Raw genomic sequence first — 57,671 nt, forward strand, 5'->3', positions numbered from 1 at the left:
ACTCCCGCCCCCGCGTCCGCTCACTCCCGCCCACGCCCGACCCTGCGTCCGCTCACTCCCGCCCCACGCCCACCGACCCCACTCCGCTCACGAGTCTCGTTTCCCGGCGCCGAAGCGGTGGGGTGTGGGTCGGTGGATCCGGCGCCGTGTTACGGCGGCTGACCGGTAAGGGGCCTCGTCACCTGCGGCGTTTCAGTTGTTTAGTGAGTGGCTCTTGATCCCGCTGATAAAAGACTTCCAACTGGAAGCCGGCGAAAGGAGGATCGGAGCGTCCGGGCTCATGTCCTTACTGTCGCGAATCGCCACCACACTCGGTAGGTTGACCGCGACTTCCACGCACTGTCCGCCATTGGACCCTGAATAGGAGGACTTTCGCCAGGAGGCGATGCTCAGGTCCATTCCTGCCTCGCTTCTTTGATCATTTGAGTGGATACCTGTTCAGGATAGGCCCACAGCCGTATGGCCTCATAGCGGTCCCACATGGACACCGCAAGGTCCGGTCTGTCAGAGACCTGTCCCTCGGCCGAGGAGTCCGCGTGAATGGTGTCCGGTTCACCGTCAGGCATCTCGGCGATCATGAATCCTCCCGAGAGCCCGGCCAGGCAGCGCGGATCGACCAGTTGGAGGAAGACCGTGGGATGTTGCCCGAACTGAAGGAGGTAGTCGAGCTGCTCCATCATCACCTCCCTGCCACCGACCTCGCGACGAAGGACGCACGCGTCGAGGAGAAAGAGCAGCAAAGGAGGATCGTTCCTGTCGATGATCCCGCGTCGCCTTATGCGAGACCGTACTCGTTCCTCTATCTGTTGACTGGTGGTCCGAGGTTCCTTGCTCAGGACTTCTCGGGCATACGACTCCGTCTGGAGAAGTCCCGGGACGAGCAAGGGATCCCACGATCGGAGTACGAGGGCGCGGGGTTCGATCTCCTCTGCCCAGCTCACGAACCACCCCGGCCCGCCTGATTGGGAGACGATTCGCTGTCGTAGGCCGACAAAATGCTGTTTTTCGGTAGATCCAAAAATTCGGTCCAGCCGTTCGGCATCGGATTTCGAGGGCGTTCGCTTGGCGAGTTCCAAACGGCTGATATGAGCCTGAGTGCACCCCAGGCGGGCCGCTATGGCGTACTGCGAGAGCTCTGAGGCCTCACGCAGCCGACGCAACTCCATGCCGAAACGCACGCGCGGAGATCCTGTCGCGAGTGACCTCTCATTGTCCATCGGTTTCTCCAGAGATAGGAAATCGCTCCTTCGATGAAACCGCAATGCCGGGTGAACGTCCCGGGAATCCGTGGCTCGTCATTATCTGGTCTTAAGCGGACTCCGAATCGCGACGCGGGCCGTCTCGGTCAGAAGGCAGTCTGAGCGGACGATCCTCGCTGTCGGTGAGGGTGAAAACGCTGAGGGTGAACACTCTCGAAGACCGTAAAGGGCGAGGAACCATGACGACGAGGTCCGCGTACTTCGAACGCGCCGACGGCGACGCGGTCGGGCGCGTATGCGAGCGCGCGGTGAGGCGTGTGTGCGAGATGGTCCCGTGAAGACGGAGGTCCTGCTTGGCAGGGCGGAATTGCCGGGAAAGGCCACTTCCGCGTCGGTCGCACGGGCGTTCGTCCGGGAGACCCTGCTCGTGGCCGGCTGCTCGGAGCTGGACGAAGCGGTCCTCATGGTGAGCGAGCTCGTCGCGAACGCCGTACGGCATTCGGATTCCGGGCGTCGCGCCGATGGCCTGCTGACCGTGGCCGTCGTCGATCGCGGAAAGACGATCCAGGTGGGCGTGACCGACGCGGGGTCGGCCGACAGCCCGCGAATCCAGCCGGAACCCGGTCAGGGTGACGAGAGTGGGCGCGGGTTGTGGCTGGTCAGCGAGTTGGCCGCCTCGTGGGGCTGGCGCAAGGACGTCGACGGCCACGTGGTGTGGTTCGAGATCCCGGCGGACGGCCCCGGGCATCCCGGACGGCCGTGACTCCGGGATGTCCCGGACGACCGTGATGTCCCGGACGACCGTGATGGTCCGGACGGCCGTGGTCCTCCTAACGGCCGTGGCGGTTCGGCCGGTTGACTCTCCAGTTGGTGGAGGGTGCAGGGTGGGGCGCATGGAATCGGTGGTGCCCGAGGTGAGCCGGGAGATTTATGGGATGCCGGCCTTTGTCACGCTGGTCGTGGGTGATCTCGATCGGGCGGTCGACTGGTATGTGAACGGGCTGGACTTCGTCGTGCTGTTCACCATGCCCGGGCCTGGTGGCGGTGCGGGGCTGGTGCATCTGCGTCGCTGGCGGTATCAGGACATCCTGGTGCGGCCGGGAGAGGCGACCGCCGGTGCGGGATGGACGATCAGCATGATGGCCGAACGGGATCAGCTCGACGGGCTCGCCGAACGGGCTCGCGCTCATGGTGGGGGAGTGGTCGAGGGTCCCGTCGACACGCCCTGGAACACCCGGGACCTCCGGGTCACCGACCCGGACGGGTACACCCTCGTCTACACGGCACGGCGCGCGGAGGGTGATCGCGACGCGCGGTTCAGCGCGATGATGGAACGCGAGTCCCGCCGGCAGCTCAGTGAGCCTGGGACGTGATCGCGGTCTGGGGTATGGACCGCGAGTCCCGTCGGCAGATCAGTGAGCCTGGGACCTGATCGCGGTCTGGAGTGCGGTGTGGAGGGTGGCGGCTCTCGGGTCGGGGGCGCCCGTCCGCACGTTGTTCATGACGTAGCCGAAGGCGAGGCCGGTCGCCGGGTCGGCGAAGCCGAGGGAGCCGCCGTAGCCGGGGAAGCCGAAGGCGGTCTCGCTGTACCAGAAGGCGTCGGGCGTCGGCAGGCCGAAACCGCTGCCGATGCGGACGGGCACGCGCAGGACGCGGTCGATGCCGCTCACCTGCGGCGCTGTCGCCGAGGCCAGGGTGCCGGGGGAGAGGATGCGATGCCCGTCCACCTCGCCGATGAGCGCGGCGTAGAAGCGGGCCAGCGCGCGGGCGGTGCAGATGCCGTTGGTCGAGGGCATCTCGGCGGACTGCTCACCGGGGTCGTTGTGGTCCAGCGGAGGCGTGACGACGCCCGTCATCGCCCGGACGGTCAGTGACGCCGGGTCGGCGTAGGCCGCCATCACGTCGCGCACGGCTTCGGGAAGGGCGTCCAGGTCGATCCGGGCCAGGGCCTCGACGTCGGGCGGGGTGGTGATGATCCGGCTGACCCGGTGCCGCTCGGTTTCTGGCAGCCCGATCCACAGGTCCAGGTCGAGCGGTGCGGCGATCTCCTCCGCGAGGACCGTGCCGATGCTGCGGCCGGTCGCCCGGCGGACGACCTCGCCGACCAGCCAGCCGTAGGTGAGCGCGTGGTAGCCGTGCGCGGTGCCCGGCTCCCATGCCGGACGCTGGGCGGCCAGGGCGGTCACCATCGGCTCCCAGGCGATGGCCTCCGCCGGGGTGACGGGGTGGTCGAGCACGGGCAGCCCGGCCTGGTGGGTGAGCAGCCAGCGGACGGGGATCCGATCCTTCCCGTGCGCCGCGAACTCCGGCCAGTACCGGGCCACGGGTGCGTCGAGGTCCAGTTCGCCGCGTTGGTGCAGCAGGTGCGCGCAGGCGGCGGTGACGCCCTTGGTGGTGGAGAACACGACCTGCAGGGTGTCGCGCTCCCAGGGGCGCCCGGTCTCGGGGTCGGCGATCCCGCCCCACAGGTCGACGACCTTGCGGCCGTGTAGGTAGACGGCGACCGCGGCGCCCACTTCCTGGCCATCGGCCAGATTCGCCGCGAACGCCTCCCGCACTCCTTCGAACCCCGGCACGGTCTCCCCGCGTACGGGTCCCGGTGCCGCCTCCGTGCCGACGAAACCCGGTGTGGCCCCGGTGCCGGCGAGCCCTGATGCGGTCTCCTCGTCGACCGGTCCCGGTGTCGTCTCGGCGGAGCCTGGTGGGGTTTTCGTGGTGGTTTTGGGCATGCGGCATCGCCTTTCGTCTTGTCAGTGTGGGCGGGAGGGGTTATTTACGCCACTTCTCGATGAGCCAGGCGCAGAGTTCCGGTTCGGTCATCTCGGGGAACTCTTCGGTGAACGTGATGAGCGCGCGGAGGGCCTCGTCGCGGTCCAGGCCACGGGCCGCCGCCGCCCTGAGGTACTCCTGGCGTGCGGCGGAGGGACGGCCGCCGCCCGCGCCCCGGCCCGGCAGGCCGTCGCGCCACCGGACGATCTCCGCGAGCCGGTCGGCCTGCCAGCCGGGCGCCCCGTCGACCTCGACGTCAGGCTCGGGAAAGGGATGGTTCGACCCGTCCGGATAGCGGGAGCGCCATTTGTGCACCGCGTGCCGGCTCACCCCCAGCGCGTCTCCGATGCCGATGACGCCGAGGTAGTGCTCGGTCATGGTGCACCAACCTGTCGGTCCGCCTCCTTCGTGGATCTCATGACTACCACGCCTGGGGCGAAGTCCCGCCTTCCCACCGGGCGCACCGAACATTGTCTCCAATAGAGACGACCATAGTGAGCGGCGGGAAACGTCGTCAACAACGAGGACAAGGTTTCTTAGGAGTGAGTGGTGGTTCGGTGGGCGCACCGTCCCGCTGGGGCCTTGTGCGGTTACTTGGTGCGCATAAATGGGCTGTCGACACGATGAGTGCTGGTTCGTCGCTTTTTTACGTACGTATACGGATGTCACTACGGATGTTCAACCCCGGACGGTGGACCTAGCGTCGCGCACAGGCCGGTTCGTCCTGCCGCCTTCGCCAAGGAAGGAGCGCCGCGTAGTGACCTCCCCCACCTTCCCGCCGTAGCAGCTTCCACTCCCGGACGCCCCCTCCGCCGTCGGCCGGACGCCGCCACAGGCCCCGGAACGGCGAGAACCACCATTCATTTCTCTCATCACCCCCACTCCCCATGTGTCCGCCGCCAGGTGCTCCCCTGCGGCGCGACCGCCGCCGCACGCCCACCCCGGCGAGAGGCGGCAGGGGAGGCAGAGAAAGGAAGACGCCCATGAGGCGCAAAGTAGTACTCGCGGCAGCCGCCGCGATGGCCCTGGCCGGCGTGGTCGTACCCGCCACCGCCGCGTCCGCGAAGCCCCCGCCCGGCAGTGACGGCAAGGTCCAGTCCGCCGCCGACCCCTCGGCCCGCGCCGTGGCCGCGGCCGACCAGGCCGTGGCGAGCGGTCTGGACAAACTGCGCGTGAGCGGCAACGAGACCTACCGGCGTACCAACGTGACGCCGGGCAGCGGTGGCCTGTACTACGTGGCCTACGAGCGCGCCTACAAGGGCCTGCCGATGGTGGGCGGCGACGCGGTCGTGGTCGCCGACGCGAGCGGGCGGGTGCGTGACTCCAAGGCGGCCGGTGCGGCCGTGACGCAGGACGTGGCGACCTCCCCGACGGTGAGCGCCGAGAGCGCCACCGAGACGGCGAAGACGCGCCTGTCCCGCGCCGACGACAGCGCGGCGCCACGCCTGGTGGTCCTGAACTGGGGTCAGAAGCCGCGCCTGGCCTGGGAGGCGCTCGTCTCCGGCATCCTGGACGGCAAGCCCAGCAAGCAGCACGTGTTCGTGGACGCGGGCACCGGTGAGGTCGCCGACTCCTACGACGAGGTGAAGGCCGGTACCGGCAACGGCTACTACTACGGCACCGTCACCATCAACACGAGCGGCTCCGGCTCCTCGTTCTCGATGACCGACAGCACGCGCAGCGGCCTGCGCTGCGGCGGCCAGGGCGGCACGGCCTACACCGGCACCGACGACTCCTGGGGCACCGGCAGCGGCACGAACCTGGAGACCGCCTGCGTCGACGCCCTCTACAGCGTCCAGCGCGAATGGGACATGCTGAGCGCCTGGCTCGGCCGCAACGGCATCAACGGCAGCGGCGGCGGCTTCCCCACGCGCGTGGGCCTGGCCGACGTGAACGCCTACTGGAACGGCAGCTACACCAACTTCGGCCACTCGCAGGACAACCAGCGCCAGGCCACGCCCATGGACGTGGTGGCCCACGAGTTCGGTCACGCGATCTTCCAGACCACCCCGGGCGGCGCCGGCTCCGGTAACGAGAACGGCGGCATCAACGAGTCGACGGGCGACATCTTCGGCTCGCTGACCGAGGCCTACGCCAACAACCCGAACGACCCGCCGGACTACCAGGTCGGCGAAGAGGTCAACCTGGTCGGCGACGGCCCGATCCGCTACATGTACAACCCGTCCCTCGCCGGGGACCCCAACTGCTGGTCGTCCTCGATCCCGAGCACCGAGGTGCACTCGGCGGCCGGCCCGCTGAACCACTGGTTCTACCTGCTCGCCGAGGGCTCCGCGCCCGGCGGCGGCAAGCCGTCCAGCCCGATCTGCTCCGGCGGACCCTCGTCGGTGACCGGCATCACCATCCAGAAGGCCGGCAAGATCTACATGGGCGCCCTCCAGCGCAAGACCTCGACCTGGCGTTACGCCGGCATCAGGTCGGCGTCGCTGGCGGCGGCGGTCGAACTGTACGGCGCCGGCAGCGCCGAGTGCGCGGCGACCAAGGCCGCCTGGAACGCGATCAGCGTCCCGGTGCAGTCGGGCGAGCCGACCTGCAGCTCGTCGAGCAACGACTTCTCCCTGTCGCTGAGCCCCACCTCGGGTTCGGTGGCGCCGGGATCGGCCGCGACCACCACCGTCGGCACGAGCACCACCTCGGGTAGCGCGCAGACGGTCGCCCTCTCGGCGTCCGGCCTGCCGTCCGGTGCCTCCGCGAGCTTCAGCCCGTCCTCGGTGACCTCGGGCTCCTCCTCCACCCTGACCATCAGCACCACCTCGTCGACGTCCCCCGGCACGTACACCGTGACCGTCACGGGCACCGGCAGCGGCGCCACGCACACTGCGGCGTACTCGCTGACCGTGACGGGCACCTCAGGTGGGCGCACGTTCACCAACGGGACCAACTTCACGATCAACGACTTCGGGACGGTCACCAGCCCGATCACCTCGACGGCGACCGGCAACGCGGTGTCGCCGGTCCAGGTCAGCGTGACCATCTCGCACACCTGCGCGGAGGACCTCCGGATCCGCCTCCAGGGCCCGAACGGCACGTTCTACACGATCGACACGTCCGGCGGCTCCAGCTGCACCTCGTATGGGACCCGGAACTACTCGGTGCCGGTGACGCAGGTGGCGGCGGGCACGTGGCGACTCGAAGTGCGTGACGACTTCTCCCTCGACACCGGTTTCCTCGACTCCTGGACCATCACGGTCTGATCGAGTACGCCGGGACCGTCAGGATCTGAACGCAGGATCCTGGAGCGTCAGGATCTGAACGAAAGCTCCTGGGCCATCACGGTCTGATCGAGAACGGCAGGGCGAACCCCTGGGACCACCTTCCCTGGTCCCGGGGGTTCGTCGCGTCCAGGGTCGCGCGAGCGAACAAAGCGAGGCTCAGGGTACGGGCGGCGCCGCGGGAGAGGCCGGGGAGGCCACCTGCGTGCGGGACCGGACGCCGAGTTTGCGCAGCACGGTGGCGACGTGGCTCTCCACCGTCCGCGTGGACAGGAACAGCACGTCGGCGATCTCCCGGTTGGTCCGGCCGAGCGCGACGAGCCTGGCCACCTCCCGCTCCCGCTGGGACAGCGCGCTGGCGTTGCGCCGCCGCCCGCGCGGGAGCTGGAACTCCACGCCGATGTCCCGGAGCACGCGCCTGCACCTGGCGGCGTCATGGGTGGCGCCGAGCTGGCCGAACCGCTCCGCCAGTTCGGTGAACCCGGCGACCGCGCCCCCGTCCCCGAGCGCGAGCCTGGCCCGCGCCTCGCCCTCGCCCGCCCGCGCCGCCGAGTACGGCTGGGGCAGCACGGCGTACGCGTCGCGGGCGCGGGCGAAGAAGCCGATCGCGTCGGCGTGCCGGCACTCGGCGGAGGCGAGCGCGCCCCGGGCGGCGTCGAGGGCGGCGTGCGCGGCGGGCGCGATCCGGTCGGCGATCCCGGCGCCGAAGTCGGCCACCAGCTCGGCCGCCGTCTTCACCCGCCCGGCCCAGGCGAACGCGGTGACCGCCGAGGGCACCAGGTTGGCGCCCCACACCCACACACCCTTCTGGCGTAATCGGGCGACGGCCCGCTCGGCCTCGGCGACCGCTTCGTCCAGCATGCCGCGGGTCAGGTACAGGTCGATGAGCCCACCGGCCGCGGCGGCGACGATCGGGACGTACCGGGCGTCCGGCGCGTCCAGTCCCGCGCCGTAGAAGTGCTTGACAGCCTCCTCCCACTCGCCCGTCGCCAGGGCGAGCAGGCCCAGCACCAGCCAGACGTCCACCGCGATCAGCGGGGTCTCGGTGGCCAGCTCGCCCAGCGACACCGCACGGTCGCGAAGCCCCTCCCACCGCCCGGTGAGCCACTCCCTGCGGATCGTCGACACGTCCAGCAGGTAGGCGGGGTACTGGGCGCCGGTCTCCACCGCGAGCCGCCGCCCCTTCTGCGCGAACTTCTCGGCCGCGCCGTACAGCCCGAGGCTGGTCGCCGAGTCGTGCAGGTTGCAGTACGCCCGGGCGACCTCGCGCCGTACCGCCGTGCGCGGGTCGGCGGCCGGCAGGGTGGCGGCGATGGCGAAGGCGTCGGGGGAGCCGGTCGTCATCTCGAAGGAGGCCCGGTTGGCGAGGACGGCCGCGGCGAGCTCCGGGTTGTCGGCGGTGGCGACGAGCGACTCGGCGCAGGCCATCCATTCCTCGTGCTGCGCCAGCGACTCGGTGCCCCATTCGGGCATCGCCAGGCTGGCCCAGCCCCGGGCGGCGAGCGTCGGCCGGTGGCTCAGCTCCGCGAGGGCGGCCATGATCTCGGGCCGCCCGGCGGCCGTGTCGCCCGCCTGGTTGGACAGCACGACCCCGAGGTTGAGCCGCGCCTCGCCGCGCGCGTCGCTGGACAGGAAGTCGTCCCGCAGCACGTGGCGCAGCAGCCGGACCACCCGCTGGTGGGACAGGCCGGTCGCGGCGAAGCGGCTCAGCATCAGCGCGAGCGGCCCCCGGTCGGGCGCCGGCAGGCCGGGGTCGTCGAGCATGCCCTCGACCACCTCGATGGCCAGCGCGGTGTCCCCGAGCGCGGCGGCCTGGTGGGCGGCGGCGGTGCCGTGACGCAGCCAGGCCTCGGTGTCCCCTGCCTGCCTGGCGTGGAACGCGAGCTGGACCAGCGGAGGGGAGTCCATCGCGCCGAGCGCCTTCATCGCGCGGTCGTGCGCCGACCGGCGGTCCGGCCCGGGGACGGCGTCGTACACGGCCTGCTGGGCCAGCGCGTGCCGGAAGCCGTACCGGCCGCCGGGGTGCTCGTGCAGCACACCCGCGCGCAGCGCCTCGCCCAGCCCCGCGGAGTGCCCGCCGACCGAGGTGATCAACTGTTCGGCGGCGGGCAGGCGCAGCACGGCCGCCGCCTGCACCGCGCCCACCGCCGCGTACGACAGCCCGGCCATCCGCTCGGCCATCGCCTCGCGCAGCAGCAGCGGCACCCCGGCGCGGTCGAGCGCGTCGGGTTCCTCGGCATCGGGCAGTGACCTGACCATCTCCTCGACGACGAACGGGATGCCCGCCGTGCGCTCGTGCAGCCGGGCGACGAACTCGGGCGGCAGGTCGCCCCGCTCCAGCAGGGCGCCGGCCAGCCTGCCGACGTCGGCGACGTTCAGCGGCGCCAGCGGCACCACCACGCTGGTGGTGTCCGGCTGGTGCAGGTAGGCGCGGCCCAGGGGGGAGCGGGCCGTGCCGTGGCTCTCCCGCCGGTACGTCGCCACCACCGCCAGCCCTTCCGGCGGCTGGCCGGTGAGGAAACGCAGCAGGTCACGGGTGCCGTCGTCGGCCCAGTGCAGGTCTTCGATGACGAGCACGGCCGGTCCGACGGCCGCCAGCAGGGCGCGGATCGCGCGGAACACGCGGTGCCGTTCGGCCCGGGGGTCGTCCAGCGGCTGCGGGGACGGCGGCAGGGCGGAGGACAGTTCAGGAAGATAGCCGCGCAGCGCACCGGTCACCGGGTTGAGCGCCTGCGCGGCGGGGAGCCGCCCCGCGATGTCCCGCAGCGCCTCGAACACCGGCCCGTACGGGAACGGCTCGCGGATCTGGTGGCAGTAGCCGAGGAGAACGGCCCGGTCGCCGGAGGGGAGACGGCCGAGCGCGGCGCGCACGAGCCGGGTCTTCCCCATGCCCGCCTCGCCCTCCACCAGCACGACCGCCGGTGGCCGTGTCATGGCGCCGATCACAGCCCGCAGCTCAGAGGCGCGTCCGATCAGTGCGGGCGAGGGCACGCTGCTCATCCACAGCTCCAAAGTACGGGTTGCGGGACCCCCCCGGCACAGTTATCCCCGTACGGTCGCCCAAGGTCAACCCTTGGGCGTAACAGGCTTGTTGCGGATGGGGTCAAGTCTCGCACTCGGGCGTACCCCGCCCACGGCGCCCGGGCGTACGCGCCCGGGCCGGACGATCACCTTCCCGAGCCGCCCTCAGGAGGGCTTGGCCTGCTCCTCGCGGTGCCGCCCCCGGCCGCCGGTGAGCCCCTCGGTCCGGGCGAACGCCGGCGGGCGGCCGGTGACGATCTCCCGGGGAATGATGCCCGACCGGTCTCGAATGACGGCCTCCCGCCATTCGGCCGAAAAGAAAAGCCCCTCCCGGCACGCCGGAACCCCCAGCACTTGGTCACCGGACTCGAGGGGACGCCCCGCGCGGACGGGCGCCTGATCCGAGCGACCCGGATGTCAGAGGTTCTCGATCTCGGTGAGGTCGATCTCGATCTCGAACGGAACGGTCAGGTGCAGCTTGTCGTGGTGGATCCCCATAAGGGAGTAGACGGAGGTGGCCGGGTCCAGTTCGTACACGTACACCGTCACCCGCCCGCTGTTCTGCTCGACCCGCCAGAAGTGACCGATGCCGGCAGAGGCATAAAGCTGCGGCTTGCGGCCCCGATCACGGGTCTGCGAGGCGGGGTCGACGACCTCGACCGCGAGCAGGATGTCGGCGGCCTCGTAAGCCGTGACGTCGGGGCCGGGATCGGCGGTCGCCTGGAGGACGACGAGGTCGGGCTCAGGACGCTGCCGGGGGCCGAGGACGACGCTCATCTCCCGTCGCACTCGAAGGTCGGCGGGAGCGTTCCCGCGCAGTCCTTTTTCGAGGACGTAGAGCGTGATCGTGTGGAAGGAGGCTTGAGGGCTCACGAAGACCAAGCTTCCATCAAGCAACTCTGTGTGCGCGGGCAATTCCACAAGGTGATCGAGGTCGTTGGCAGTGAAACCCTTCGATGGTGGGATCAGCCAGTCGGGAAGCTCTGGGTCGGTAATGATCTGGCTCCGGACCTCGACTGTCATGGTCACACGGTAGCAACCACGCCCCGTCCACCCAGGGTAGTTCGCCCAGTACTCCCCGCACGGGACCGGACTGCCTGGAGCCCCCGCTTGGGGGCTCCGGCAGGGCTACGAGGCGCGGCGGTTGGCGGTCTGGGGTGGGTTCTCGCCGGGGCCCGAGGTGCGTTGGGGCGGGACGACCGGGGTGGGGCGGACCAGGCCGAGGGCGACGACCTCGTTGGCCAGCCTCGTGCGCCGGTTGATGCCCTCCGGGATGCGGAACTTCTGGTACAGCCGCAGCAGGTGCTGCTTGACGGCCGCCTCGGTCACCACCAGGTCGTCGGCGATCTCCCGCGCGGTCGCGGGCGCGACGAACGCCTCGTCCGACAGCGCCGGCCGGCACAGGGAGGTCAGCACGTCGACCTCCCGCCTGGTGAGCTCGGGCGCCGCCGCACGGCGCAGTTCCACCTCCGGCGCGAAGTCCTCCCTCGGCAGTCCGCCCACCCGACAGCGCGCCGCTCCGAAGGAGACGACGTCGCCGTCGTCCAGCACCCTCCGGGCGATCGGCCTGCCGTTCACCCGTGTGCCGTTGCGGGACAAGCCCAGGTCAACGACGTACAGGTAAGGTCCACGGCGGACGAACTCGGCGTGCAAACGTGACACGCTCGGGTCGGCCAGCCTCACGTCGACGCCTCGGCCTCGGCCGATCGTCGTGATCTCGGGGCGCAACGGGACGACCTCGCCGGTGTCCTCGACGCGTATGAACGGCCCCTCCACGGCAGTTCCTCCCCAGGTAGCCCGCCGTTACTTCCGCTACAGCTCCGGCTTACCCAAACGAGGGGTTGGGGAATCGCCTTTGCCATAACGAGAATCACTGCAGAAATTGACCGGGACCTCCTCGGACGGTTTTACCTGCTCACAGGTAGACTTCGGACGAAGATAAGCGGAGGAAACAACACATGGCGGACAACCCCACCAAAGGCCTCGCCGATGTCGTCGCCGCGTCAACAGCGCTGAGCGACATCGATGGCAAAGCCGGTCGCCTCTTCTACCGCGGCTACGACATCCATGATCTGGCCGGCCGTACGAGTTTCGAAGAGACAGCGCACCTGCTTCAGCACGGCACGCTCCCCACGCGACGGCAGCTCGCCGACTACGGAGCCGAACTCGTCCAGGGCCGTACCCTCGGTGCCCTCGTCGAGGCGAACATCGCGGAGATCACGGAGAAGCAGGGCCCGATGGAGGCGCTCCGGAGCATGGTCTCCCTGGCCGGCGCCGAGGACGCGGACAAGGACTCCAACGAGGCCGACGCCAACCGCCGCAAGGCGGCGCGGCTGACGGCCCAGCAGCCGACCCTCGTCGCGCGTTACCACGCGGCACGCACCGGCGCCACCGCGCGCGAGCCCGACCCGTCCCTCAGCGTCGCGGCCAACTTCCTGCTGCAGATCACGGGTCGCGCGCCGGAGCAGACGGAGATCGACTTCTTCGACGAATGCCTCGTGCTGCACGCCGACCACACCATGAACGCCTCGACGTTCGCGGCCCGCGTGTGCGCGGCGACGCTGTCGGACATGCACTCGGCGATCGTGGCCGCGATCGGCACGCTGAAGGGCCCGCTGCACGGCGGCGCGAACGAGCAGGTCATGCGGACCCTCGAAAGCATCCCCTCCGGCGGCGTCGCGCAGGCCGTGCGGGCCAAGCTCGCGGGCGGCGAGAAGATCATGGGCTTCGGCCACCGGGTCTACAAGACCGAGGACCCCCGCGCGACCCACCTGCGGAAGATGTCGCGGGAGTTGGCCGAGGCGAGCGGAGACGACACCTACTATCGGATGTCGAAGGAGATGGAAGAGGTCGTCCTCGCGGAGAAGGGCCTGTTCCCGAACGTCGACTTCTACGCCGCGACGGTCTACCACTATCTGGGAATCCCGACGGACCTGTTCACCGCGGTCTTCTCGGTCAGCAGGATGGCCGGCTGGACGGCCCACGTGATCGAGCAGCACGCTGACAACCGGCTCATCCGCCCGGACAGCGAGTACATCGGAGAGCGTGACCAGAAGTGGACACCGATTGACGAACGGTAGGGGCTGGGGGTCGTACCTGCTGGTTCTTGCGGGTGCGGCCGCCGGCCTCGGGGCGATCGCCATGGGCCTGCCCGCGTGGGCGGGCTCATTGATCGTGGCCTTCTCGGTGCTGTTCGGCGCCGTGCTGCGCCTGCTCGCCCCCGGCGACCGGGAGACCATGCTCGCCACGCGGGACAGGCGCACCGACGCCATCGTCTCCGGAGTGCTCGGCGGCGTCATGACCGTGGTCGCCCTCAGCGTCGCCGTGCAGTGGGTCATGGGTAGGCAGTAGCCGGTTCCGCCCGGTCCGGTAGCCTCACCCCGCCGATGCGTCCACAAAACGACCGTTTGGTCAGCCTAGCCGTTAGCAGTTGCAAGAAGGGGAACCCCAAGCATGCCCAAGATCAAGGTAGCGGGTCCCGTCGTCGAACTCGACGGCGACGAGATGACCCGGATCATCTGGAAGTTCATCAAGGACCAGCTGATCCTGCCCTACCTCGACGTCGACCTCAAGTACTACGACCTGGGGATCGAGCATCGTGACGCGACCGACGACCAGGTCACGATCGACGCCGCCAACGCCATCAAGGAGCACGGCGTCGGGGTGAAGTGCGCGACCATCACCCCCGACGAGGCCCGCGTGGAGGAGTTCGGCCTCAAGAAGATGTGGCGGTCCCCGAACGGGACGATCCGCAACATCCTCGGCGGCGTCATCTTCCGCGAGCCGATCATCATGTCCAACGTGCCGAGGCTGGTCCCCGGCTGGACCAAGCCCATCGTGATCGGCCGCCACGCCTTCGGCGACCAGTACCGCGCCACCGACCTCAAGGTGCCGGGCGAGGGGACGCTGACCCTGACCTTCACCCCGAAGGACGGCTCGGAGCCCATCGAGCTCGACGTCTACGACTTCCCGGGCCCCGGCGTCGCGCTGGCGATGTACAACCTGGACGAGTCGATCCGCGACTTCGCGCGCGCCTCCATGAGGTACGGCCTGGACCGTAACTACCCGGTCTACCTGTCGACCAAGAACACGATCCTCAAGACCTACGACGGCCGGTTCAAGGACATCTTCGCCGAGGTCTTTGAGAGCGAGTTCAAGGCCGACTTCGAGGCCGCCGGCATCATCTACGAGCACCGGCTCATCGACGACATGGTGGCCGCCTCGATGAAGTGGGAGGGCGGCTACGTCTGGGCGTGCAAGAACTACGACGGTGACGTGCAGTCCGACACGGTCGCGCAGGGCTTCGGCTCGCTCGGCCTGATGACCTCGGTGCTGATGTCCCCCGACGGCCGCACGGTCGAGGCGGAGGCCGCCCACGGCACAGTCACCCGCCACTACCGCGAGCACCAGAAGGGCAACCCGACCTCCACCAACCCGATCGCCTCGATCTTCGCGTGGACGCGCGGGCTGGCCCACCGCGGCAAGCTCGACTCCCAGCCCGAGGTGACCGCCTTCGCGGAGACGCTGGAGCGGGTCTGCGTCGAGACCGTCGAGGGCGGTCAGATGACCAAGGACCTCGCCCTGATCGTCGGCGGCGACGCCAAGTGGCTGACCACCCAGGACTTCCTGGCGGCCCTGGACGAGAACCTGAAGAAGAAGATGGCCGGCTGAGGCCGGACCGTGGCCGAGGGGCCGTCCGCCGGGGTTCCGGTGGGCGGCCCCTCGCTTTGGCGGCGGGCCCGCGCTTCCGGGGCGGTGTGACAGATCACGGCGTGGTCTCGGTAACCGTGGAAACCTCCAAGGGGCCGTAAAGTTCTCATGGTCGACACTTGAGCAATCACGGGGACGGGAATGCCGCAAATCGGGCCGCTCGGACGGGGAGATCCCCAGCAGCTTGGCCCCTTCAGGCTCGCGGGGCGTGTAGGTGAGGGCGGCCAGGGGGTCGTCTACCTCGGCCAGGACGAGGCCGGTGAGCGGGCCGCGGTCAAGTTGCTGCACGTCAAGTTCACCGGCGACCTGACCGCGAGGTCGCGCTTCGCGCGGGAGCTGAAGGCCGCGGAGCGGGTCGCCTCGTTCTGCACGGCCCGCGTGATCGCCGCCGACCTCGACGGGGACACCCCCTACATCGCCAGCGAGTACATCGAGGGCCGCTCGCTGCGCGAGACCATCGAGACGGGCGGCCCGCTGTCGGGCAACGCGCTCCAGCGCCTGGCGGTCGGCACGGCCACCGCCCTGACGGCCATCCACCACGCCGGCATCGTGCACCGCGACTTCAAGCCCGACAACGTGCTCATGGCGGCCGACGGGCCGAGGGTCGTCGACTTCGGCATCGCGCGCATCCTCGACTCGACCGGCACGATCACCAGCAGGGCGGTCGGCACCCCCGCCTACATGGCGCCCGAGCAGATCTCCGGCGGCGAGGTCGGCCCGCCCGCCGACGTGTTCGCCTGGGCCTCCACGGTCTCCTTCGCCGCGACCGGCGCGGTGCCGTTCGGCGGCAACTCCATCGCGGTGGTCCTGAACCGCGTGCTCAACCACGAGGTCGACGTGAGCGGCCTGCCCGAGCCGCTGCGCGGGGTGGTGGGCTCCTGCCTGAACAAGTCGCCGTACGCCCGGCCCTCCGCCGACCAGGTGCTGCTGCGCCTGCTCGGTCACGCCGAGACGGCGGGCGCGTCCACCGCCGTGCTGAGCCAGGGCGCCGAGCTGGCCGGCCGGGAGACGATCGGATCGGCGTGGGCGGGCCGGGGCGGCACGCGCGCCCTTCACGCGCCGGCGCCGCCCGGCCCAACCGGCGAAGCCGGCCCTTCGTCCGGCGGCCCCCGGAAGCCGCGCAGGGGGCGGTGGGCCGCGGCGGCCATCGCCGTCCTGCTGGTCGCGGGCGGCGGCACCCTGGCGGTCCGGCAGTGGGGGCCGGGCTGGATGGCCGGCGCCCACGCCTCCAGCCCGCCGGTCAAGGCCGGCGTGCCGTCGAACACGCCCCATGTCACCCCCACCACGCCCGCCACGTTCTCCTCGCTCGTCGACAAGGCGGCCGGTACGCACAAGCTGACCATCGGCATGCGCGACCTGGTCCCGGGCATCGCGCTCAGCGGCGGGGACACCTGGCACGGGTTCGAGGTGGAGGTCGGCACCTACATCGCCCGGCAGCTCGGCGTGCCCGTGAGCGGGATCACCTTCAAGGCCACCGGCATGGCCGAGCGGGTCTCGCAGGTGAACTCCGGCAAGGTCGACCTGGTGATCGCGACCTACTCGATCAACGGCGACCATGTGACCTTCGCGGGGCCGTACTACACCGCCCACGTGGACGTCCTCGTGCGCTCGGGGGAGCCCTATGACACGGTGGGCGACCTGAAGGGGCACAAGATGTGCTCGCCGGGGGCGAGCAAGTCGACCGGCATCGTGCAGGACGCGGTGGACGTACGCCTGGTCTCCGCGGACACCTACGCGGACTGCATGAACCTGCTGCGCCAGGGCCTGGTCGACGCCGTCCCCGGGGACGACCTGCTGCTGGCCGGGTTCGCGAACCGCGAGAGCATCCGCTACAAGGTGCTGGGCGCGCGGCTGACCGACGAGCGGTACGCCGTGGCGGTCAAGAGGGGCGACGTCCGGGCGTGCACGGCGGTGCGGGCCGCCATCACCCAGATGTACGCCGACGGGACCGCCAAGCGGCTGCTCGTGAAGTACTTCTCCAAGGTCGGCTTCACCCCCGAGACGGTCATGCCCGCCCAGGCGAGCTGCGGCTGACCCCTGGCCGGGCCACGGTCCTCGTACGGCCCGGCCCTGATCTCGGCCAGGCGCCGGGTCAGGCGGAGCCGGGGTCGATCTCGGCGGCGGTGTGCCTGGCCCAGTCGATCGTGGTGAGGGCGTGCCTGATGCCGAGGTCCAGGGCGTAGTAGCCGATCTTCCACTGGTCGGACTCGTGCAGCGCCAGCTTGGTGGCCCGCAGTGCACGCAGGTCGGCCAGCCGGGTCTCCGCCGCGGCGGTCAGCCTGGACAGGACGTCCAGCGCCTCGGGGGCGGACAGGAGCGGCAGCAGGAAGGCCTGGAGCGCGCCCTCGCTGCGGACCGGGTCGGTCGGGACGCGCTCGACGAGCCAGCGGTGCAGTTCGTCGGTGCCCTCGCGGGTGATGGTGTAGATCTTGCGGCCCCTCGGGCCCTCCGGCTCGACCGTGATGAGGCCGTCGGCCGCCATCTTCGCCAGTTCGGGATAGATCTGGCTGTGCCCCGCCTGCCATACGTAGTTGATCGACGTCTCGAACTTCTTGGTCAGGTCGTATCCGCTGGCCGGTCCGGAGACCGAGAGCAGGCCCAGGAGGGCGATCCGCAGGGACATGGCGTCATCGTATCTAAGGATTGACATGTAAGTCCAGACATGTCACCTTTTACATGTCTGGCCAGACATAAGGATTCACCGGCCGGACCTTGGCATTGACCACATGCGGGGAAGGACCAGCGATGGCGGCGACGACCGCGGTTCCGGTGCGCACCGGGCCGGCGACAAAAGGGAACGGCCTGCTGTTGCTGGGCGTGCTCGGCGGGATGTTCCTCGCCATGCTCGACCAGACGATCGTGGGCACCGCGCTGCCCCGCATCACCGCCGACTTCGGCGGCGCGGGGCTCTACACCTGGGTGGTGACCGCGTACCTGCTGACCTCGACGGTCACGGTCCCCCTGTACGGCAGGCTCTCCGACGCCTACGGGCGCAAGCCGCTGCTGCTCATCGGCATCGTCGTCTTCCTGCTCGGATCGGTGCTGTGCGGTCTGGCGCAGAACATGGGCCAGCTCATCGCCTTCCGCGGCGTGCAGGGGCTGGGCGCGGGCGCGCTGCTGCCGCTGTCGCTCGCCCTGGTCGCCGACCTGTTCCCGCCGGACAGGAGCGGACGGGTGCAGGGCGCGATCGGGGCCGTCATGGCCGGGAGCTACATCGCCGGGCCGTTCCTCGGCGGCTTCTTCACCGACCACGCGAGCTGGCGGTGGGCGTTCTTCGTCAACATCCCCATCGGCGCGGTGCTCCTGCTGATCATCGTGTCCCGGCTGCCGCGCGTCCCCGGCACCGGAGGGTCCAGGCCCGACTACGCCGGCATCGCGGTGTTCACCGTCGCCATCAGCGCCCTGCTCCTCGGCCTCACCGAGAAGGGCCTGGACGGCCACACCTGGACGAGCGCGCCCGTCATCGGCCCGCTGGTCGCGGCGGCCGTGCTGCTCGGGGTGTTCGTCCTGGTCGAGTCGCGCGCCGAGCAGCCGATCATCCCGCTGCACCTGTTCCGCAACCCCACCTACACGATCGTCAACATCACCTCGTTCTTCACCGCGTCCTGCCTGTTCGCCGGCGCGGTGTTCCTGCCCCGCTTCTTCCAGCAGGCGCAGGGCCAGACCGCCACGTCCTCGGGGCTGCACATCTACCCGCTCATGCTCGGCATGGTGACCGGCAGCATCCTCACGGGCATGCTGATCAGCAAGACCCGGCGGTACAAGCCGTGGCTGCTCGCGGCGCCGTTCCTGATCATCGCGGGCGCGCTGCTGTGCTCGGGCCTGGCCGTGGACACCCCGACCTGGTCGCTGGTGGCCTGGATGGCGCTCATCGGGCTCGGCATCGGCCCGATGCTGTCGGGGCTGACGGTGGCCATTCAGTACTCGGTCCCGCCGAGCTACATCGGCACGGCGAGCGCCAACCTGACGTTCTTCCGCCAGATCGGCGGCTCGGTGGCCCTGGCCATCGCCGGCACCGCCTACACCTCGGTCGTGGGCGACCAGGCCGCCGGTCACGCCACAATGGCCCAGGCGCACGCCGCCGCGGCGGCCACCGTCATCCCCTGGCTCGCGGTCGCCGGGGCCGTCGTCGCCCTGGTGGCGCTGGTCTTCCTGCCGGGCCGCGTCGTCCCGGCCCTGGCCGCCGGCCGGGTCGCCGCGGCCGACTGAACCTTTGCCGTTCCGTGGGGTTCGCCCGCCCCGGGGGGTGCGTGTCGGGCGGGCGCCGTGCGGCCCCCACCGCGTTCAATGGGTCTCGAACGCATGGGGGTCGCACAACAATGGGTCTGCTCTCGGCCGGCGCCGCCGCCGGTCTCGCCTTGCTCGTCGCCGCCGGAGCCTTGGTGGCGCACGCGTCGTCCGGGCGCCCGCCGGGGCCGTGGGGAGGTGCGGACCTTTCGGTACGGGTCGCCGCCTCGCCGCGCGTCGCGCAGCCGGGCCGCTGGCTGGCCTACGAGGTGCGGGTGAGCAACGCGGGGCCCGCCGACGCGGTGCTGCCCGTGCTGACGATCAAGGTGCCGGACGAGGTGGACATCGCCACCGTCAACGTCGCGACCTGCCGTCCCGGGCGGACCAGGAACGAGGTGGTGTGCCCGTCGGCGACCGACATCCCCCCGGGCGACTCGGGCGCGGTGACCGTGCTCGGCGTGGTGCGCATGAGCGCGCGCGGCCCGCTGCGCGCCTCCGCCAGCCTGTCGTCTGAGGTCGCCGACGGTAACGAGAAGGACAACCGGGCCGAGCTGACGACCAGGGTGGCCGGCGGCGCCGAGCGCCGCTCCCGTACCGAGGGCCGGACCGCCCGCACCGAGGGCCGGATCACCCGCACCGAGGGCCGGATCACCCGCGCCGAGGGCCGGAGCGCCGCCGACCGTCTATCGCGGACGCGCGGTGCACACCGCACCGGCCGGGGCGCCACCGTGGGAAGTCGTGGCGAACACCGCACCCGCGGCGGACAGAACCGCGCATAACCCGATGAGAACGGCGAGTGCCACCTTCAGCGTCAAAGGCGATAAGCCTGGCCCTTTCATCACGTAGCGATCCCACCACAGATGACGGAGCGAGACACCTCTTTCGCAGAACGTGATTCCAATTCAGTATGGGCGGCCGCTTCGGGGCCCGATCCGTGGTCGCCTTCCGGGCCCCGGTCCGTGCGGTGCCGGGCAAGGATCAGGGGGAGACGGCCGCCCAGGCGTCGGCGACGATCGTGCGCAGGTCGGCGTGCTCGGCCTTCCAGCCCAGCTCGCGCTGAATCCGGTCCGATGACGCCACCAGCACCGCCGGGTCGCCGGGACGCCGGTCGCCGACCACGGCGGGGATCGGGTGGCCGGTGACCTCGCGGCAGACCGCGATGACCTCCTGCACCGAGAAGCCCGCGCCGCTGCCCAGGTTGTAGATCGCGTGGGTGCCCGGCCGGCAGGCGTCCAGCGCCAGCAGGTGCGCCCTGGCCAGGTCGGTGAGGTGGACGTAGTCGCGGACGCAGCTCCCGTCGGGCGTCGGATAGTCGGAGCCGAAGACGTTCACCGACTCGCGCGCGCCGAGGGCGACGGCGAGGACGTTCGGGATGAGGTGGGTCTCCACGGCGTGCCGCTCGCGGTAGACCTGCCCGCCGGCCGAGGTGTGCGCGCCGGCGACGTTGAAGTAGCGCAGGCTGACCGCTCCGAGCCCGTGCAGGCCGGCGAAGGCGGTCAGCGTGGTGTCGACGGCCAGCTTGGAGGCCCCGTAGGGATTGGTGGGGCGCGTCGGGTCGGTCTCCAGGATCGGGGTGTTCTCCGGCTCGCCGTAGGTCGCCGCGGTGGAGGAGAAGACGATGCGCCGCACGTCGTTCACCCGCATCGCCTCCAGCAGCGCCAGCGTGCCGCCGAGGTTGCTGGCCCAGTAGAGCGAGGGCTTGGCCACCGACTCGCCGACCAGCGAGCGCGCGGCGAAGTGCAGGACGCCGTCGAACCCCTCCGACAGGACGCCGCCGGCCTCGGTGATCGAGGCCTCGACGAATGAGGCGCCGGCCGGGACCGCGTCCGCGTGGCCGGTGGACAGGTCGTCGAGGACGGTGACGTCGTGCCCCTCGTCGACGAGCTGTGCCGCGACGGCGCTTCCGACGTAACCCGCGCCCCCGGTTACCAGCAGCTTCACTTGGTATTCCACCCCTCTGTTGGAGTTTGTCGGTATATGTGGGATTTTGTACGTCCTATGGCTAGCTTACGCGGCTCTCGGCGGCGGTGGGATGAAGCACAGCCGGTACGCTGACCAGATCATCATGTGAGTCTCACGCGAACGGACATCGATCGACGTGCACAACGTCGCGGCGAACATCGTCCTCGTCCTTGTCTTCGTCCTGACCGGCGGTTTCTTCGCGGCGGCCGAGATGGCCATGGTCTCGCTGCGCGAAAGCCAGGTGCGCAGGCTGGCCGAGCAGGGCAGGCGGGGCGCGCGGGTGGCCAAGCTGGCCCGCGACCCCAACCGCTTCCTGTCCTCGGTGCAGATCGGCATGACCGTGGCCACCGTCCTGTCGGCCGCCGTCGGCGCCGACACCCTGGCCGGCCAGCTCGAACCGCTCATCGCCAAGTCGTGGGTGCCCTCCGGCGCCGTACGGCCGCTGTCGCTGGTGGTGGTGACGCTGGCCATCTCCTACGTGACGCTGGTGCTCGGCGAGCTGGCGCCCAAGCGTTTCGGCAGGCAGCGGGCCGAGGGGCTGTCCCTGATGGTCGCGCCGTTCCTCGACCGGCTGGCCTCGCTGTCGCGTCCGGTGATCTGGGTGCTGTCCAAGTCGACCGACGGCGTCGTGCGGCTGCTCGGCGGCAACCCGAACGCCGACCGCGCCGAGATGACGACCGAGGAGCTCCGCGACATGGTCGTCGGCCACCAGGAGCTGACCAAGGACGAGCGGGACCTGATCGACGAGGTGTTCACCGCCGGCAAGCGTCACCTGCGCGAGGTGATGCTGCCGCGCACCGAGGTGGAGTTCATGGCGGTCGACACCCCGCTCGCCGAGGCGGCGATCCTGGCGGCGGCGATGCCGCACTCGCGCTTCCCCGTCTACCGCGACTCCTATGACGACATAGTCGGATTCGTTCATGTGCGTGACCTGCTCGACCCGGTGCTCACCGGGCGCATCGAACCGATCAGCGAGCTGGTGCCCATCCGTCCGGTCAAGCTGCTGCCCGCCACCAAGCGGGTGCTCCCCACCCTGACCGAGATGCGCGACGACGGCCAGCACCTCGCCATCGTCGTGGACGAGTACGGCGGCACCGCCGGCATCGTGACCATGGAGGACCTCGTCGAGCAGCTCACCGGCGACATCCGCGACGAGTACGACGCCGACGGGGAGTCGGTGCGCCTGGTCGCGGGGGAGATGGAGATCGAGGGCCTGGTCAACCTGGAGGACTTCGAGGCCGAGACCGGCATCGTGCTCGACGACGGCCCGTACGAGACGCTGGGCGGGTACGTCATGGCCGCGCTCGGCCACCTCCCCGAGACCGGCGAGCGGGTGGAGCGGCCGAGCTGCTCGCTGGTGGTCACCGAGATGGACGGCCGCCGGATCGCCAGGGTACGGGTGATCAGGCGGATCACCCCTGGAAAGGCGCAACCCGCTCCCGAGTCCTGACACAATTGTGTGCTATGGCCAGACCACGCGTTCTCTCGGGCATCCAGCCCACCGCCGACTCGTTCCACCTGGGCAACTACCTGGGCGCCGTGCGCCAGTGGGTCGGGATGCAAGAGACGCACGACGCGTTCTACTTCATCGCGGACCTGCACGCGCTCTCGGTGAACCCGTCGCCCGCCGAGCTGCGCCGCCGCACGCGCGTGTCCGCCGCCCAGCTGTTCGGCGCCGGCATCGACCCCGAGCGCAGCACGCTGTTCGTGCAGAGCCACATCCGCCAGCACAGCGAGCTGGCCTGGATCCTGATCTGCAACACCGGCATGGGCGAGGCCGCCCGCATGACCCAGTTCAAGGACAAGGCGGCCAAGTCCGGCGAGGCCTCGGCCGGGGTGGGGCTGTTCACCTACCCGATCCTGCAGGCCGCCGACATCCTGATGTACCAGGCCGACCAGGTCCCGGTGGGCGGCGACCAGAAGCAGCACCTCGAACTGACCCGCGACCTGGCCCAGCGGTTCAACAACCGGTACGGCGAGACCTTCACGGTGCCCGACCCGTACATCCTGAAGGAGGTCGAGAAGATCGGCGACCTGCAGGAGCCGCAGGCGAAGATGTCGAAGTCGTCCTCCAGCCCGCAGGGCATCCTCGAAGTCCTCGACGACCCGGCGCCGCTGCGCAAGAAGGTCATGCGCGCGGTGACCGACACCGGCTCTGAGGTCCTGGCCGACCCCGAGAACAAGCCGGGCGTCACGAACCTGCTGCGGGTGCTGTCGGTGCTCACCGGCACGCCGATCCCCGAGCTGGAGACGCGGTACGAGGGGCAGGGTTACGGGGCCTTCAAGAAGGACGTCGCCGAGGCCGTCGCGGACACCTTCACGCCCATCCGTGAGCGCACCGAGAAGCTCATGTCCGACGAGACCGAGCTCGACCGGCTGCTCGCGGTGGGCGCCCGGCGCGCCGAGGCGATCGCCGTCGAGACCATGGCGAAGGTCCGCGACCACATCGGGCTGCTCCCGAAGGGCTGAGCCCGCCCGGGGGAGCCGCCCGGAAATCGGCGGTAGGGCCGCCCGGAGGGTTCTCCCTCGGGGCCAGGAGTGTCGCACGACTTCCGGCGGTGTCGTCCTCCGGTCGCATACCGGGCGTGGGCTGGGTAGATGGGCAGGATGGGAAGCGTGTGGGCCTCGTTCCTCCTTCGGGTCGAGGCCGTCAAGAGGTGGGGCCGGATCCGGACCGAGTACTACCGGGTCCGGTGGCCATGGGCCGACCACCTCATCCGCACCCTCCACCGCTACCAGAGCCAGCGGGGCGACCGCCTGGCCGGCGCCGTCACCTACTTCGCCTTCCTGTCGTTCTTCCCGCTGATGGCGCTGGCCTTCGCCATCTTCGGGTACTTCGTGATCGTCCGTCCCGACCTGCTGACGACCCTCGAAACGGCGATCAACCAGCAGCTTCCCGGCCTGGCCGCCCAGCTCCAGATCAGGAAGCTCGCCGAGGCCCGCACCAGCGCCGGGGTCATCGGCCTGCTGGGCCTGCTGTACGCCGGCGTCGGTGCCGTGGACGCCCTGCGCGACGCGCTCCACGACATCTGCGTGAGCTGCGAGCCGCCGATGAACTGGTTCGTCGGCAGGCTGCGCGACCTGGTGGCGCTCCTGCTGATCGGGCTCACGATCGTGATCTCGGCGGTGGTGGGCGGCTTCGCGGTGCAGGCCACCGGCACGATCCTCACCTGGCTCGGGCTGGCCGACTCGGTCGTCGCCGCGGCGCTGGTGCGGACCGCGGGCGTGCTGATCGGCATCGGCGCCGACATGCTCGTCTTCCTGGTCGTCCTGGCCTGGCTGGCCAAGGTGGGCAAACCGCTGAAGACGGTCCTGCGGGGCGCGCTGCTCGGCGCCATCGGCCTCGGCCTGCTCAAGCAGCTCGCGACCCTGCTGCTCTCCCACACGCTCACCAACCCGATCTACGGGGCGTTCGCCGTCGTCGTCGGCCTGCTGGTGTGGATCAACCTCGCCATGCGCTGGGTGCTGTACGTGGCGTCGTGGACCGCGACCGCCGACGGGACCCCGCCGCCCGAGCCCACCCCCGTCCCCACCAGCGAGTACGTCTGAGCGGGCGGTGCTAGGCGCCCTCGTCGCGCCTGAGCCGGGAGCGGCGGCGGACCCCGTAGACCAGCCAGGCGACGCCGCCGAGGAGGCCCACGGCGACCACCAGGGCCCCGGCGCCCACCATGGGCGAGTCCTGGCCGGACGCGGCCGGCTGGGAGGGCGCGGGCGCCGCCACCGGCGGCCCGCCGACGGGCTTGGTCGGCCTGGCCTTCGGCACCGGGCCGACCAGGGCCCCGACCGGCGTCACGCGGCCCCGGGCGGCGAACCCCCAGTCGAGCAGGTCCTTGACCTCTCCCCAGAACGAGCCCTCGTTGTGCATGACCGTGACGATGATCGTGTGCCCGTCCCGCCGGGCCGCGCCGGCGAAGCTGCCCATCGCCTTGGTGGTCCAGCCGTTCTTCACGCCGATCATCCCCGGGTAGCTGCCGAGGAGCCGGTTGTGGTTGGCGATCTGGTAGTGCTTGCCCGCCGGGGCGGGGAACTCGGCGACCTTGGTGCCGACGTACTCGCGGAAGTCGGGGTTCGCCAGCCCGGCCCGCGCGATCAGCGCCAGGTCGTACGCCGAGCTGCTCTGGCCCGGCTTGTCCAGGCCGTTCGGCGTCTTGGCGACGGTGTCCAGGGCCTGGAGCCGCTTGGCCTCGGCGTTCATGTCGGCGAGGGTCCGCGCCATGCCGCCGTTGGTCTCGGCGAGCGCGACGGCGGCGTCGTTGCCGGAGACCATCATCAGCGCGCGGAACAGGTCGTCGACCTTGTAGATCCGGTGCTGGGTCAGGCCGACCGCGCTGCCCTCGACGTTGCACGCCTCGGCGCTCGGCTTGATCGTCTTGTTCTTGTTCAGGCGGGGGATGAGGGTGACCGCGGTGAGGATCTTCAGGGTGCTGGCGGGCAGGTAGCGGCCGTGGGGGTCCTTGGCGGCCAGGACCTCGCCGGTGTCCCCGTCGGCGACGACGAAGGCGGACGACTCGGTCTTGGGCAGGGGCTTGGCCCCCGCGTCGAGCACCACGCCGTGCCGGCCCAGCATGGAGCCGCCGATGGGCGAGGTGTCGTCGTGCGCGGCGCGCGCGTTCGCCGGGGTGACCAACGTGAGTCCCCCGGCGAGCGCGAGCGCGCTGGCTGCTGTTACGTGCTTCATCCCCATAGAGAAGTCAGCGTAGCTTTGTCGCTTTTCGCGTGGGGCAAGACACGACAAAGATCGCGAATGTGCTGGTAGGTAACCTCGGCGGTAGCATGGAGGAGGTGAAGATGACACGACGCTTCGCCGGGTTTCTGCTGGCCGTGGCCGCATTCATGGTCTTCGAGTGGATCAACCTCGGGTTCAACCTCGCCGACGGGCACCCCACGGCGTTCTACGTGGTCCACGGCGTCCTGATCGCGGTCAACCTCGTGCTGGCCGCGGTGATCGGGGTCGCCGGCTGGCGGGCGTGGCGGGGCCACCGGCCGTCCGGGCCGCATACAAGCCCCCCTTCCCGGGCAGAGACGGTAAACGACCGTTTTGCGGTTGACCATGCACCTGTGGGCGCCTTCTCCGATTCGGTGGCCGGCACGTGCGAACCCCTCAAGGCGCCCGGACAGGGGTGACCGTAAGGGTTGGCCCAACTCGCGACGCGGCGGAGACTCGGCCTGAGACCACTGCTCATGGAGGCGTGCTGTGACGATCGAGTTCAATCCATCGCGCGGCCCGACGCTGGGCGTCGAATGGGAACTCCAGCTTGTCGACACGCACACCCGCCGCCTTCGCCAGGACGCGCGCCAGGTGCTGGAGGCCGTCCCCGAACTGAGCGAGAGCCCCCGTCCCAAGGTCATGCACGAGCTGATGCAGTCCCAGCTCGAAGTGATCACCGACATCTGCCACACCGCCTCCGAGGCCGTCCAGGACCTGCGGACCACGATCGACCGCCTCCGCGAGGTGGTCACGCCGCGCGGGATGTCCCTCGCCTGCACGGGCACGCACGCCATCAGCGACTGGCGCGAAGCGGTCTACGCGCCCGTCCAGCGGTACGCCGAGCTGGTGGAGGAGATGCAGTGGCTGGCATGGCGGATCCAAACATTTGGCGTACATGTCCACGTGGGGGTGCGGGAAAGGGATAAAGTCATCCCCATCGTCAACGCACTTGCGGCCTACCTGCCTCATTTTCTCGCGCTGACGGCCTCCAGCCCGTACTGGGGCGGTCAAGACACCGGACTCGCCTCCAGTCGGGCCATCGTTTTTGGCGCACTGCCCACGGCGGGACCGCCGCAGATGCTGGCGGACTGGGCCGGGTTCGAGGAGTACATGGACACCCTGAAGCGTGCGGGGACCATCAAGAGCATCAAAGAGGTGTGGTGGGATATTCGACCGCATCCCGACTTCGGCACGATTGAGATTCGAATGTTCGACGGTATACCGACTTTGAGAGAGGTCGGGATGGTGACGGCGTTGTCGCAATGTCTGGTGCAGCAGTTCGATCAGCAGCTCGACCGCGGGTACCGGCTGCCGCATCCCGCTCCATGGGTCGTGCGCGACAACAAGTGGCGGGCCACCCGCTACGGGCTGGACGCCGCCGTGATCACCGACGACCACGGCTCGACCGCGCCTATGCGTGACATGTTGTACGAACTGACGAGGGAACTGGCGCCGGTGGCCGAACGACTCGGCTGCCCCGACGAGCTCGCGACCATCACCGACGTGGTGGAGCAGGGCAACTCCTGCGAGCGTCAGCGCGCGATACTCACCGGGGGCGGCGCCCTCGACGACATCGTGGACGCGACGATCGTCGAGCTGGCGGAGGACCGCTTCGTCACCACCAATCTGAGGACGTCGAACGGGGCGATCGGTCATGCCGGCACGTGATCTACGGGGGGAACTCGACGCGTTCCTGAACGTCAACGACGAGTCCCTCATCGCCTTCCGGCGCGACCTGCACGCCCACCCCGAGCTCGGGTTCGTGGAACACCGCACCACCGAGCGCATCGCCGGCCGGCTGGCCGAGGCCGGGCTCGTGCCGACCCCGCTGCCGCGCGGCACCGGCCTGATCTGCGACATCGGCAGCGGCGACGGCCCGACGGTGGCCCTGCGCGCCGACATCGACGCGCTGCCGCTCCCCGACGAGAAGGACGTCCCCTACCGCTCGACCGTCCCCGGCGTCTGCCACGCCTGCGGCCACGACGTGCACACCTCGATCGTCCTCGGCACGGGACTGTTCCTCGCCGAGCAGGCGGCGGCCGGGCTGCTGCCCGGGCGGGTCCGCCTGATCTTCCAGCCCGCCGAGGAGGTCATGCCCGGCGGCGCGCTCAAGGTCCTGGAGGCCGGCGGCATCAGCGGCGTCGACCGCATCTTCGGCCTGCACTGCGACCCCCGCGTCGACGTCGGCCGGCTCGGCCTGCGCGTCGGGGCGATCACCGGCGCGTGCGACAAGGTCACCGTCCGGGTCGCCGGGCCGGGCGGGCACACCGCCCGCCCGCACCTCACCGCCGACCTCGTCTTCGCCCTCGCCAAGATCATCACGGAGCTGCCCGCCGCGCTCAGCCGGCGTGTCGACCCCCGCTCCTCGCTGTCGCTGGTGTGGGGCCGGATCCAGGCCGGGTCGGTGGCCAACGCCATCCCCGACGACGGCCTGGCCGAGGGCACGATCCGCTGCCTGGACGAGCAGGCCTGGCACGAGGCGCCCGACCTGTTCAAGTCGCTGCTCGACTCGGTCGCCGTCGCCTACGGGGTGGACGCCGAGATGAACTACATCCGTGGCGTCCCGCCGACCATCAACGAGGTGACCAGCGTCCAGATGCTGCGGGACGCGGCCGGCCAGGTGCTCGGCCCCGAGGCCACCGTGCCGACCCCGCAGTCCCTCGGCGGCGAGGACTTCGGCTGGTACCTGGAGTCGGTGCCCGGGGCGTACGCCCGGCTCGGGGTGCGTACCCCGGGGGCGACCCGGCAGATCGACATCCACCAGGGCACCTTCGACGTCGACGAGCGGTGCATCGGCGTCGGGGTGAGCGTGATGGCCGCCACGGCGCTGACCGCCCTGTGGGAGGGCCGCCGCACCTCCAGCGACAAGGACGCCGCCCAGCCGGTGACCGCCTGACGACCGCACGGTGAGACGGGGACGTCCGAAACGGCGCCCCCGGCACCTCGTCCCACGGTTTCGCAGGTCACAGGGTGGCGTGAGCTGCATAACGGACCTATTGCGGAGCCGTGTGCCGGTTTGGCCAACACCGGTGGAACAACTATCTTCCGTGCAGGGTTGCCGTGCGTTCCTTCGCGCGTGCACACGAGTTGGACGGCGAAGACACGGAAGGAGTCACCTTGCTCCGCACTCATGCAGGCAAGTTGGCCGCCACCACCGCGGTAGGGGCCATGCTCATGGCCGCCGCGGCATGTGGAGGCAGTAGCGATACCGGTACCGCGACATCGGCGCCGGCGGCGTCGAGCGCGTCGTCGGCCGCGCCGACCGGCCCCAAGGTCGGCCTCGCGTACGACATCGGCGGGCGCGGTGACCAGTCCTTCAACGACGCCGCCGCCGCCGGCCTGGAGAAGGCCAAATCGGAGCTCAGCCTGGCCGACACCAAGGAGCTCGAGGCGGGCTCCGGCGAGACGGGCGCCCAGAAGGAGCAGCGGCTCCGCCTGCTGGCCCAGGGTGGCTACAACCCGGTCATCGCCGTCGGTTTCGCCTACTCCGAGGCGATCAAGAAGGTCGCCAAGGAGTTCCCTGACACCAAGTTCGCGATCATCGACGACGCGGCCGAGGGCCCGAACATCTCCAACCTGGTGTTCGCCGAGAACGAGGGCTCGTTCCTGGTCGGCGCCGTCGCGGCGCTGAAGACCAAGAAGGACCACATCGGTTTCGTCGGCGGCGTGCAGGTCCCGCTGATCAAGAAGTTCGAGGTCGGCTTCACCCGGGGCGCCCAGGCCGTCAAGCCGGACATCAAGATCGACGTCAAGTACCTCACCCAGCCGCCGGACTTCGGCGGCTTCAACGACCCGGCCAAGGGCAAGACCGCGGCCGAGGGCATGTACGACGCCGGCGCCGACATCGTCTACCAGGCGGCGGGCGGCTCGGGCGGCGGCGTCTTCGAGGCGGCCAAGGCGGCGAAGGGCTTCGCCATCGGCGTCGACTCCGACCAGGCCCTCACCGCCGACGAGGGTGTGCGCAGCGTCATCCTCACCTCCATGCTCAAGAAGGTCGACGTCGCGGTCTTCGACTTCCTCAAGAGCTACACCGACGGCACGGTCCAGGCCGGCGTCAAGGTCTACGACCTCAAGGCGGGCGGCGTCGACTTCTCCACCACCGGTGGCCAGGTCGACGACGTCAAGAACAAGGTCGACGAGTACAAGCAGAAGATCATCGACGGCACGATCAAGGTTCCCGCCGAATAATCTTCTGACCTCTGGGGCCCGGCGGCCTTGCCACCGGGCCCCTTCGGCTACTGTCTGGTTCACCGTTCCGCCCACGAGGCCGGCCGCGCGTCCGCGAGGCACCCAGCCCCGTCATCGAGGCCACCCGCATGGAGGCCGTCATCAGCACTTCGACTTCTCCGGCCACCGCCACCGACAACGCCGTCGAACTTGAGGGGATCACCAAGCGATTCCCGGGCGTCGTCGCCAACCGTGACATCCGCCTCAGCGTGCGACCGGGGCACGTGCACGCCATCGTCGGCGAGAACGGCGCGGGCAAGTCCACGCTCATGAAGATCCTCTACGGCATGCAGCGGCCGGACGAGGGCGTCATCCGCGTCAACGGCTCGCCGATCGCCTTCCGGTCGCCGGCCGACGCCATCGCCGCCGGGATCGGCATGGTCCACCAGCACTTCATGCTCGCGGACAACCTCACCGTCCTGGAGAACATCATCCTGGGCAGCGAGCCCCGCAGGCGCGGCGTCGGCATCGACTTCGCGCTCGCGCGCGCGAAGATCGCCGAGATCTCCGCCGCGTACGGCCTCGGGGTCGGCCCGGACGTCCTGGTGGAGGACCTCGGCGTGGGCGCGCGGCAGCGCGTGGAGATCCTCAAGGTCCTCTACCGCGGCGCGCGGATCCTGATCCTGGACGAGCCGACCGCCGTGCTGGTGCCCCAGGAGGTCGAGGAGCTCTTCGGCAACCTCCGCCGCCTGGTCGACCAGGGTCTCACCATCATCTTCATCTCGCACAAGCTCGACGAGGTGCTGTCGGTGGCCGACGCGATCACGGTGATCCGGCGCGGCACCACCGTGGCCAGCGTCGACCCCAAGGACGTCACGGCCAGGCAGCTCGCCGAGCTCATGGTGGGCAGCGAGCTGCCGAGCCCCGAGACGCGGGAGTCCACGGTCACCGACCAGGTCGCGCTCGCCGTGCGTAACCTGACCGTGCGCGACGCCGACGGGCGCGCGGTCGTGGAGGACGTCTCCTTCGACATCCACAAGGGCGAGGTCCTCGGCATCGCCGGCGTCGAGGGCAACGGGCAGGCCGAGCTGGTCGAGGCCGTCATGGGCATGCGCCCGGCCCAGGGCGTGATCAAGCTCGGCGACGCCGACGTCTCCGCCTGGCCGACGTTGCGCAGGCGCGAGGGCGGCATCGGCTACATCCCCGAGGACCGGCAGCGGCACGGCCTGCTGCTGGAGTCCCCGCTGTGGGAGAACCGCATCCTCGGCCACCAGACCAGGAAGCCCAACGTCAAGGGGCCCTGGATCGACCGGGCCGGGGCCCGCGCGGACACCCAGCGGATCGTCACCGAGTACGACGTCCGCACCCCGGGCATCGACGTGGACGCCGCCGCCCTGTCCGGCGGCAACCAGCAGAAACTGATCGTCGGCCGGGAGATGAGCGGCGATCCCGTCGTGCTCATCGCCTCCCACCCGACGCGCGGCGTCGACGTGGGCGCCCAGGCCGCCATCTGGGACCACCTGCGCGCGGCGCGCGCGGCCGGCCTCGCCGTCCTGCTGATCTCGGCGGACCTCGACGAGCTGATCGGCCTGTCGGACTCGCTGAAGGTCATCCTGCGCGGGCGCGTGGTGGCCGACGTCGACCCGGGCCACGTGACCCCGGAACGGCTCGGCTCGGCCATGACCGGCGCCAAGGACGAGATCACCCCCGCACCCCCGCCCGCGACCGGCGTCGTACCCGAACCGCCCGGCCCCGCGACGACCGGGATCAAGGGCGGCGCGGTCCCCGAGCAGCCGGGTCCGCCGACCGGCGGGTCCCCTGATCAACTCGGCTCGGCGAAGGCCGACGCCGGGGAGGAAGCATGAGTTCCTTCTCCGACCGGCTGCTCGGCAGAGTGCGGCTCGGCGGGCTGCTGGCGGTCGCCGCCCCGCTGCTCGCCATCGTCTTCGCCGGCCTCGTCACCTCGCTCATCCTCGCGCTCACCGGCAACCCGCCGCTGGAGACGATGAAACTGCTCGCCGACTACGGCGCGCAGTCCCGCACGATCGTGATGATCATCAACCTCGCCACGACGTACTACATCTCGGCCCTCGCCGTCGCGATCGGGTTCCGGATGAACCTGTTCAACATCGGCGTCGACGGCCAGTACCGCCTCGCCGCGCTGATCGCGGCGGCCGTCGGCGGCGCGCTGGTGCTCCCGGCCCCGCTGCACGTCGGCGTGACGATCCTGGTCGCGGTGGCCGTCGGCGGCATCTGGGCGTCCATCGCCGGGCTGCTCAAGGTCACCCGGGGCGTCAGCGAGGTCATCTCCACGATCATGCTGAACGCCATCGCGACCGGCGTCGGCGCGTGGCTGCTCACCACCGACCGCCTCGCCGTCGCGGTGTCGGGCAGCAACAACATCGGCACCAAGCCGATCCCGCCGTCCGGCCAGTTCCCCGGGTTCTCCCTGATCCCCGGCACCCAGGCCCAGGTGTTCGGGTTCGTCGTCATCGCGGCGCTGCTGGGCATCGGCTACCACGTGCTGTTCAATCGGACGCGCTTCGGCTTCGACCTGCGCGCCACCGGCAAGTCGGAGTCGGCCGCGATCGCCAGCGGGGTCAACGTCAAGAAGATGGTCCTGCTGACGATGATCATCTCCGGGGCGGTCGCCGGGCTGGTCGGCATGCCCCAGCTCCTCGGCGCCTCGTACTCCTACAGCCTCGACTTCCCGCCCGGGCTCGGCTTCACCGGCATCGCCATCGCCCTGCTCGGCCGCAACAACCCGGTCGGCATCGCGATCGGCGCGCTGCTGTGGAGCTTCCTGGACAACTCCTCGGACATCCTCGACCTCGAAGGCATCCCCAAGGAGATCGTGATCATCATGCAGGGCACCATCGTGCTCTCGGTCATCGTCGCCTACGAGCTCGTCCACCGGTACCGGCTCGCGGCCGAGCAGCGCAGGGTGAGCCGCGAGCTCTCCACCAACGCCCCCGCACCGCTGGAAGGAGCGGCGGCGTGACCGTCACCGAGATCTCCGCCGCGCCCCCCGCGCCACCCCAGGTCCGCCGCTTCCGCGTGAGCTGGCAGCTGCTCCTGCTGGGCCTGCTCGCCCTGCTGGTCATGCTGTCCATCGCCCGGGTCGTGACCGGGGCCAACGACATCACCTCCGGCGGCACCATCGGTGCCGCGGTCGGCCTGGCCGTCCCGATCGGCCTCGCGGCCCTCGGCGGCCTGTGGTCGGAGCGGGCCGGGGTCGTCAACATCGGCCTCGAAGGCATGATGATCCTCGGCACCTGGTGCGGGGCCTGGGGCGCCATCGTGTTCGGCAACCCCTGGGCCGGCGTGGTCGCCGGGGCGATCGGCGGCGCGCTCGGCGGGCTGCTGCACGCCCTGCTGACCGTCACCTTCGGCGTCGACCACATCATCTCCGGCGTGGCCATCAACATCCTCGGCCTCGGCGTCACCCAATACCTCTCCAAGCTGGTCTTCAACGGCATGAAGGGCGGCGGCGAGACCCAGTCGCCACGCATCACCCCCATCTCGGGCGTCAGCGTGCCCGGCATCGGCGGGCCGCTGCGGGACGTGGAGAACGCCCACGTGTTCCTGGTGTCGGACCTGGCCGGCCTGCTGCGCGGCGTGACGCAGAACGTGTCGCTGTTCACCATCGTCGCGATCCTGCTGGTGCCGCTGAGCTTCTACGTGCTGTGGCGCACGGCGTTCGGGCTGCGGCTGCGGTCCTGCGGCGAGCGCCCGGTGGCCGCCGAGTCGCTCGGCGTCAACGTGTACTACTACAAGTACGTCGCCGTGGTGATCTCCGGTGCGCTGGCCGGCCTGGGCGGCGCCTTCCTGTCGATCGTGGCCGCCGGGATCTACCGCGAGGGCCAGACCGGCGGGCGCGGCTTCATCGGCCTGGCCGCGATGATCTTCGGCAACTGGCGGCCCGGCGGGCTCGCGGGCGGCGCCCTGCTGTTCGGGTACACCGACGCGCTCCAGCTCCGCCAGGGCGGCATCTCCGTCCACGCGCTCCTGCTGGTCGTCGCGATGCTGCTCGCCGCGTTCGGGGTCTACCAGCTCGTCCGGCAGCACCGGAGCCGCGCGGCGCTGATCAGCGGCGTCTTCGCGGTCGCGGTGTTCGCCGTCTTCGCGATGACCGACACCGTGGCCGAGCAGTTCACCTCGTTCACCCCCCACCTCACCACGCTGCTCGTCCTGTCGCTCGCCTCCCAGAGGCTGCGCATGCCGGCGGCCGACGGCCTTCCGTACCGCAGGGGTCAGGCGAAGTGAGCACGGCGTACGCACCGCCGGCACCGGAACGACAGGGGGAACGAACGTGACGGACGGCGAAGCCGGGGGATGGGCGGGCGAGGTCGACTGGGACGCGCTGCGCGAGCACGCGACCGAGGCGATGGCGCGCGCGTACGCGCCGTACTCCAAGTTCCCCGTCGGCGCCGCCGCGCTGGTGGACGACGGGCGGGTCGTCACCGGGTGCAACGTGGAGAACGCCTCCTACGGCCTCGGGCTGTGCGCGGAGTGCGGCCTGGTCTCCGCGCTGCACGCGTCGGGCGGCGGGCGGCTCGTGGCGTTCACCTGCGTGGACGGGCACGGCGAGCTGCTCATGCCCTGCGGTCGCTGCCGGCAGCTGCTGTTCGAGCACGGCGGGCTCGACCTGCTGGTGGAGACCCCCGAAGGCCCGCTGCGGATGGACGGCCTGCTGCCGTTCGCCTTCGGCCCCGACGACCTGTCCCGGGGCGCCTGAGCCGGCGTCACGTTCACTACGCCCGACGATCATTCTCTGGAGCCTGGAAGCACATGGACGCGATCGACGTCATCGTCACCAAGCGGGAGGGCCGCGAGCTCTCCGGCGAGCAGATCGCGTGGGTGGTCGACGCCTACACGCGGGGAGCGGTCGCCGACGAGCAGATGTCCGCCCTGGCCATGGCCATCCTGCTCAACGGGATGGGCCGGGCGGAGATCGGGCGGTGGACCGAGGCGATGATCCGGTCCGGCTCGCGCATGGACTGGTCCGCGCTCGACCGGCCGACCACCGACAAGCACTCCACCGGCGGCGTGGGCGACAAGATCACGCTGCCGCTGGCGCCGCTGGTTGCGGCGTGCGGTGCGTACGTCCCCCAGCTCTCCGGGCGGGGCCTCGGCCACACCGGGGGCACGCTGGACAAGATGGAGTCGATCCCCGGCTGGCGGGCGTCGCTGTCCAACGACGAGATGCTCGCGGTGCTGCGGGCGGCCGGCGCGGTCGTCTGCGCGGCCGGTGACGGCCTCGCGCCCGCCGACAAGAAGCTGTACGCGCTCCGCGACGTCACCGGGACGGTCGAGTCGATCCCGCTGATCGCGTCCTCGATCATGTCCAAGAAGATCGCCGAGGGAACGGGCGCGCTGGTGCTGGACGTCAAGGTCGGCTCGGGCGCCTTCATGAAGAACGTGGACACCGCACGCGAGCTGGCCCGCACGATGGTCGAGCTCGGCACCGACCACGGGGTCGCCACGGTGGCGCTGCTGACCGCGATGGACCGCCCGCTCGGCCTGGCCGTCGGCAACGCCCTGGAGGTCCAGGAGTCGGTCGAGGTGCTCGCCGGCGGCGGGCCGTCCGACGTCGTGGAGCTGACCGTGCGCCTCGCGCGCGAGATGCTGGCCACGGCCGGGGTCAACGGCCCCGACCCCGAGAACGCGCTCAAGGACGGGTCGGCCATGGACGCCTGGCGGCGCATGATCACCGCCCAGGGGGGCGACCCGGACGCCGCGCTGCCGGTCTCCGCCGAGAGCGTCGAGGTCACCGCGCCCGCCTCGGGGGTGCTGTCCCGGCTCGACGCGTACGGGGTCGGGCTCGCGGCCTGGCGCCTCGGCGCAGGGCGGGCGCGCAAGGAGGACGCGGTGTCCTTCGGGGCGGGCATCACCCTGCACGCCAAGCCGGGCGACACCGTACGCCAGGGGCAGCGCCTGATGACCCTGCACGCCGACGACGCCGGCCGCTTCGAGCGCGCGCTCGGCGCCCTCGACGGCGCGTACGAGATCGGCCAGGCGACCGGCCCGGACCTGCTCCCCCTGGTGATCGACAAGATCACGGCCTGACCCGGGGCGATCTCCGGAGGGGTCGAGCGCAGCGCGAGGGTCTGGAAGTCGTGCTCAGCGCGCGAGGAGGTCGTCCAGCTCGGCCGCGTACAGCAGGGCGGGGTCGAACTCCATCCCGGTGAAGTGGCCCGCCAGCTCCAGGGACAGGACGCCGTGCAACCGGGTCCAGACGACCAGCGCCCGGTGCAGGACGGCGGGCGTCGCGGGGTGGCCGGCCGCCCACTCCCGATGGCCTTCGAGATGCGCCTCGAACGACGTGGCGGGTGGCCCATCGGGTGGGGTCGCGGGGCCGCCCGAGAGTGGCTCGTGGGACGTCGTCGCGGGCCCGCCGGGGGATGGTGTCAGGGGCAGCGCGGCGCAGGCATCGAGCAGGATCGCCATGATCTCGGCCGCGATCTCGGTGACGTCGTCGGGGGCGTGGTACCCGGGGACGGGCGTGCCGTAGATCAGCAGGTACCGCTGGGGGTCGTCCAGGGCCCATTCACGCAGGGCGTGCGCCATCACGGCCAGATCGGCACCGGGTTTCGAGGCCGAGGCGAAGGTGTCGGCGAGGCTCCGGTACGCGTCCTTGATCAGCTCGGTCATCAGGTCGTCGCGGCTGGCGAAGTACCGGTAGAGCGCGGGGCCGCTCATGCCCATCTGCTTGGCGATCGCGTTGAGGGAGAGCGCGGGCGCCCCCGCCGTGGCGATCTGCTCCCACGCGCGTTCCTTGACCTCGGCGCGCACCTGGGTGCGGTACCGCTCGCGCGGGGTCCTCGTCGGCGCTTCCGCCATGGCCTGCCACCTCTTCGCACTCTGCGGCTCTATCTCTGATCCTTAGTTAGAGGCTATCACGAACGTTATTGACAGACACTGCTCCGTCGCGTTACAACTTATAACGAAAGCAAGGGAACGTAACCGCGCAGCGCAGTGGAGGTCGTCATGAACGCCGAAGGACTCGTCGAGGTCGTCCTGCCGGGCAAGGTGGAGCCGGAAGGGCTGGAGATCCGGCACGGAGCCGTCCCCACCCCTGGCCCGGGCCAGGTCATGATCCGGATGGAGGCTACCGGCGTCTCCTTCGCCGAGCAGCAGATGCGCCGCGGCCGCTACTACGACCAGCCGGCGTTCCCGTTCGTGCCGGGCTACGACCTGGTCGGCACGGTCCTGGCGACCGGCGAGGGCGTCGAGCCGGGCCTGGCCGGCACCCGCGTGGCCGCGCTGCTCAAGGTCGGCGGCTGGGCCAGCCACGTGCTCGTCGACGCGGCGGACGTGGTCCCGGTGCCCGCCGGGATCGGCGCGGCGCAGGCGGAGACCGTGGTCCTCAACGGCGTCACCGCCTGGCAGATGCTGCACCGCAAGGCCCGCGTCAAGGCGGGCCAGACCATCCTGGTGCACGGCGCCAACGGCGGCGTCGGCTCGGTCCTGGTCCAACTCGCCCGCGCCGCCGGCGTGAAGGTGATCGGCACCGCCGCGCCGCGCCACCACGACGCCCTGCGGGAACGGGGCGTCCTCCCCGTCGACTACCGAGCCGAGGGCCTCACCGCCCGGGTCCGCAAGCTGGCCCCCGGCGGGGTGGACGCCGTCTTCGACCACGTCGGCGGATGCGGCCTGACCGACTCCTGGCGCCTGCTCGCACCCGGCGGCACGCTCGTCTCCTACGGCAGCGCCTCGACCCGGGACGACGAGGGCTCCAAGCAGTTGCCGGTGCTCAAGCTGCTCGGCCGCGTGTGGCTGTGGAACGCGCTGCCCAACCGCCGCCGCGCCTACTTCTACAACGTCTGGGCCGGCCGCGCCCTGACCAAGACCCGCTTCCGCACCCGCCTCCACACCGACCTCACCGAGGTCTTCACCGCCCTCCACCGCGGCGACATCACCGCCCAGATCGCCACCCAACTCCCCCTCACCCACGCCGCCGAAGCCCTACGCCTCGCCGAATCCAGCACCACCACCGGCAAAATAATCCTCAACCCCTAGCCCCCACGCTTCTCTACGAACCGCGATGACCGCCACGGAGCGCCCGACTCCAGGAGCGACGCGCCGAGGATCCCACAGTCACCTCGTGGTCACTCAGCCACACCAAGCACAGCGCGACCACGAATTCAAGCCCGAAACTGATTCCCGGAATTCCCTCAGGTGCGCATCCGGCACGCTCGCCGCCTACGACCTTCTGTCGGTACGGACCGTCCTCGCCATCTGTACGGGAAGACGAAATACTTGACTTCCGTGCATGTGAACAGCCGATTGACGATTTGTTTCCGATGGTGTACCGGGCGCGCAATAATGGGCGCTTCCGTGACCTTGTGACAGCGCTTTACGACTCGCTGTGACAAGTCGAAAAGTTTGATGAACCCACATGCGAGCCAAGGGTTGACGCTGGCCAGCGATTCGGCGAGATTCAACGGTGGGTCCCACTGCAGATCATGACACTTGTGACCTGAATGGAACGGCGTGCCGCACGTTCTGGTTGGCATGGAATATTGATATCTAGGGGGGGTGCGGCGTGGCTTCACGTCGTCTGGGGTCATTTGCTGCTCTGCTTACCGGGACAGCGGTCCTGCTGTCATTGCTGGACTTTTCACTACCAGCATCGGCACAGAATTCCGAGCCAATGACTCCGGTCGTGATCGACACACCACACCAGCAGATGGGATCAGCGGCCGGGCTTCCGCACCTGGTATCCGCCAAGGAGACCGCCACCGCTTCGCCCGCGGGCCCCGTGAGCGCCGATCCGCTCCCGCCGAAGGGCGCCCTGCCATTGGCGACGCGTTGGGCCGGAACGGCTGCCGAAGTACCTGTGGGCATACGCCAAGAGCGTGCGAGAAGGGCTGCCGAATTCCTCAAGCGGGTGGCGGGCAAGGATCGCATGGTCTCCGCCGCGATCGACGCCCGCGAACAGGGTCTGGTCCGGTCCGGTGACTCCGCCATCCTGGCCGCAGATGTGCCCGATCTCCATTGGACGTCACCCGTCAACAATGGCGTCGTCACCTCATTGACCCCCATTCTGGCGGCGTACGGAACCTCATCGGTACCGGCTCCCCTCAACTGGGTCTTCTACGATTTCACTGTGTGCCCCTCCGTCAATGGAGAACCCGCACCTTACGAGGAGTGTGCCGAATCGCCAACGCTGAGCACTCACGACGGCTCCCCGATAGGCACCTGGCAGGTTCCGGACGGTACGTTGAAGTGGGGGCAGGATGCCTTCTGGTATGTCCAGGTCAGTGATCTTGATGCGGAACACACGATCTCGCTGACGCAGAAATTGACCGTGCTTGTCCCACAGCCCCGGGTGAACGCGGAACTCGCGGGGGGCTCCGGTGGGCAAGAATTCAACGCTTTGACGGGGAACTACACCTCGTCGGTGACAGACGCATCGGTTTCGACGGTCGGACCCCCATTGCGGGTCACCCGCACGTACAACAGCGCCGACGCGCGAATCGGAGCCTTCGGAGCAGGATGGTCGTCGCGCTTGGAAACGCGGGTGACAGCCGAGCCCGCGAACCGGACAGTGTTGTTGACGCGTCCTGATGGCACGCAGGCACGGTTCGGCGCGGTAGGGGATGGGACGTACGCCTCCCCTAAGGGGTCGTATTACTCGCTCGCAACTATCGCCGGTGGCGGGTGGCGGCTGAAGGACAAGACCTCGAACGTTTATGTGTTCGACGCCGTTGGACGTTTGACGAGATTGACCGACGCACGCGGGCATGCCCAGGACTACAGCTACGGGACCGACGGGAAGCTCGCCCAGGTGATGGCCACCGGAGGCCGTTCACTGACCTTCACCTGGAGCGGTGCCCACGTGGCCACGGTGTCCACCGACGTCATCGACGGTCAGCGTTCGACGTGGACCTATTCATATGTCGGTGACAAGCTCGACAAGGTGTGCGGGCCGGGATCATCCACGGCGTGCACCGTTTACGCCTACAGTGACGGGTCGCCCTATCGGAGCGCGGTACTGAATACCGGTCCCATGGCTTATCTCCGTTTCGGGGAGCCCGCAGGTGCGTCGTCCCAGAGCGCGGACAGTGAGACCACGGATTATTGGGGCGCTTACTACAACGTTTTCGGGATGACCGGAGTTCCAGGCGGTCTTTCTGGGTCGACGGACACCGCCGCCAACTTTGCCGGCACCAATGTGGATTACGTGCACCTCGCCGACAACAGCATCAACCTGCTCGGTGGCCGGCTTTCGGTGGAGGCGTGGTTCAAGACCGTCGGTTTTGGCACGATTCTCGGAACGCAGGATACAGGGATTGATTACAATATTTATGACTCCTACGTTCCGGTCGTCTATGTGGGTAAGGACGGTAAGCTACGCGGGGCCTTCCGTGGCGGTGGCACTCCGATAACGTCCTCGGGTGTGGTGAACAACGGCACCTGGCATCACGTCGTACTCGCATCGAGCGGTAGTTCGCAGACGCTCTATCTGGACGGCGGCGTCGTCGGTACCAGAACCGGGTCGGTCGACATGTCGGATCAGGTCTACGCAGAGGTCGGGAGCGGGCAGACATCGTCGAGCTGGTCTTCTACCACGACCGGAAACGCGAAATTCCCCTTCAAGGGTCAGATCGACGAGTTCGCCATCTACGGTCAGGCATTGAACGCCGGTGAGGTTCAGGCGCACTACGACGCGCGAGTCGCCGGCCCACAGCTCACATCGGTCACGCTTCCCTCCGGTCGTGTCTGGGCCGGTAACACCTATGATGCGGTCAACGCCCGTCTGAAGACGCACACCGATCACAACGGCGGGGTCTGGCAGATCGGCAGGGTGACGTCCAACTCGGCGGAGAACGACGAGGTGGCGATCAAGGATCCGCACGGGGGAACCGAGACCACCGAGTTCGACATTTACACCCGGCAGGTCTCGTCCGTGACAGATCAGCTCACGCACAAAACCTTCTATGAATACGACACCGGCGGGTTCGTGGCGGCGGTCACCGACCGCAACGGCCACAAGACCGGCTTCACGCATGACGCCCGCGGCAATCAGCTGAGCCGGAGAACGTGCGCGTCCGCAGGAGTCTGTCAGACGAGCTACTCCAGCTACTACCTCAATCCTGCCGATCCGTTCGATCCGCGTAATGACTCAATCACGGCCACCCGCGACGCGCGCTCGTCGGGCGCCACCGACAACACCTATGCCCATACCTGGGAGTACACCGCTTTCGGTGAAGTGTCGAAGGAGAAGACCCCCCCGACGCCGGATTTTCCCGCCGGCAGATCGACGACCTCTGTCTATACCGATGGCAGCGAGTCCGCGGTCGGTGGCGGCAGCACACCGGCCGGCCTGATCAAGTCATACAAGGACTACAAGAACAACGAGTGGACCTATCGATACACTCTGGCCGGCGACCTCGCGGAGAGCACCCAACCGTCCGGGCTGCTGCTGAAGTACGGATATGACGCCCTCGGCCGGGTGACGACCAGGACCGAGGTCTCTTCGGCGGCCCCCAGTGGCGTCACCACGGGCATCGCCTACGACAGGCTGGACCAGATCGTCTCGCACACCGGCGCACCGGTGACGAACGAGGTCACCGGTGTCACACACCGACCCGAGGCGCGCTACACCTACGATTTGGACGGCAACAAGCTGACCGACTCGGTCGTCGACCTCACCGGGGGTGACCCCACCCGGACCATCACGTACACGTATGACACTTACGGCCGCGCCGAAACGGTGACCGACCCTCAGGGCGGAGTCGTCCATTACACCTGGGACCATACCGGTGCGAAGACCCGCATCGTAAACGAGTCCGGCGCGACGTTCGACTATGCCTACACTCCCCGGGGTGAGGTCGCCTCATGGACGTTGAAGAATTGGACCGGCAGCCCTGTCAGCCCTCAGGCACCACGCGATGTCGTGCTGGAGTCCTACGAGTACGACTACGGCGGCCGGCTCGCTTCATCAACCGACGCGATGGGGCGCAAGCGTACTTATATCTATTACGACGACGACCTGCTCTCGCGCGAGATCGCGGACGACGTCCTGCTGAACGGTTCAATGTCACAGACTGACGCGGAAGTGGGTGCCTACACCTACGACCGGGCTGGTAATCTCATCCGTTCCGTGAGTGGTGGCCTGGTGCGCGGCGACTACGTCTACGATGCCGCCGGCCGGCTGAGCTCAGGGACGATCGACCCGACGGGCAGGGCTCTGAAGTCCGCTTACACCTACGACGCCAACGAGAACCTGAGCAGGGTGACTCGGACCGGCGCCGGGACCACCCGTACGGAGGTCACCGACTACGCCTACAACGCTTCTGATCAGCTGATCAGCCAGACCGTCGAGAACGGCGCGAACGATCTCGTCACCACGTGGACGATCGACGATCGTGGGCGCGTGACGGGGGTGACCGACCCCCGGGGGAACCTCGTGGGAGCGGACCCGGCGGCGTTCACGACCACCCTGCGCTACGACAACGCGGCTCGCTTGGTGGAGGCGAAGGCCGCGCAAGTACAGATCGAGAAGGCCGGGTCGGTCACGGCGGGACGTCCCCGCAACTTGTTCGGTTACGACAGCGCGGGCCGGCTGACACACGTGATGGATGGAGAAGGCAGGACCACCGTCACCGCGTACGACAAGGCCGGGCGGGTGACCTCCGAGACCAGCCCGGCGTACACGCCGCCGGGCGGGGGAACCTCCGTGACACCCACAGTGAGCTACGCCTACGATCCCGTGGGCCGTCTCACCGGAATCACCAACGCCCGGGGGTATGTCACAACAGGCGAGTACGACGCCCTTGGCAACCTGGTCCGAGTGACCGACCCCGCGCCGGCCGGTCAGCAGGGGGGCCAGTGGGTGACCGAGTACGACCTGCTGGGCGAGCCGCTGGCCGCCGTGGACCCGACGGGTTCGCGGGACGAGGCCACCTACGACGGCCTCGGCCGGCCGATCAAGTTGACCCAAGTCGAGCGCAAGCCCACGGCCGCCGCGTACACCACCAAGCGGGAGTACAACAACGCGGGCTACCTCATCAAGTCGACAGCACCCGGCGACAAGATCACCAACTATGGGGTCAACGGTGCCGGAGAGCTCACCTCTGTCTCGGATCCCCTCGGACACGCCTCGACGTACGACCACGACGTGGCCGGCCGAACGGTCAAGGTGACGGACGTCCTGGGCAACGCGACGACGGCAGGCTACGACCTCGCCGGTCGTCAGATCGAGGCGCAGGATCTGAACAGCGCCGGTTCCCTGCGCACGTTCGGCTACGGATGGGATCCGGCCGGGAACCAGACGAGCGCGACGACCCCGGAGGGGTACACCACCCGGCGGACCTACGACGCGACCAACCTCCTGACGAAGCTGGTCGAACCGGTGGCCGCGTCGCAGACCATCGAGACCACGTACGGGTACGACGCCGCCGGGGCGTTGACCCGTACCACGGACGGCCGGAACAACACGGTCTGGACGACCTACAACAGCCTGGGCCTGACCGAGTCGACCACGGAGCCCGCGACATCGGCGTACCCCGACCCTGCCGACCGCACCTGGACCGGTGTCTACGACGCCGCAGGGAACGCGGTCACCACTCTGGAACCGGGTGGGGTCCGGATCGACCGCCAGTTCGACCATCTGGACCGTTTGGTCAGGCAGACCGGTACCGGCGCCGGCGTTTCGACGCCGGACCGGGCCTATGCCTACGACCTCGCCGACAGGCTGACAGGCATCGGCGACTACACCCTCGAATACAACGACCGCAGTCTGCTGACAAAGGTGTCCAAGCCCTCCGGCCAGCTCGCGGCGTACGCTTACGACGCCCGTCAGAACCCGCTCCAGCGCACCGACACGACCGGCACGGCCACCTTCACCTGGGACGACGCGGACCGCCTGGCGACGGCGGCTGATCCGGTGTCCGGGCGCGCGTTCACCTACGGCTACGACAACGCCGACCGCCTGACCTCGCTGACGTCATCGACTCCCGCGACGTCCCAGGCGTTCACGTACGACGACATGGACCGGCTGGCCACACACACGCTGAAGAACGGCTCGGGCGGCCAGCTGGCGAAGATCACCTATGGGTGGAACAAGGACGACCAGCTCACGTCCAAGCTCACCAGTGGCACTGCGGGTGCCGGCGCCAACACCTACGGCTACGACCAAAGCGGCCGCCTGACCTCGTGGGTCGCACCGAACGGCAACACCACGAGTTACACCTGGGACGCTTCAGGCAATCGCACCCAGGCGGGTGGGCAGACCTACGTCTACGACGAGCGCGATCGCCTGATCTCCGGGGCCGGTAGCCAGTACACCTACACCGCACGAGGGACCCTGGCGACCGAGACCAAGGCGGGCGTCACACGGAACCTGTCCTTTGACGCCTTCGACCGGCTCATTTCTGACGGCGACGCCACCTACGCCTACGACGCGCTCGGACGCCTGTCCTCCCGCGTGAAGGGCGGAACCGAACAGCGCTTCACCTATTCAGGCATGGAGAACGACATCTCCTTGCTCGCGGATGGGGCTGGGACGGTCCAGGGCAAGTACGGGCGTGACCCGTTCGGCAACGTGCTGAGCCTCCAAGAGAGCGGCGGTCCGGCACTTGGGGTGATGAACGACCAGCACGGCGATGTCGTGGGCACCTTCTCGGGTACGGCTCTCATCGATTCGACGGCCTACGACCCGTTCGGGCAGGCCATCGCCCAGACGGGCACCCGCCGATCCCTCGGATACCAAGGCGAGTACACCGACCCGGACACCGGGAAGGTGAATATGAGCGCCCGTTGGTACCAGCCGGGCACCGGTGGCTTCACCTCACGCGACGAGTGGACTCTGGCCCCGGACCCGTCGATTCAGCTCAACAGGCACACGTATGCGAACGGCAGTCCACTCACACGTACCGACCCTTCCGGCCACTGCGCCGCCGCGTACAGCCCGATGCAGAAAGCGGACTTCTACTGTCCCGCTCCCCCCAGGCCGCGGGAGACCGAACAGCAGCGGCTGAAGGAAGAGAAGCGGGAACAGCAGAAGTACCACGGGCAGCGGCCCGCACCGAACAATCCCACCGCCGACACCCTGACCAAGGAGAAGAAGCAGCAGAAAGACCATGTGAAGCCGAAGCCGGACCCGAAGAAGCCGGATCCGCCGTCGGAGGATGAGGATTCCACGTCGACGCCCACACCCAAGAAGGCGCCGAAAACCTCGGATCCGAAAACTGGCAAGCCGAGCGCACCGGTCAAGCCGCCCTTGCCTGAGAAACCCCCCGCCTCGGCGAAGCCGAAGCATTGTAAGCAGTTCCCCGATGATCCTGATTGCGGTGACAGCCCCAAGAACAAGTGCAAGCATTTCAAGGACCACACCGACTGTGAACTGGTGGACGCTCCTTCGCGCGACGACAACGGGGTGAAGCCCGACGACGAGCCGGTTGAGTACGACGTAAACGATCTTCCGCCGCCTGAGTGGGAGCCTGTCGGGGGCTTCGTGAGCACCATCACCCCCCAGGGCGGTCCGAGAGACAGTGCCACGCCGCCCGTCGAGACGGACACCACCAAGACCACTGACGATGTCGTCCAGACGATCATCAACAACGTGGCCCCCGACCTGCCCCCCTTGGAGGTCCCCGACGAGGACCCCGGCTGCGGCTCCAACAGCTTCGTCTCCGGCACTCCTGTGCTCATGGCAGACGGTAGCCACAAGCGGATCGAGGACATCAAGGTCGGGGACCAGGTCTTGGCCGCCGACCCGTCCACCGCCCGTGTCGAAGCCCGCCCGGTGACCACCCTCATCAAGGGGAAGGGCCTCAAGAGCCTGGTCCGCCTCACCGTCGACGTAGACGGCGCCAGCGGCACCGCCACCGACACCCTCACCGCCACAGAAGGGCACCCGTTCTGGCTGCCCACACAGGGTGAGTGGGTGAACGCCGGTCGGCTCGCACCCGGCATGTGGCTGAAGACCAGTGCCGGCACCTACGTTCAAATCACCGCAGTCAAGCACCTGACGGCCCACCGCGCCGTCTACAACCTCACTATCAAGAACCTCCACACTTACTATGTCCTCGCCGGTGATCAAGCTATCCTGGTCCACAATACTGGCGAGGATGATAGCTATATTTACAGAGGAATTCCTGAGAATCATTGGTTTTACGCTGATGCTTTACGGGGGAAAGCCGTACCTCGTGGAGGTCATTCGAATCCAGCTCGTCATAACGGCGGAAATACCAATAGTATATTTACATCCTGGACAACCGATCTTGATGGAGTAGCCCGTGACGCTGCAGAGGAAATGGGCTATCCGGGTATCGTAATGAGAATTCGTGTAGGCGCTGTATCGCGGGAGCGGATTCATGAATCCCCTGATATTTATGGCGAGAGTGAAAGGCTGGTATCCGGGGTTTTAGACGGAGCTGAGATCAGTATCGGCGGGGGGCCATGGCACCTGCCCGGCTGCAAGTGAATGGTCGGAAACATGTTAGTAGATACTTTTCGTGCTATGGCGATCAGGGCGATGGCACGGAGAGTCGCGCCCAAAAATCTGGCTGACCTGCTGGACAGTATAAATCATATTGATGACAGTCATTCGCTGGTTAGAGTCGAAGAACTGCGACGGACTTATGCTCGTAGGTTGCGACACCTCGGTGAGGGTTCTTACGAGTTCAGGGAAGTAGAGAGGCTACTTCACTTTCTAAGTGAATATGGGGGCATATGTGTAAGGTTCGTGGCAATACATCTCAATGAAGATGGCCAAGCGCTTGCCATTATTGACACGACCAGAACCGAGTTGCTTTTCTGGTCAGATATGTGGCTCCTTGAATCGAACCCAGATGCCTGACTTGCTGGCTTACATCGGTTTTGCCGGTTATCCCAAGCCTCATGGTGTTAGCGTGGCGGCTGGGTTCGGCGCCTCTGTGCACCCTGGGAGCGGATTCTACGCTACGGCATGTCGGCAAAGGGCTGTGGAAGCCGAGCACGTGGGCCCATCGGATAAGCCGCAGGTTGGCTGGGAGAAGGACGTCAAAACATGACTAACCCGTGTGGGCAGGTCTCGGCAGTGCGGGATCGGGGTGGCCTGATCGGCACCTGCCTCGGTCAGGGGGTCAGGGAGGCGGTCAGGATGGCGCGGTGGGTGGGGAGGGCGGCGCGGTGGCGTTCGGTGCCTGCCTCGGTGATCTGGACGAAGACGCCGCGGCGGTCCTCGGCGCACATGTTGCGGCAGACCAGGCCGGCCTTCTCCAGGCGGGAGATCAGCCGGGACAGCGCGCTCTGGCTGAGGTGGACGGCGTCGGCGAGTTCCTGGACGCGGTACTTGCCGTGCTCGGACTCGGCCATGCGGTCGAGGACCTCGAAGTCGCTGACGCCCAGCCCGTGCTTGTCGGCGAGCTCGCGCTCGAGCCGGCACCACGTGTTGGCGTGCCTGGCCAGCAGGTCGCGCCACGAGTCCACGACGTCAGGGTCGTCCATGACCGGACTATAGCATCACACGCATTATATGCACGCGAATTAATTGCTTGTGCATTGAATGCATGTGCATATAGTGTGGGGCTCCATGATCCCCTCCTCACAAGACGAACGATGGGACGCGCGCCTCTGGGGAGCGCTCACCGTGCTCTGCGCCGTCGTGTTCCTCGACGCCCTCGATGTCTCGATGGTGGGAGTGGCCCTTCCGTCCATCCAGGCCGACCTCGGCCTGTCCACCGCGAGCCTCCAGTGGGTCGTCAGCGGATACGTGCTCGGGTACGGCGGACTGCTGCTGCTCGGCGGACGTACCGCCGACCTGCTCGGTCGGCGCCGGGTCTTCCTCGTGGCACTCGCCGTGTTCGCCGTCGCCTCCCTGCTCGGCGGGCTCGTCGACGACGGCGGCCTGCTCATCGTCGCCAGGTTCATCAAGGGCATCAGCGCGGCCTTCACCGCCCCCGCCGCCCTCTCGATCATCACCACCACCTTCGCCGAGGGACCGGCGCGCAACCGGGCGCTGAGCATCTTCACCGCCTGCGGCGCCAGCGGCTTCTCCCTCGGGCTCGTCCTCTCCGGCTTCCTCACCGAGCTCGGCTGGCGCTGGACGTTCCTGTCCCCGGTGCCGGTCGCGATCATCGCGCTCGTCGCGGGACTGAAGCTGCTGCCGAAGCACTCCGGGGAGCAGCGCGCGACCGGCGGGTACGACCTCGTCGGCGCCGCCACCATCACCGGCTCGATGCTCCTGTTCGTGTTCGCCGTCGTCCAGGCGCCCGAGGCCGGGTGGGGCTCCGCGCGCACCCTGGGCAGCATCGCCGCCGCCGTCGCCCTGCTCGCGCTGTTCGTCACCGTGGAGCTGCGCGTCAAGCATCCGCTGGTCCGGCTGGCCATCCTGCGGTCCGGGCCGCTCGTCAGGGCCAACCTGGGACTGGTGATCCTCTTCGGGTCCTACGTCGGCTTCCAGTTCGTCGCCATGCAGTACTTCCAGAACCTGCTGGGCTGGTCCGCCCTGCACACCGCCCTGGCGTTCCTCCCGGCCGGCCTGCTGGTCGCCCTCACCTCCACCAAGATGGGCGACCTGGCCGACCGGTTCGGCACGGCCCGGCTGATCGTCATCGGATCGGTCGCCCTGGCCGCCGGATACGCGGTCTTCCTGGGCGCCGGCACCCACCCGAGCCTCGCCACGATGATCATCCCGGGGATGCTGCTGCTGGGCGTCGCGTTCGCCCTGTCGTTCCCCTCGCTGAACATCCAGGCCACCGCCGGGGTCGCCGACGACGAGCAGGGACTGGCATCCGGCCTGCTCAACACCTCCGGCCAGGTCGGCGGGGCCCTCGTCCTCGCGATCGTGGCGGCCGTGGCGACCGCCGACGGGGGCACGGTCACCATGGCCGCCATCCGGTCCTCGTTCGCGGTCTGCGCCGCGATCGCCCTCCTCGGTCTGGGCATCGCGCTCACCGGTCTCCTGCGCGCCCGCGGTACGGCGACGGCCGTGCGGGACGACGACGCGAAGGTGCTGGAGACCATCTGATCTCCGTCCGTCCTCCCTTTCATGGCCCCCGGCGCGTGCGCGTGCCGGGGGCCTTCGCGGTCCCGGCGCCGGTGGCCTGCGGGTTCACGGTGTTTGCGACCCGGCGGTTCGGACACGTTTCCGGGATCCGGAGTTTCCCCGCGAACAGGTGAGGCAGTGTCGGCGTCATAGGGAGTAGAAGCGACAACCTGAGGAGCCGAGACCCATGAAAAGGATCGCCGCCGCCCTTGCGCCCCTCGCGCTCCTCGTCGCCTGCGGCACCGCTCCGGGCACCCCCACGCCACCGTCCTCGTCTTCGGACGCCACGGTCTCCGCGTCGCCTACGGACTCCGAGTCCCCGTTCCCTGTCCCCTCGGACTCCGGTCCGCAGTCCCCGGTCCCCTCGGCCTCCGGGTCGACGTCCCCGTCCGAGCCCGCCACCGGCACGCCGTCCGCCGGGACCTCCGAGCCCCCGCCCCCGACCGGCACCGGTCAGGTCGAGGTGAAACGAACCCCGGCCCGACCCCCCTTCGTCAAGGGCGCGCGCTCCGCCGCCCACCCGGGGTACGACCGGGTGGTCATCGACCTCCAGGGCCCGAAGACGGGGTACACCGTGGGCTGGGTGAAGCAGATCGTGGAGGATGGTTCCGGCGACCCCGTCGAGCTCAAGGGCGGGGCGTTCCTGCAGGTCACCATGACCCCGGCCGCCGCCCACACCGAGGACGGCAAGCCGACCTGGGGGAGGAGGCCCGTCCTGCTGCCCGGTCTCACCAACGTCCGTGGCGTCGTACGCTCCGGCGACTTCGAGGGCGTCGTCACCGTGGCCATCTCCCTGCGCCACCGCGCCGGCTTCCGCGTGATCGAGCAGTCCGATCCGTACCGCCTGGTCATCGACGTCGCCCACTGACGGCGGCACCCGGCGCCTCACTAGACTGGCCTGGTGGTACGCAAAATAGCGGGCGCGACCCGCATCCCGGTGCCGGGCGGCAAGGTCATCGACGAGTACGTCGGCCGTGTCAACACCGGAGACGACCAGGTGTCCATCGCTCACATGGTCGCCCCGGCCGGCTGGGAGGAACCGCCCCAGACGCCGGAGTTCACGGAGTACACCGTCGTGCTGCGCGGCACCGTGCTCATCGAGCACGACGAGGGGGTCACCCAGGCCGCCGCGGGCGAGGCCTTCGTGAGCCTCCCCGGAGAGAAGATCCGCTACACGGTGGGCCCGGAGGGCGCCGAGTACATCGCCGTGTGCCTGCCCGCCTTCTCCCCGGAAACCGTGAACCGAGACGAATGACCGGGGCGGCACGACTCCTTAGGATGTTCCGATGAACCAGCAGCCCACGCGCGACGAGATCCGCAGAGCCCCCAAGGTCCTCCTCCACGACCATCTCGACGGCGGCGTGCGGCCGGCGACGATCATCGACCTGGCCCGCGAGACGGGCTACGACCGGCTCCCCACCACCGACGTGGACGAGCTGCGCACCTGGTTCCGCGAGGCGTCCGACTCCGGGTCGCTGGAGCGCTACCTGGAGACCTTCGACCACACCGTCGGGGTCATGCAGACGCGCGAGGCGCTGGTCCGCGTCGCCGCCGAATGCGCCGAGGATCTGGCGAACGACGGCGTCGTTTACGCCGAGGTGCGGTACGCGCCCGAGCTGCACACCTCCGAGGGGCTGAGCCTCGACGAGGTGGTGGAGGCCGTGCTGGAAGGCTTCAAGGCGGGCTCTGCGGGCCGGAACATCCGGGTGGGCGCGCTGCTCACCGCGATGCGCCACCAGGCGCGTTCGATGGAGATCGCCGAGCTCGCCGTCCGCTACCGCGACGTCGGCGTGGCCGGGTTCGACATCGCCGGCGCCGAGGCCGGTTACCCTCCCACCCGGCACCTGGACGCCTTCGAGTACCTCCAGCGGGAGAACTCCCACTTCACGATCCACGCGGGCGAGGGGTTCGGGCTGCCGTCGATCTGGCAGGCCATCCAGTGGTGCGGCGCCGACCGGCTCGGCCACGGCGTGCGCATCATCGACGACATCCAGGTCGCCTCGGACGGCACGGCCAAGCTCGGCCGCCTCGCCGCCTACGTGCGGGACATGCGCATCCCCCTGGAGATGTGCCCCACGTCGAACCTCCAGACGGGCGCGGCGTCCTCGCTGGCCGACCACCCCATCGGGCTGCTCCGCCGCCTGCACTTCCGTGTCACCGTCAACACCGACAACAGGTTGATGAGTGACACCAGCGTGTCCCAGGAGTTCGCCAACCTCGTCGAGACCTTCGGCTACGGGTGGGACGATCTCCAGTGGTTCACGGTCAACGCGATGAAGTCGGCCTTCATCCCGTTCGACGAGCGGCTCGCGCTGATCAACGGCGTCATCAAGCCGGGCTTCGCCCAGCTGAAATGGCAGGCATGACCACGAACGACGTCGCCGGCCCGTAGCCCACCGAGGTGCTTCCCGCCCGGACCCGCCCGGTTCGGGCCGGCAGGCCGGAGCACTGTGGCGGAGGCGTTAGCGTGGTGACCGCCTGCTGAACGGAGAGGTATCGGTGAGCGAGCGGTGAAGCCAGAAGTCTTCCGGTCAAAGACCGCGTGGGTGCTCGGCTGGGTGTGGATGGCGTTCGCCGCCTTCAACGCCGTGGACCTGGTCACCCATGGCACGATCCCCTCGGCCCTGGTCGCCGGGGCGGTGCTCGCCGTGCTCACCGCCGCCGTGTTCGTCGGCTGCCTGCGCCCGGCCATCCTGCCCCGCGAGGACGGCATCCTGGTGCGCAACCCGCTGCGCAACGTCATGGTGCCGTGGAAGGCCGTCGACGGCATCCACGTCTCGCACTCGATCATCATCGAGTCGGGCGACGAGACCGTCCGCTGCTGGGCGCCCCAGTCCTCGGCGCGCGAGCGGGCCAAGGCCGTACGGCGCGGCGCCCCCAGCGTCCCGGCCAAGTCGGGCCGCTACCCGACGACCCAGCCCCAGGTCTCCAAGGCCGAGCAGGCGGCGGCGCAGGCCATGGCGGGCCGCACCCACGCCGACTGGGTCGCTCAGCAGCTCACCGAAACCGCGGAGAAGAAGTCCCGCACCGAAGGCGCCGACGGCCCGGCCACCACGACCTGGTCCCCCTCCGCCCTGGGCGCCGTCGCGGCCGCCCTCCTCCTGATCATCGCCGCCCTCATCCTCTCCTGACACGTTCCCGCGCGAAGCTCACAGGTTCAGGGTCGCCGAGAGGTCGGACTTGAGGGTGGTCAGGGCTTGTTCCGCTTGTGAGCGGGCGGTGGCCACGTCCCCTTCGGCCGGGACCACGACCTCCAGGTAGCACTTGAGCTTCGGCTCGGTCCCGGAGGGGCGGACGATCACACGGGCGCCGCCGGCGAGCCGGTAGCGCAGCCCGTCGGTGGGCGGCAGGCCGCCGCCGCCCTCGCTGAGATCGTCCACCGACAGGACGGCCAGCCCGCCGAGCGCCTCGGGCGGACGCGACCTCAGCCGCTCCATGGCGCCGGTGATGAGCGACAGATCTTCTACCCGCACCGAGAGCTGCGAGGTCGCGTGCAGGCCGTACCTCCTGGCCTGGTCGTCCAGGAGGTCCAGCAGGCTACGGCCCTCGCGCCTGGCTTGGGCCGCCATGCCCGCGACGGTCAGGGCCGCCCCGATGCCGTCCTTGTCCCGGACGGGCAGTCCCTGGTCGGAGCCCACGCTGTGCCCGAGCGCCTCCTCGTACCCGTACACCAGCCCGTCACCGGCCTTGACGATCCACTTGAAACCGGTCAGCGTCTCGGCGTACCGGACCCCGTGCGCGGCGGCGATCCGGCCGAGCAGCGAGGACGACACGATGGACGCGGCCACCAGCCGGTCCGCGCCCGAGGTGTGGCCGATGACCCATTCGCCGAGCAGGCCGCCGACCTCGTCCCCGGTGAGCATGCGGAAGCCGCCGTCCGGGAGCGGGACCCCCACGGCGCAGCGGTCCGCGTCCGGATCGTTGGCGATCACCAGGTCGGCGCCGACCTTCTCGGCGAGCCGCAGCGCGATGTCCATCGCCCCCGGCTCCTCGGGGTTGGGGAAGGCCACTGTGGGAAAGTCCGGATCCGGGGTGAACTGTGCCTCCGCGACCAGGGGCTCCTCGAAGCCGGCCGTCCTGAAGGCCCGCAACAGTACGGCCCCGCCCACGCCGTGCATCGGCGTGTACACGACCTTCAGCTCACGGGCGTCCCCCAGCGGAAGCCCGCTCACGGCGGCCAGGTAGGGCTCGACGATCGCCGCGTCGGTCAGGACCCGCCAGTCCTCCCCGAGGGGAAGCCCGTCCACCCGGCCCACCGCGTCGATGGCCGCCGAGATCTCCTCGTCCAGCGGAGGCACGATCTGGGCGCCGTCCCCCCAGTAGACCTTGTACCCGTTGTCCCGGGGCGGGTTGTGCGACGCCGTGACCATGACGCCCGCGTCCGCGCCGAGGTGCCGCACGGCGAAGGCGAGCACCGGGGTCGGCCAGTGGTGGCCCATGAGCGAGACCCGCAGGCCCGCCCCGGTCAGCACGGCCGCCGAGTCCTGGGCGAATATGTCGGACTTGTGCCGCGCGTCGTACCCGACGACGACGTGCTTGCCCGGGCCCAGCCGCCGCGCCAGGCCGGCGGCGGCGCGCATGACCGTCACCCGGTTCATCCGGTTCGGCCCGGCTCCCAGCTCACCCCTGAGCCCTGCCGTACCGAACTCCAGCTTGGTCTCGAAACGGTCCTGAAGTGCCGCGAGGTCGCCGGAGCCGAGGACCTCCTGAAGCTCGGCCCTGGTCTCCGGGTCGGGATCCTGCGCCAGCCACTCCTCGGCCCGCCGCACGAGCTCAGACATGACCGTCCTCACAGCTTGTCGACGACCTTGCCGAGCAGGACGCCCATGCGGGAGGCCGTGGCCCTGCCGACCTCCAGCACCTCCTCGTGGTTGAGCGGCTCGCCGACCAGGCCCGCGCCGGGGTTGGTCACCAGGGAGATGCCGAGCACGTCCGCGCCGGCCTCGCGCGCGGCGATGGCCTCGAGGACGGTGGACATGCCGATCAGGTCCCCGCCGAGCGTGCGGAGCATGCGGATCTCGGCCGGGGTCTCGTACGTCGGGCCGCGGAAAGCCACGTACACGCCCTCCGCCAGCGACGGGTCCACCTCGCGGGCCAGCGCGCGCAGGCGCTTGGAGTACACCTCGGTCAGGTCGATGAACGTCGCCCCGGTGATCGGGTTGGCGCCCGTCATGTTGATGTGATCGCTGATCAGCACGGGCTCGCCGACGCCCTGCGTCTCGGGCCGCAGCCCGCCGGCCGCGTTGGTGAGGATCACCGTGCCGACGCCCGCCGCGACGGCCGTACGCACACCGTGCACGACCGGCTCCACGCCCTTGCCCTCGTACAGGTGGGTACGACCGAGCAGGATGAGCGCCTTCTTCCCCGCCCCGGTCTCGACGACCCGGATCCTCCCGGAATGACCGGCCACGGCGGGGGCGGAGAACCCGGGCAGATCGGTCACCGGATGCTCGGAGATCGTCGTCCCGATGGCATCGGCCGCCGGAACCCACCCCGACCCCATGACCAGCGCCACATCGAACGAGTCGACACCCGTAAGGACCTTCAACGCACCCGCGGCTTCAGCGGCGAGTCCATAAGCCTCTTTGCTCACGAACACCGAGGCTACCGCCCCCCACGCCACCCGCCTACGCCACGCCCTCCACCAGGGTCGTGTGAAGGTTCTCCACTGGAGAGAACGGGGGGATACGAGCCTTCGGAATTCATCCGGTACATGGTCCGAAAACATCCATGGACATGAGCCAACATCGACGTTATGTGATCATCCTGTTTCGCGGAGTCGCTCAAAGGAGTTTTAGGCAGGGAATCCTCATTCCGCTGACGAAGCCGGAGTGTCAGCGTAGGCGTCCTTGACTCGTCACTTTACGTAATAGTACATCGCCATTGAGATGTGATGTACATCACCATTGTAGTGATCCCTTTCCCTGCATACGTTCCAAGTGGTCGCGAATGCGATCACTACGGGGATGTCATCAGGCCAAGGCCGGCCAGGCCGAGGCCGATTTTGACATGGGTATTTCGATGCGCTTATGGGGGTTGCGATGCGTCGTTCGGTAGCACGCCGGCGGCTAAGTGCCATGGTTGCTGTTCTTGGCGCTTTTGTGGTGCTCATGTCGGGGGTCGGGACACCGGAAGGGCTCACACCCATAGCATCAGCAAATTCCATTGAGCCACTGAATGTGCTCGCCACTGATGTGTCCACTCCTGTTCAGGAGATGGGTACGGCGGCTGGTCTTCCTCATTTGGTGTCGACGGCGGCGACCGCGGCGATGGTGAAGTCGCGGTCTGCGGGGTCGGGGGGTGGGGAGAGCGAGCGGCTTGAGGGTGCTCTTTCTTTGGAGCCGGCGAAGACCGGGGAGCCTGGTGATCCGGTCGTGGTGCCCGAGAAGGTGCTGAAGGATCGGGCGAAGCAGGTTCGTGACTACAACAAGGCGCACCCCGTGCCGGATTCGGCTACCAGTGCGGCCTCTGAACAGCGGCTTCTGCGCGCGGATGGCAGTTCTGCGGGCGCTCTCTCAGCGGGTCCACCGACTCTCCACTGGACCTCTCCGCCGAACAACAGCACCGTCACGTCCACGACTCCGATCATCGCCGCGTACGCCACCTCGGAGGTGGCCGACCCCCTGGATTGGGTGACCTACTGGTTCAACCTGTGTCCGGCTCCTGGTGGTGGTGCCGTCGATCACAGCAGATGCGTCTCCTCGCCGATGATCAGCAATAACGATGGCCCTCCGGCCGGTAGCTGGAAGGTGCCGGCGGGCGTGCTGAAGTGGGGGGACGACGCCGAGTGGTACGTCCAGGTATCGGATGTCAACACCGGCTCGTCGTTCTCCGCTAATCAGCGCCTCAGCGTGGTGGTCCCGCTCGTCGTTCTCCGCTAATCAGCGCCTCAGCGTGGTGGTCCCGCAACCCAGGATCAACGCGGAGCTTGCCCAGAATACGCAGGGTCGTGACTTCGATCCTTTGACCGGCAACTACACCTCGTCGACCGTCGATGCCTCAGTCCCCGTGACCGGTCCTCCGCTGAGCGTGATTCGGACCTATAACAGCGCCGATCCTCGTGTGGGTATCTTCGGTGCGGGCTGGTCGTCGCGGTGGGATACCAAGATTGTGGCGGAGCCGCTGACCGGGACACTGCTGTTTACCCGTCCTGATGGTTCGCAGGTTCGTTTCGGGGACAGGGGCGATGGGACGTACGCCTCGCCTGAGGGTTTGTTCTACACGCTCGCGGTGGTGAGTGGTGGTGGCTGGCGGTTGATGGACAAGTCTGCCATGTCTTATCTTTTTGATGTCTCAGGTCGGTTGATCAGGCTTACCGATGCGCGGGGGCGTAGCCAGGATTTGACGTACGGTACTGATGGCAGGCTTGCGAAGGCGACGGCCTCCGGTGGGCGTTCGCTGACGTTCACTTGGAGTGGTTCGCATGTGGCCACGGTGGCGACCGATCCGGTGAATGGGCAGGCTTTGACCTGGTCTTACACCTATAGTGCTGACAAGCTGACGAAGGTGTGCGGGCCGGGTAGTTCGCTGGCGTGCACGGTGTATGGCTATGGGGATGGTTCGGCTTATCGCAGTTCGGTGCTCAATGCTGTTCCGTTGCATTATTGGCGGCTGGGGGAGTCCGTGGACGCGGGGCCTTTTGTCGTGGCTGAGGACGAGGGGCTGGATCGTTCGTACGATGCTCAGTACAACGCGTCCTCGCGTGGTGTGGCCGGGGCGCTGGCTGGTTCCACGGATACTGCGGCGGGTTTCAGTGGGGGTTCTACCAGTTATGTGAGTCTGCCGGATGACACGTTGAATTTGCTGGGTGGGCAGCTGTCGGTCGAGGGGTGGTTCAAGACCGGTTCGTTTGGGACGATCTTGGGTTCGCAGGACAACCGGATCGACTGGAACATCTTCGCTAATTACGGGCCTGTGCTGTATGTGGGTAAGGATGGCAAGCTGCGCGGGAAGTTCAGTAGCGCGGGGACGCCGATCACCTCATCGGGGGTGGTGAACACCGGTGTGTGGCACCATGTGGCCTTGTCCTCGACCGGGAGCGATCAGACCCTTTATCTTGATGGTGTACCGGTGGGGACCAAGACCGGCACCGTTGATGAGAGCTTGCAGCAGTTCGCGCAGCTGGGTAACGGGCAGACCTCCACAAGCTGGCCGTCGACCACCACGAGCAACGCCCAGTTCCCCTTCACCGGCCAGATCGACGAGTTCGCGGTCTACGACAAGCCGCTCTCGGCAGCCCAGGTGCAGGAACATTACGCCGCACGAGTCGCAACCCCACAGCTCACCACGGCCACACTCCGCTCTGGTCGGATATGGGCGAACAACGTGTACGAAACGGTGAAGGGCCGACTGAAGACGCACACCGACGAGAACGGTGGTGCGTGGCAGATCGGGCTACCGACCCGGGAACCGAGTACCGGCCAAGAGGTCGTCACGGTAACGGATCCGCACAACGAGCCCGTCAAGACGGGATATGACTTCGCCCTGCAACGCGTGGTGTCAGTGACAGACGAGTTACTGAAGACCACATCTTTCGAGTACGACACAGGTGGATTCGTCGCCAAAATCACCGATCCCAATGGGAACGCCACGCAGGTGACCCATGACGCCCGAGGCAATGACCTCAGCGTCAAGAAATGCCGCTCGGCGAACGACTGCCAGACCACCTACTCGACTTACTACCTCAACTCTGCCGA

Annotated in this window: 45 protein-coding genes (1 of these 45 running past the window's edge); 30 read left to right on the forward strand and 15 right to left on the reverse strand. The window is 68.9% G+C overall.

The features are described 5' to 3' along the window. Window positions 1–192 precede the first annotated feature (192 nt). Entirely contained in the window at window positions 193–399 is a 207-nt protein-coding gene (locus NYZ98_RS05240) for a DUF397 domain-containing protein (RefSeq protein ID WP_262841328.1), read from the reverse strand. Beyond that, on the reverse strand, window positions 390–1,217 hold the full coding sequence (locus NYZ98_RS05245) for a helix-turn-helix domain-containing protein (RefSeq protein ID WP_316249532.1): 828 nt from the start codon (window positions 1,215–1,217) through the stop codon (window positions 390–392). The genes NYZ98_RS05240 and NYZ98_RS05245 overlap by 10 nt, the downstream gene beginning before the upstream one ends. A gap of 316 nt (window positions 1,218–1,533) precedes the next feature. Between NYZ98_RS05245 and NYZ98_RS05250 the strand changes: the two genes are divergently transcribed. Together NYZ98_RS05250 and NYZ98_RS05255 are read left to right on the forward strand one after the other, a co-directional pair. After that, complete coding sequence (locus tag NYZ98_RS05250; protein WP_262841329.1) at window positions 1,534–1,962, forward strand: ATP-binding protein; 429 nt, start codon at window positions 1,534–1,536, stop codon at window positions 1,960–1,962. 130 nt (window positions 1,963–2,092) lie between these two features. Beyond that, a complete protein-coding gene (locus NYZ98_RS05255; RefSeq protein WP_262841330.1) occupies window positions 2,093–2,572 on the forward strand; it encodes a VOC family protein in 480 nt (159 codons plus the stop codon). Between the two features lie 39 nt (window positions 2,573–2,611). On the opposite strand, the gene NYZ98_RS05260 is transcribed toward NYZ98_RS05255, so the two are convergent. Both NYZ98_RS05260 and NYZ98_RS05265 read right to left on the reverse strand, forming a co-directional pair. Beyond that, entirely contained in the window at window positions 2,612–3,928 is a 1,317-nt protein-coding gene (locus tag NYZ98_RS05260; RefSeq protein WP_262841331.1) for a serine hydrolase domain-containing protein, read from the reverse strand. A 40-nt stretch (window positions 3,929–3,968) separates the two neighbouring features. Further along, window positions 3,969–4,346: a hypothetical protein gene (locus tag NYZ98_RS05265; RefSeq protein ID WP_262841332.1), complete on the reverse strand. Its 378-nt coding sequence runs from the start codon at window positions 4,344–4,346 to the stop codon at window positions 3,969–3,971. Window positions 4,347–4,951: 605 nt separating this feature from the next. Between NYZ98_RS05265 and NYZ98_RS05270 the strand changes: the two genes are divergently transcribed. Beyond that, window positions 4,952–7,180, forward strand: a complete 2,229-nt coding sequence (locus NYZ98_RS05270; RefSeq protein WP_262841333.1) for a M4 family metallopeptidase — start codon at window positions 4,952–4,954, stop codon at window positions 7,178–7,180. Between the two features lie 177 nt (window positions 7,181–7,357). Here the strand turns inward: NYZ98_RS05270 and NYZ98_RS05275 are convergent, their stop codons facing one another. The 4 genes from NYZ98_RS05275 to NYZ98_RS05290 all read right to left on the reverse strand — a co-directional run bounded on the left by NYZ98_RS05275 (window position 7,358) and on the right by NYZ98_RS05290 (window position 11,995). Beyond that, on the reverse strand, window positions 7,358–10,198 hold the full coding sequence (locus NYZ98_RS05275) for an ATP-binding protein (protein ID WP_262841334.1): 2,841 nt from the start codon (window positions 10,196–10,198) through the stop codon (window positions 7,358–7,360). A 186-nt stretch (window positions 10,199–10,384) separates the two neighbouring features. Further along, entirely contained in the window at window positions 10,385–10,573 is a 189-nt protein-coding gene (locus NYZ98_RS05280) for a hypothetical protein (RefSeq protein WP_262841335.1), read from the reverse strand. A gap of 63 nt (window positions 10,574–10,636) precedes the next feature. Beyond that, the gene (locus NYZ98_RS05285; protein ID WP_262841336.1) at window positions 10,637–11,242 is read right to left on the reverse strand and encodes a Uma2 family endonuclease; all 606 of its coding nucleotides are present in this window, start codon (window positions 11,240–11,242) and stop codon (window positions 10,637–10,639) included. Window positions 11,243–11,347: 105 nt separating this feature from the next. Next, the gene (locus NYZ98_RS05290; protein ID WP_262841337.1) at window positions 11,348–11,995 is read right to left on the reverse strand and encodes an FHA domain-containing protein; all 648 of its coding nucleotides are present in this window, start codon (window positions 11,993–11,995) and stop codon (window positions 11,348–11,350) included. A 182-nt stretch (window positions 11,996–12,177) separates the two neighbouring features. Between NYZ98_RS05290 and NYZ98_RS05295 the strand changes: the two genes are divergently transcribed. The 4 genes from NYZ98_RS05295 to NYZ98_RS05310 all read left to right on the forward strand — a co-directional run bounded on the left by NYZ98_RS05295 (window position 12,178) and on the right by NYZ98_RS05310 (window position 16,963). Then, entirely contained in the window at window positions 12,178–13,299 is a 1,122-nt protein-coding gene (locus NYZ98_RS05295) for a citrate/2-methylcitrate synthase (RefSeq protein WP_262841338.1), read from the forward strand. Further along, a complete protein-coding gene (locus NYZ98_RS05300) occupies window positions 13,286–13,570 on the forward strand; it encodes a DUF3017 domain-containing protein (protein ID WP_262841339.1) in 285 nt (94 codons plus the stop codon). The genes NYZ98_RS05295 and NYZ98_RS05300 overlap by 14 nt, the downstream gene beginning before the upstream one ends. A 102-nt stretch (window positions 13,571–13,672) precedes the next feature. Beyond that, a complete protein-coding gene (locus tag NYZ98_RS05305) occupies window positions 13,673–14,890 on the forward strand; it encodes an NADP-dependent isocitrate dehydrogenase (protein WP_262841340.1) in 1,218 nt (405 codons plus the stop codon). Window positions 14,891–15,070: 180 nt separating this feature from the next. Next, the gene (locus NYZ98_RS05310; RefSeq protein WP_262841341.1) at window positions 15,071–16,963 is read left to right on the forward strand and encodes a serine/threonine-protein kinase; all 1,893 of its coding nucleotides are present in this window, start codon (window positions 15,071–15,073) and stop codon (window positions 16,961–16,963) included. A 58-nt stretch (window positions 16,964–17,021) separates the two neighbouring features. Here the strand turns inward: NYZ98_RS05310 and NYZ98_RS05315 are convergent, their stop codons facing one another. Beyond that, window positions 17,022–17,552: a PadR family transcriptional regulator gene (locus NYZ98_RS05315; RefSeq protein WP_262841342.1), complete on the reverse strand. Its 531-nt coding sequence runs from the start codon at window positions 17,550–17,552 to the stop codon at window positions 17,022–17,024. 122 nt (window positions 17,553–17,674) lie between these two features. On the opposite strand from NYZ98_RS05315, the gene NYZ98_RS05320 reads away from it, so the two are divergent. Together NYZ98_RS05320 and NYZ98_RS05325 are read left to right on the forward strand one after the other, a co-directional pair. Then, the gene (locus tag NYZ98_RS05320) at window positions 17,675–19,138 is read left to right on the forward strand and encodes an MDR family MFS transporter (RefSeq protein ID WP_262841343.1); all 1,464 of its coding nucleotides are present in this window, start codon (window positions 17,675–17,677) and stop codon (window positions 19,136–19,138) included. A gap of 110 nt (window positions 19,139–19,248) precedes the next feature. Further along, on the forward strand, window positions 19,249–19,935 hold the full coding sequence (locus NYZ98_RS05325) for a DUF11 domain-containing protein (RefSeq protein WP_262841345.1): 687 nt from the start codon (window positions 19,249–19,251) through the stop codon (window positions 19,933–19,935). A 199-nt stretch (window positions 19,936–20,134) separates the two neighbouring features. On the opposite strand, the gene galE is transcribed toward NYZ98_RS05325, so the two are convergent. Next, window positions 20,135–21,097, reverse strand: a complete 963-nt coding sequence (galE, locus tag NYZ98_RS05330; protein WP_262841346.1) for a UDP-glucose 4-epimerase GalE — start codon at window positions 21,095–21,097, stop codon at window positions 20,135–20,137. Between the two features lie 157 nt (window positions 21,098–21,254). Here galE and NYZ98_RS05335 point away from each other — a divergent pair, with 157 nt between their 5' ends. The 3 genes from NYZ98_RS05335 to NYZ98_RS05345 all read left to right on the forward strand — a co-directional run bounded on the left by NYZ98_RS05335 (window position 21,255) and on the right by NYZ98_RS05345 (window position 24,667). Then, entirely contained in the window at window positions 21,255–22,568 is a 1,314-nt protein-coding gene (locus NYZ98_RS05335) for a hemolysin family protein (RefSeq protein ID WP_262841347.1), read from the forward strand. 14 nt (window positions 22,569–22,582) lie between these two features. Beyond that, complete coding sequence (gene trpS / locus NYZ98_RS05340) at window positions 22,583–23,587, forward strand: tryptophan--tRNA ligase (protein ID WP_262841348.1); 1,005 nt, start codon at window positions 22,583–22,585, stop codon at window positions 23,585–23,587. A 138-nt stretch (window positions 23,588–23,725) separates the two neighbouring features. Then, window positions 23,726–24,667 (forward strand): YihY/virulence factor BrkB family protein, encoded by a 942-nt coding sequence (locus tag NYZ98_RS05345; RefSeq protein ID WP_262841349.1) that lies wholly within the window; start codon window positions 23,726–23,728, stop codon window positions 24,665–24,667. Window positions 24,668–24,677: 10 nt separating this feature from the next. Here NYZ98_RS05345 and NYZ98_RS05350 read toward each other — a convergent pair whose 3' ends face one another. Further along, window positions 24,678–25,796, reverse strand: coding sequence for a D-alanyl-D-alanine carboxypeptidase family protein (locus tag NYZ98_RS05350; protein ID WP_262841350.1), 1,119 nt, complete (start codon window positions 25,794–25,796; stop codon window positions 24,678–24,680). Between the two features lie 95 nt (window positions 25,797–25,891). Between NYZ98_RS05350 and NYZ98_RS05355 the strand changes: the two genes are divergently transcribed. The 9 genes from NYZ98_RS05355 to NYZ98_RS05395 all read left to right on the forward strand — a co-directional run bounded on the left by NYZ98_RS05355 (window position 25,892) and on the right by NYZ98_RS05395 (window position 36,062). Further along, complete coding sequence (locus NYZ98_RS05355) at window positions 25,892–26,242, forward strand: SCO4848 family membrane protein (protein WP_262841351.1); 351 nt, start codon at window positions 25,892–25,894, stop codon at window positions 26,240–26,242. Between the two features lie 70 nt (window positions 26,243–26,312). Then, window positions 26,313–27,494: a glutamate--cysteine ligase gene (locus NYZ98_RS05360; RefSeq protein ID WP_262841352.1), complete on the forward strand. Its 1,182-nt coding sequence runs from the start codon at window positions 26,313–26,315 to the stop codon at window positions 27,492–27,494. Beyond that, window positions 27,481–28,722, forward strand: a complete 1,242-nt coding sequence (locus NYZ98_RS05365) for a M20 family metallopeptidase (protein ID WP_262841353.1) — start codon at window positions 27,481–27,483, stop codon at window positions 28,720–28,722. The genes NYZ98_RS05360 and NYZ98_RS05365 overlap by 14 nt, the downstream gene beginning before the upstream one ends. A gap of 221 nt (window positions 28,723–28,943) precedes the next feature. Further along, window positions 28,944–30,014 carry a BMP family lipoprotein gene (locus tag NYZ98_RS05370; RefSeq protein WP_262841354.1) on the forward strand — a complete coding sequence of 357 codons (1,071 nt, stop codon included), beginning with the start codon at window positions 28,944–28,946 and terminating at the stop codon, window positions 30,012–30,014. Between the two features lie 128 nt (window positions 30,015–30,142). Continuing rightward, window positions 30,143–31,858, forward strand: a complete 1,716-nt coding sequence (locus NYZ98_RS05375) for an ABC transporter ATP-binding protein (protein WP_262841355.1) — start codon at window positions 30,143–30,145, stop codon at window positions 31,856–31,858. Beyond that, a complete protein-coding gene (locus NYZ98_RS05380) occupies window positions 31,855–32,994 on the forward strand; it encodes an ABC transporter permease (RefSeq protein ID WP_262841356.1) in 1,140 nt (379 codons plus the stop codon). The genes NYZ98_RS05375 and NYZ98_RS05380 overlap by 4 nt, the downstream gene beginning before the upstream one ends. After that, window positions 32,991–34,259 (forward strand): ABC transporter permease, encoded by a 1,269-nt coding sequence (locus NYZ98_RS05385; protein WP_262841357.1) that lies wholly within the window; start codon window positions 32,991–32,993, stop codon window positions 34,257–34,259. The genes NYZ98_RS05380 and NYZ98_RS05385 overlap by 4 nt, the downstream gene beginning before the upstream one ends. A 46-nt stretch (window positions 34,260–34,305) precedes the next feature. Then, window positions 34,306–34,731 carry a cytidine deaminase gene (locus NYZ98_RS05390; protein WP_262841358.1) on the forward strand — a complete coding sequence of 142 codons (426 nt, stop codon included), beginning with the start codon at window positions 34,306–34,308 and terminating at the stop codon, window positions 34,729–34,731. A 53-nt stretch (window positions 34,732–34,784) separates the two neighbouring features. Next, window positions 34,785–36,062, forward strand: coding sequence for a thymidine phosphorylase (locus NYZ98_RS05395; RefSeq protein ID WP_262841359.1), 1,278 nt, complete (start codon window positions 34,785–34,787; stop codon window positions 36,060–36,062). Window positions 36,063–36,116: 54 nt separating this feature from the next. Here NYZ98_RS05395 and NYZ98_RS05400 read toward each other — a convergent pair whose 3' ends face one another. Next, entirely contained in the window at window positions 36,117–36,836 is a 720-nt protein-coding gene (locus NYZ98_RS05400; protein ID WP_262841360.1) for a TetR/AcrR family transcriptional regulator, read from the reverse strand. 147 nt (window positions 36,837–36,983) lie between these two features. Between NYZ98_RS05400 and NYZ98_RS05405 the strand changes: the two genes are divergently transcribed. Then, window positions 36,984–38,015: a medium chain dehydrogenase/reductase family protein gene (locus NYZ98_RS05405; RefSeq protein ID WP_262841362.1), complete on the forward strand. Its 1,032-nt coding sequence runs from the start codon at window positions 36,984–36,986 to the stop codon at window positions 38,013–38,015. A 646-nt stretch (window positions 38,016–38,661) separates the two neighbouring features. Further along, a complete protein-coding gene (locus NYZ98_RS05410) occupies window positions 38,662–46,431 on the forward strand; it encodes an RHS repeat-associated core domain-containing protein (RefSeq protein WP_262841363.1) in 7,770 nt (2,589 codons plus the stop codon). A gap of 632 nt (window positions 46,432–47,063) precedes the next feature. Here NYZ98_RS05410 and NYZ98_RS05415 read toward each other — a convergent pair. Then, on the reverse strand, window positions 47,064–47,435 hold the full coding sequence (locus tag NYZ98_RS05415; RefSeq protein ID WP_262841364.1) for a MarR family winged helix-turn-helix transcriptional regulator: 372 nt from the start codon (window positions 47,433–47,435) through the stop codon (window positions 47,064–47,066). Window positions 47,436–47,520: 85 nt separating this feature from the next. Between NYZ98_RS05415 and NYZ98_RS05420 the strand changes: the two genes are divergently transcribed. The 5 genes from NYZ98_RS05420 (at window position 47,521) to NYZ98_RS05440 (ending at window position 52,106) form a co-directional block, all read left to right on the forward strand. After that, the gene (locus NYZ98_RS05420) at window positions 47,521–48,957 is read left to right on the forward strand and encodes an MFS transporter (RefSeq protein ID WP_262841365.1); all 1,437 of its coding nucleotides are present in this window, start codon (window positions 47,521–47,523) and stop codon (window positions 48,955–48,957) included. Window positions 48,958–49,162: 205 nt separating this feature from the next. Then, on the forward strand, window positions 49,163–49,843 hold the full coding sequence (locus tag NYZ98_RS05425; RefSeq protein WP_262841366.1) for an AMIN-like domain-containing (lipo)protein: 681 nt from the start codon (window positions 49,163–49,165) through the stop codon (window positions 49,841–49,843). Between the two features lie 33 nt (window positions 49,844–49,876). Further along, entirely contained in the window at window positions 49,877–50,230 is a 354-nt protein-coding gene (locus tag NYZ98_RS05430; RefSeq protein WP_262841367.1) for a cupin domain-containing protein, read from the forward strand. A gap of 31 nt (window positions 50,231–50,261) precedes the next feature. Further along, window positions 50,262–51,341 carry an adenosine deaminase gene (locus NYZ98_RS05435; RefSeq protein ID WP_262841368.1) on the forward strand — a complete coding sequence of 360 codons (1,080 nt, stop codon included), beginning with the start codon at window positions 50,262–50,264 and terminating at the stop codon, window positions 51,339–51,341. Window positions 51,342–51,485: 144 nt separating this feature from the next. Then, complete coding sequence (locus tag NYZ98_RS05440; protein ID WP_262841369.1) at window positions 51,486–52,106, forward strand: hypothetical protein; 621 nt, start codon at window positions 51,486–51,488, stop codon at window positions 52,104–52,106. Window positions 52,107–52,124: 18 nt separating this feature from the next. Here NYZ98_RS05440 and NYZ98_RS05445 read toward each other — a convergent pair whose 3' ends face one another. Both NYZ98_RS05445 and NYZ98_RS05450 read right to left on the reverse strand, forming a co-directional pair. Beyond that, entirely contained in the window at window positions 52,125–53,756 is a 1,632-nt protein-coding gene (locus tag NYZ98_RS05445) for a phospho-sugar mutase (RefSeq protein ID WP_262841370.1), read from the reverse strand. 8 nt (window positions 53,757–53,764) lie between these two features. After that, a complete protein-coding gene (locus NYZ98_RS05450; protein WP_262841371.1) occupies window positions 53,765–54,568 on the reverse strand; it encodes a purine-nucleoside phosphorylase in 804 nt (267 codons plus the stop codon). 586 nt (window positions 54,569–55,154) lie between these two features. Here NYZ98_RS05450 and NYZ98_RS05455 point away from each other — a divergent pair. Further along, a complete protein-coding gene (locus tag NYZ98_RS05455) occupies window positions 55,155–55,856 on the forward strand; it encodes a hypothetical protein (protein WP_262841372.1) in 702 nt (233 codons plus the stop codon). Window positions 55,857–55,869: 13 nt separating this feature from the next. Then, window positions 55,870–57,671, forward strand: partial view of a LamG-like jellyroll fold domain-containing protein gene (locus NYZ98_RS05460; RefSeq protein ID WP_262841374.1) — the start only. 1,834 nt of this gene lie beyond the right edge of the window; only the first 1,802 of its 3,636 coding nucleotides appear in the window; it begins with the start codon at window positions 55,870–55,872; the stop codon falls past the right edge of the window.

The sequence above is a fragment of the Sphaerisporangium corydalis genome (assembly GCF_025506355.1).
Taxonomy (GTDB): Bacteria; Actinomycetota; Actinomycetes; order Streptosporangiales; family Streptosporangiaceae; genus Sphaerisporangium; species Sphaerisporangium corydalis.

Coding starts and splice junctions, on each gene's coding strand:
- NYZ98_RS05405 (WP_262841362.1), top strand. CDS start 36,984: ATGAACGCCGAAGGACTCGTCGAGGTCGTCCTGCCGGGCAAGGTGGAG.
- NYZ98_RS05365 (WP_262841353.1), top strand. CDS start 27,481: ATGCCGGCACGTGATCTACGGGGGGAACTCGACGCGTTCCTGAACGTC.
- NYZ98_RS05285 (WP_262841336.1), bottom strand. CDS start 11,242: ATGACAGTCGAGGTCCGGAGCCAGATCATTACCGACCCAGAGCTTCCC.
- NYZ98_RS05350 (WP_262841350.1), bottom strand. CDS start 25,796: ATGAAGCACGTAACAGCAGCCAGCGCGCTCGCGCTCGCCGGGGGACTC.
- NYZ98_RS05275 (WP_262841334.1), bottom strand. CDS start 10,198: ATGAGCAGCGTGCCCTCGCCCGCACTGATCGGACGCGCCTCTGAGCTG.
- NYZ98_RS05270 (WP_262841333.1), top strand. CDS start 4,952: ATGAGGCGCAAAGTAGTACTCGCGGCAGCCGCCGCGATGGCCCTGGCC.
- NYZ98_RS05375 (WP_262841355.1), top strand. CDS start 30,143: ATGGAGGCCGTCATCAGCACTTCGACTTCTCCGGCCACCGCCACCGAC.
- NYZ98_RS05425 (WP_262841366.1), top strand. CDS start 49,163: ATGAAAAGGATCGCCGCCGCCCTTGCGCCCCTCGCGCTCCTCGTCGCC.
- NYZ98_RS05320 (WP_262841343.1), top strand. CDS start 17,675: ATGGCGGCGACGACCGCGGTTCCGGTGCGCACCGGGCCGGCGACAAAA.
- NYZ98_RS05415 (WP_262841364.1), bottom strand. CDS start 47,435: ATGGACGACCCTGACGTCGTGGACTCGTGGCGCGACCTGCTGGCCAGG.
- NYZ98_RS05435 (WP_262841368.1), top strand. CDS start 50,262: ATGAACCAGCAGCCCACGCGCGACGAGATCCGCAGAGCCCCCAAGGTC.
- NYZ98_RS05295 (WP_262841338.1), top strand. CDS start 12,178: ATGGCGGACAACCCCACCAAAGGCCTCGCCGATGTCGTCGCCGCGTCA.
- NYZ98_RS05310 (WP_262841341.1), top strand. CDS start 15,071: ATGCCGCAAATCGGGCCGCTCGGACGGGGAGATCCCCAGCAGCTTGGC.
- NYZ98_RS05325 (WP_262841345.1), top strand. CDS start 19,249: ATGGGTCTGCTCTCGGCCGGCGCCGCCGCCGGTCTCGCCTTGCTCGTC.
- NYZ98_RS05315 (WP_262841342.1), bottom strand. CDS start 17,552: ATGTCCCTGCGGATCGCCCTCCTGGGCCTGCTCTCGGTCTCCGGACCG.
- NYZ98_RS05400 (WP_262841360.1), bottom strand. CDS start 36,836: ATGGCGGAAGCGCCGACGAGGACCCCGCGCGAGCGGTACCGCACCCAG.
- NYZ98_RS05265 (WP_262841332.1), bottom strand. CDS start 4,346: ATGACCGAGCACTACCTCGGCGTCATCGGCATCGGAGACGCGCTGGGG.
- NYZ98_RS05255 (WP_262841330.1), top strand. CDS start 2,093: ATGGAATCGGTGGTGCCCGAGGTGAGCCGGGAGATTTATGGGATGCCG.
- NYZ98_RS05380 (WP_262841356.1), top strand. CDS start 31,855: ATGAGTTCCTTCTCCGACCGGCTGCTCGGCAGAGTGCGGCTCGGCGGG.
- NYZ98_RS05445 (WP_262841370.1), bottom strand. CDS start 53,756: ATGTCTGAGCTCGTGCGGCGGGCCGAGGAGTGGCTGGCGCAGGATCCC.
- NYZ98_RS05395 (WP_262841359.1), top strand. CDS start 34,785: ATGGACGCGATCGACGTCATCGTCACCAAGCGGGAGGGCCGCGAGCTC.
- NYZ98_RS05345 (WP_262841349.1), top strand. CDS start 23,726: ATGGGAAGCGTGTGGGCCTCGTTCCTCCTTCGGGTCGAGGCCGTCAAG.
- NYZ98_RS05245 (WP_316249532.1), bottom strand. CDS start 1,217: ATGGACAATGAGAGGTCACTCGCGACAGGATCTCCGCGCGTGCGTTTC.
- NYZ98_RS05260 (WP_262841331.1), bottom strand. CDS start 3,928: ATGCCCAAAACCACCACGAAAACCCCACCAGGCTCCGCCGAGACGACA.
- NYZ98_RS05240 (WP_262841328.1), bottom strand. CDS start 399: ATGGACCTGAGCATCGCCTCCTGGCGAAAGTCCTCCTATTCAGGGTCC.
- trpS (WP_262841348.1), top strand. CDS start 22,583: ATGGCCAGACCACGCGTTCTCTCGGGCATCCAGCCCACCGCCGACTCG.
- NYZ98_RS05305 (WP_262841340.1), top strand. CDS start 13,673: ATGCCCAAGATCAAGGTAGCGGGTCCCGTCGTCGAACTCGACGGCGAC.
- NYZ98_RS05355 (WP_262841351.1), top strand. CDS start 25,892: ATGGAGGAGGTGAAGATGACACGACGCTTCGCCGGGTTTCTGCTGGCC.
- NYZ98_RS05420 (WP_262841365.1), top strand. CDS start 47,521: ATGATCCCCTCCTCACAAGACGAACGATGGGACGCGCGCCTCTGGGGA.